Source organism: Saccharopolyspora sp. NPDC003752 (assembly GCF_053605825.1).
In genome coordinates this window covers 1-44,433 of the sequence record NZ_JBSGJZ010000060.1, presented here as the reverse complement: position 1 = coordinate 44,433, position 44,433 = coordinate 1, and the positions used below count along the sequence as shown (strand labels likewise).

The window sequence follows — 44,433 nt, the reverse complement described above, 5'->3', positions numbered from 1 at the left end:
GCGCGGCCCGCTCCCCCCCTCACCGCCCCCCCCGTTTGTTTTTTTCCGCTTTGGGGGGCCCCTTTTCCGTTCCTACCACGGTGACCTGGGGGGGGGGGGTGGCGATTTCGCGCGAAATCGCCACCGGGTGCCCTCGGCCGAGCGTTCCTGGAACGACTCCCTAGTCCGCGAAGACCTTCTCCGCTTCGCGGATCGTGCGCAACGCGGCTTCGCGGGACCCGGCGCCTTCGGGCATCAGGAGGACGCGCCCGACGCCGAGGGTCGCGACCCGGTCGGCCAGCTGCCTGCGGCATTCCGCCACGTCGCCCGCGATGTGGCAGTCGGCCAGCGCGGCGGCCTCGTCGAACGCCTGCGCGGCGGTCGGCGCCGGACGCTCTACCAGCGGCACGGCCTCGCGGGAGATCTGCAGGTTCAGCTCGGCGATCCCGTTCGCCAGCAGCCGCCTCGCGGTCGGGGTTTCGTCGGCGATGGCGAAGTACGCCGAGTCGATGTTGTCCAGCGGGTCCAGCCGGTGGCCGGATTCGGCCGCCGCCGCGGCGTGCGCGTCCAGCACCGCGCGCTTCGCCGCCACGTCGATGAACGGGCTGAGCAGCACCGGAAGCCCGTGGCGCGCGGCCGATCGCGCGGATTCCGGCGATGACGAGGCCAGCACGAACGGCGCGCGGGACGTTTCCGGCGCCGGCACGATCCGCACCTCGTCGAAGCGGTACCGCTCGCCGCCGCCCTTCGCGCGCCCCTGCCGCAACGCCTCGTCGAGCAGGGCCACGGATTCGTCGATGTCGCGGAAGCCCTCCAGTCCGGTGCCGAATATCTCCAGGTCCACCAGCGGTTGTCCGCGCCCGACGCCGAGCGTGAACCGGTCGCCGGAGAGGTGCTGGAGCGCGGAGGCCTGCTCGGCGAGGGCGAGCGGGTGGTGGTTGGGCAGCACGCAGACCGCGGTGCCGACGCCGAGGTTCGTGCGGCCCAGCAGGAAGGCCGCCATCGCCAGGGCCGACGGGTTCTGGGCCCGGGAGTTGAAGTGGTGCTCGGTCGTCCAGGCCTCGTGCCAGCCGTGCCGCTCGGCCTCGCGGACGTATTCCAGCGACCACTCGAAGACCTCGCGGCCGCTCGCCCCGCTCCCGAACGAGTCGGTGAACAGGACCAGCCCGTACTTGGTGCGCATCCGCCCCTCCTATTTTTCGTCGGATAGACGAAAAATCTAGCAGCTGGTGTCGGCCCGGTCGAGGAGGTGCGTTAGGTTGGGCTCGTGACCACGCCGGATGCCCCGAGGCGGCGCGGGCGGCCGCCGAAGCTGACCCGCGACGCGGTCGTGGCGGGCGCGCTGGAGGTGCTCGACGAGTCGGGTCACGACGGGCTGTCCATGCGAGCGGTCGCCGAGCGCCTCGGCGTCGGCAAGATGAGCCTGTACCACCACGTGGCGGACCGCTCGGAGCTGGAACGCCTGGTCATCGAGCGCCTGCTCGCCGCGGTCGAACTGCCGGACGCGGCGCTGCCCTGGCAGGAGCGGATCGCGGCGCTGGCGCACGGCATCCGCGCGCTGGTCTTCCGGCATCCCAACGCAACGCCGTTGCTGGCGCTGCGGGAGTACAGCGACCCGGTGGCGCTGCGCCTGCCGGACGCCGTCATGACCGCGTTGCACGACGCGGGCCTGCGCGGGGCGGCGATGGTCGGCGGCTCGCGCCTGGTCTTCAGCTATGCCATCGGATTCGCCCAGCTCGACCTGGTCGACAAGGCGGACTCGGCGGGAGGCTCGCCGATGGCGGCCCTGCCCGAGGCCGAGTTCCCGCACGTGGTGGCGGCGGCGCGGGAGACCCGGAACCACGGCCTGGACGAGCAGTTCGACCTAGGCCTGAAACCCCTGCTCGCCGGCCTCGCCGCGATCGCGTCCTGAGCCGCGACCCCCTCGCCGCCATTCCACCTCGCGGAACCCACCTTCCGTTTCCGCAATTTCAATGGAAATCGGACCCGCAATTTCCATTGAAATTGCGGTGGAAACCGCCCGATCGAGCACAGTGGACGGATCGGTCATCAGGTGATCGAGACGTCGACGACCTCCTTGCCGCGCAGCTTGTCCGCCGCGGACGGCACGACGCGGCACTCGTAGCTCCGGGTCGCCTCGTCGACGTCGACGAGGCCCTGCACGATCCAGCCGTCAGGTTTTCCGTCGGCCACCGAGCTACTGCTGAACCGGGCGTTCGGCGTCCCCTGCCGCTCCAGTTCGCTGCGCACCTGCACCTGGCACGCCGTTGTGGCCAGCGCCGCCTGCTCCTGGCGTTCCGAACTCCCACATGCCGACGACAGGAACAGCACCGCTGAGGCTGCGGCAAGAACTCTCCACCGGGTCATGACGTGATTGTGTTCGCCTCCGGCTCGTCGCATGCGCGGATCGATCGAAAATCCACAGTGGAACGTCAGCCGGACAGGAGGAGCAGCAGGCCGGTGCAGGTGAGCAGGACCATCGCGATCATCACCGGGAGCTGGCCGCGGCGGGCCTGCTTCGGCGGGAACAGGCGGAGGGCCTGGTCGTGGGCCGCGGCGGTGCCGGCGATGTGGCCGAGCACGATCGCGTTGATCTGCACCATCGCCACCAGTTCCGGCGACACCAACCGGTAGTCGATGGCGTGGTCGCGGGTGCCGAACAGGTCCAGCCCGGTGCCGAACGGGTCGCCGGCCAGGATCAGCGTCGTCTGCCCTTCCAGCAGGAAGAACGAGAAGTAGTGCGCGATGGCGTAGCCGAGCGCGATCGGCAGCAGCGTCGGCGCGAACAGCCCGGGGAGCCCGCGCGCGGGCGAGACCAGGGCGCTGAGCCGCATCGCGATCGCGTAGAGCGCCGAGACGGCGGCGATCGAGCCGAGCAGGCCGAGCGTGTCGCCGAGGACGCCGCCGGACTGCCAGAAGGTCGTCCTGGTCAGGCCGTCGAACCCGGTGGCGCCGATGAGCACGCACGCCACCGCCGCCAGGCCCGGCTCGTCGTCGGTGCGCACCAGCCCGGCCAGGGGATTGCGCAGGATCAGCGCGCCATCGCTGCGACGACCGATGGGGCACAGCCGCGCGATCAGCGTCGCGTACACCTCGAAGCCGTCGCCGCGCGCGAACCAGCTCGACCCGAAAACCCGCGCTGCGACGAGGTTCACCACCGCGTAGCCGACGATCCCACCGCCGACCACGCGCGGATCGGACCGCGCCGGCAGGACGAGTTCCAGCCACACGAAGGCGCCCAGCCACACCGCGGCGGGCCAGTACCCCAGTCGTGAGTGGCAATGGTCGCCATGACGACCATTGCCACTCACGACGGATAGGCACGAATGCAGCGTCCGCAGTGGATTGACGATCCGCCACACCGGGCCGAACAGCGCGCTGAGCGGCACCAGGCCGACCCAGAACGTCACGTACAGCGCCCAGGGCGCGAGGTTCCGCTCCGTCTCCGGCGGCCCGAAGAACGCAACCGCCACCACGACGACGGCCAGCGCGAGCGTGAGAATCCTTGCCACCCAACGAAGTCCGGGCGAGTCGACGAAGCGCAGGAAGGGCAGCGGCCGCCCGGCGTCGGGGTTCAGCCACGGCCGCGACCAGAGCTTCGCCAGCGCCGCGAACGAGATCGCCACCGCGATGCCGCCGCCGATGATCGCCGCGACGCCGTTGAGCGGCAGGTCGGTGCGGCCGCCGAGCCCGTGGGCCAGGAAGTTCACCGCACCACCAGGCTGGGCAACGCCGAGCCGGAATGGTGCAGCTCGATCTCGAACACGCCCGAGATGTCCGCGCGGAACTCGATGGTCGCCGGCTCGCCGGGGCGGAGCTGTGCGGACTCGTCGTATCCGTGCACGTGCAGTTCGTCCGCTTCGTCGCTTCGGACGGTGAGCCGGACCAGGCCGCCGAGCGGCGCCTGGAGCCGTTCCGACGGGCCGCGCGCCTGGCCGTCGACGACCTCGAACTCCGCCGAGACCACGCTCGACGCCGAGGACTCGGCCTGCGGCGCGGGCGGTTCGGCGGCGGGAGGCGCCGTGCAGGCCGACAGCAGTGCGGCGCCGGCCAGCAGGGCGAATCCGAAGCCTCGCGCGGTCGTCATGAATCCTCCATGGGCCGCTCAGGTGAAGTCCAGATCGTGACAACAGTCAATGTCACATTAGGGCGTGACATTGTCTAGGTCTGCGTGTTCCACTACTGCCATGACCTCGCTCATGCAGCAGCTGCCGGACACCCGCCCGGCCGGTGGGGCCGCCCTGGACCAGATCCTGATCGCCTCGGGAAGCGCGACGCTGCTCACCGCGCTCCTGCTCCTGCTCGGCTACGGTCACCGCACCGGTCGCACCAAGCTGCTCGCGCGGCTCGCCGAGCGCTCCGAGCACTCCTGGTTCCTCCGCGGGCTGCCCGGCTGGGCGGCGCTGCCGATGCAGCTCGCATTCGGCTCGCTGGTGCTCGCGCTGCTGGGCATGTACTGGGACATCTCGCTGCACATCACGCAGGGCCGCGACGAGGGGCCGCTGGCGAACATCGCGCACTACCCGATCCTGTTCGGGCTGTTCGGCCTGTTCGCCGCGGGCATGCTGGCGATGGTGCTGCCGCTGGGCGAGCGCCCCGGTCGCGCGGCGGTGCGGATCACCCGCGACTGGTACGCGCCGACCAGCGGAATCCTGTTGGCCGGCGCGGGTTTCTACGCGCTGCTGGGCTTCCCGCTCGACGACGTCTGGCATCGCATCTTCGGCCAGGACGTCACGCTCTGGGGTCCGACGCACCTGATGCTCATCGGCGGCGCGGGCCTGTCGCTGATCGCCCTCGCCCTGCTGGAGCGCGAGGGCCGGTTCGTCCGCACCGGACGGGCCGAGACGATGCTCGCCTGCTACGTGCGGCGCGGCATGATCGGCGGCGGGATGCTCGCGGGGCTGTCGGTCTTCCAAGCCGAGTTCGACTTCGGCGTCCCGCAGTTCCGGCTGGTGCACCAGCCGCTGCTGATCGCCGTCGCCGCCGGGTGCGCGCTGGTGGTCGCCCGCATGTGGGTCGGGCGGGGCGGCGCGCTGTTCGCGGTCGGCTTCTACGTCCTTATCCGCGGCGGCGTCTCGGTCCTGGTCGGCCCGGTGATCGGGGAGCTGTTCGCGGCCGTCCCGCTGTACGTCGTCGAGGCGCTGTGCGTGGAGGTCGCGGCGGTCGCCCTGCTGCGCAGGCCGCTGGCGCTGGGCACGGTGTCCGGCCTGCTCATCGGCACGATCGGGTTCGCCAGTGAATACGTGTGGACGCAGTTCGCCTTCGTGATGCCGTGGACGCCGGACATGCTGCTGGAGGGCGTGCTCATGGCCGTCGTCGGCGGCGTCAGCGGCGGCCTGCTCGGGGCGTTGCTCGTGTGCGCCCTGCGCGGCGAGCTGCCGAGCCTGCCGGTGCGGCGAGCGGTGTTCGGCGGCGCCCTGCTGGCGATCGCGCTGGGCGTCACCAACGGGCTGATCGGCACCGCGCCCGCGGGAGTGCGCGCGACGATGGCGCTGGACCAGCGGACCGGCCAGGCGGACGTGCGGCTGGACCCGCCCGCGATCGCCCAGGACCCGACGTGGCTGGCGGTGACCAGCTGGCAGGGCGGCACGCTGCAGGTCGACCACCTGCGGCGGATCGGCGACGGCCACTACCGGACCGCCGACCCGGTGCCGGTCGACGGGACGGGCAAGACCCTGCTGCGGTTGCACGACGGCCGCGCGATGCTCGCGTTCCCGATCCACATGCCGGCCGACGCGGCGCTGGGGCTGCCCGAACTGGTCGCGGAACCGCAGTTCACCCGCGACGGCCAACCGGAATGGCAGGTGCTGCAGCGCGAGACGAAGCTGGGCATCCCGCCGTGGCTGTGGGTCAGCGCGTCGCTGGTGGTGCTGGCGTGCTCGGTGGCGCTGGTGGTGTCGCTGGGCTGGGGAGCGCAGCGGGTCTCGCGCGCGATCTCGGGCCCGCCGACGGCCCGCCGGGCCAAGCACCGAGCGGTCCGGGTCGCCCGGCTCGCGGACGGCACGGCATGACGTCGGCGTCGGCGGACCTGGTCCTGGCGAGCCACCCGATCATCACGGCGGTCCCGTTCTTCGTCCCGACGTTCGCGGTGGTGGCGGTGGTAGCGGTGATCGTCTACCGGGACCGCCGCAAGAACCCCCGAGAAGACGAAGACCAGGACACCTGATCTCGGCGAGGGGGCTCGTGAGTGCTTTGGGGTGCCATTGCGCCCCAAAGCACTCACGAGTTTTGAGGTCGCCTGACCCCGGTGGGGGAATTCGAGCAAGATCTACAGTGTGGCACTTGTCACATTCCGTCATTGGGGGCAGAGTCGGTGCGGTACTGGCCCCGCTAGGCGGAAGAGGTGTTCGCCCATGGCCTCGACGACGACCGAACTGGCCGATCTCCAGCGCGTCCTGGCGCAGCTCCGCAGCAGCGTCGGTGCGCTGCGGTCGCGCTACGGCGACGCCCCGGCCGTGCGCCGGATCCACAACGATGTGGAGCGACTGGACATAGACATCGCCGAACTCTCCGGCACCATGCCCACGCAGCGGCGCAGCACCGAGTCCGCCGAGGACGTGGTGATCGTGCCCGACACCCCCTACGACCCGTCGCTGTGGCGCGACGCCGACGACGAGGGGCTGGGCGGGCGGGCCCCGCACTAGGCCGCCGCAGGCACTGCACGCCGCCAGTCGGCACCGCTCGCCTGTCCGCAGTGGACCGGCCCGGATGCGGGGGAGAAGCTCCCCCGCATCTCGCTTGATCGGGGGAAGGCCACCACCGGGTTGCGCCGGTTGGGGGACTACCTGGGTCGAGGCCGTTGATCCACAATGAGCGACCTCAGGTGAGCACCGCCGGACGAATCTAGACAACGAGGTCTGCGAATGTCCGCACCACCTTCCGCCTCAGGCCGGGCACGGATCTCCGTGCGAACCCTGCGCACCGACCGGTGGTGGCTGCCGCCACTGGTCACCTTCCTCGGGCTGCTGGCCTTCGTGGTCTACGGCCTGATCCGCACCTTCATGAACCAGTGGTACTGGGTTCCCGAGTACCACTACCTGGCGCCGTTCTACTCGCCCTGCCTGTCCACGGCCTGCGTGCCCGGCTCCAGCCACTGGGGGCAGCCGGCGCCGGACCTGGGGCCGTTCGTGCCGCCGCCGATCTTCGTGCTGCCGTTCGTCCTCGGCTTCCGGCTGACCTGCTACTACTACCGGAAGGCCTACTACCGGTCGTTCTGGGCGTCGCCGCCGGCCTGCGCGGTCTCCGAACCGCACCGCCGCTACTCCGGCGAGACCCGGTTCCCGTTGATCATGCAGAACGTGCACCGCTACTTCTTCTACGCGGCGCTGGTCGTCGCCGCGGTGCTCACCTACGACACGGTGATCGCCTTCCAGGGCGCCGACGGCGGTTTCGGCATCGGGCTGGGCACGCTGCTGATGGTGGCCAACGTGGTGCTGCTGTGGTCGTACACGCTGTCCTGCCACTCCTGCCGGCACCTGATCGGCGGCCGCCTCAACCACTTCTCCAAGCACCCGGTGCGCTACTGGTTCTGGACCAAGGTGACCTGGCTCAACGGCAAGCACATGCTGCTGGCCTGGTCGTCGCTGGTGTCGGTGGCCCTGGTCGACCTCTACGTGCTGCTGGTCGCCAGCGGCGCGTTCCCGGACCCCAGATTGTTCAACTAGCTCGCACCGCCCCGGAGAACCCGCGGCGGTGCAAGCCGAGTCCCACACCGCAAGCGGCTGCCGCCGCTTGTGAAGCAGAAGGAAGTCGATGGTGGAGATCGAACGGCACGAGTACGACGTCGTCGTGATCGGCGCCGGCGGCGCGGGTCTGCGCGCGGCGATCGAGGCGCGCTCCCAGGGCTTGCGCACGGCCGTGGTGTGCAAGTCGTTGTTCGGCAAGGCGCACACCGTGATGGCCGAGGGCGGCATCGCCGCCTCGATGGGCAACGTCAACTCCCGCGACGACTGGCAGGTGCACTTCCGCGACACCATGCGCGGCGGGAAGTTCCTGAACAACTGGCGGATGGCGGAGCTGCACGCCAAGGAGGCACCGCAGCGGGTCTGGGAGCTGGAGACCTACGGCGCGCTGTTCGACCGCACCCCGGACGGCCGGATCAGCCAGCGCAACTTCGGCGGCCACGAGTACCCGCGGCTGGCGCACGTCGGCGACCGCACCGGCCTGGAGCTGATCCGCACGCTGCAGCAGAAGATCGTGTCGCTGCAGCAGGAGGACCACGCCGAGCACGGCGACTACGAGGCCCGCATCAAGGTCTTCCAGGAGTGCACGGTCACCGAGCTGCTGAAGGATTCCGCGCGGATCTCCGGGGCCTTCGGGTACTGGCGGGAGTCCGGCCGGTTCGTGCTGTTCCAGGCGCCGGTGGTCATCCTCGCCACCGGCGGCATCGGCAAGTCGTTCAAGGTGACCTCGAACTCCTGGGAGTACACCGGCGACGGGAACGCGCTGGCGCTGCGGGCCGGGGCGTCGCTGATCAACATGGAGTTCGTGCAGTTCCACCCGACGGGCATGGTCTGGCCGCCGAGCGTGAAGGGCATCCTGGTCACCGAGTCGGTGCGCGGCGACGGCGGAGTGCTGCGCAACTCCGAGGGCCGCCGGTTCATGTTCGACTACATTCCCGAGGTCTTCAAGGACAACTACGCGGACAACGAGGCCGAGGCCGACCGCTGGTACGACGACCCGGACAACAACCGCCGCCCGCCGGAGCTGCTGCCGCGCGACGAGGTGGCGCGCGCGATCAACAACGAGGTGAAGGAGGGCCGCGGCTCGCAGCACGGCGGGGTGTTCCTCGACGTGGCGACCCGGCTGCCCGCGGAGCAGATCACCCGGCGGCTGCCGTCGATGTACCACCAGTTCAAGGAACTCGCCGACGTGGACATCACCGCGGAGTCCATGGAGGTGGGGCCGACCTGCCACTACGTGATGGGCGGCGTGGAGGTCGACCCGGACACGGCGGCGTCCCGGGTGCCGGGCCTGTTCGCGGCCGGCGAGGTGGCCGGCGGGATGCACGGCTCCAACCGGCTGGGCGGGAACTCGCTGTCCGATCTGCTGGTCTTCGGCCGCCGCGCGGGTGCGGGCGCCGCCGAGTACATCGCGGGTCTCGAAGGCCGCCCGGCGATCGCGGAGTCCGATGTGGACGCCGCGGCGCGGCGCGCGCAGGACCCGTTCGCCTCCGCGGCCTCGCCGAACGCGGAGAATCCCTATGCGCTGCACGCCGAACTGCAGCAGACGATGAACGACCTGGTCGGGATCATCCGCAAGGGAGCGGAGATGCGGCAGGCCCTGGAGCGGCTGCGGGACCTCCGGGCGCGCGCCGAGCACCTCGCGGTGGAGGGCAACCGGCAGTTCAACCCGGGCTGGCACCTGGCCCTCGACCTGCGGAACATGCTGCTGGTCAGCGAATGCGTGGCGCGCGCCGCGCTGCTGCGCACCGAGAGCCGCGGCGGCCACACCCGCGACGACCACCCGGGGATGGACCCGAACTGGCGGCGCAAGCTGCTGGTATGCAGCGTCGGCCACGAGCGGATCGAGGTCGTCGAGCAGCCGCAGGAGCCGATGCGCGACGACCTGCTGACGCTGTTCAAGGTCGAGGAGCTGCGCAAGTACTACACCGAGGAAGAACTGGCGGACGTCCAGGTGAAGGGGCTGTAGATGGGTTACCAGGCGCACTTCCGGGTGTGGCGCGGTCCGTCCGACGGGGCGCTTCGCGACTACACCGTCGAGGTCAACGAGGGTGAGGTCGTGCTCGACATCATCCACCGGCTGCAGGCCACGCAGTGCCCGGACATGGCGGTGCGGTGGAACTGCAAGGCGGGCAAGTGCGGCTCGTGCTCGGCGGAGATCAACGGCCGGCCCCGGTTGATGTGCATGACCCGGATGTCGACGTTCGAGCGGTCCGAGACGATCACGGTCACCCCGATGCGCACGTTCCCGCTGATCAAGGACCTGGTCTGCGACGTGTCCTACAACTACACCAAGGCCCGCGAGGTGCCGGCGTTCGCGCCGCCGGAGGGGCTGGAGCCGGGCGAGTACCGGATGCAGCAGGTGGACGTGCAGCGCTCCCAGGAGTTCCGCAAGTGCATCGAATGCTTCCTGTGCCAGAACACCTGCCACGTCATCCGCGACCACGACGACAACAAGCAGGCGTTCTCCGGGCCCCGCTTCCTGATGCGGGTGGCGGAGCTGGAGATGCACCCGCTGGACGCGGCCGAGAACCGCCCGGAAGAAGCGCGCGGCGAGCATGGCCTCGGCCTGTGCAACATCACGAAGTGCTGCACGGACGTCTGCCCGGAGAACATCCAGATCACGGACAACGCGCTGATCCCGCTGAAGGAGCGGGTGGCGGACCGCCGCTACGACCCGATCCTCAGCCTCTTCCGCCGCAAGAAGGACTGAGCGCCTCCATTCCAGGGCGAGAGCCTCGTTCGCCGGAACTTGCCGGTCGAACGAGGCTCTCGCCTCTCCATGCTGTCCGGAAAGCCGTCAACGCAAGTATGTCGTTTGTGCGTAGTCGTCGTCGAAATCATCGGAGTGCGTTGCGGATTCGCGATTCGACGGGAGCTTCGCCGGCTCTCGTTCCTGCGGTTCGGTTCCGGCCAGCTCGAACAACTGGCGGAAGCTGCGGGCCTCCCCGATAGCGGGGCGCAGCGCTTCCAACTGCATGTTCGCGGCTTCTGCCGTCGCTGACTGGATTGCTGCCAGCAGCTGCCCGGACAAGGCGGCGGCGTCGTACCGTCTGATTGCGAGCGGGGATATCGTCAGGTCGACGACGTGTCCGGTCGCCATGGCGCGCACCTCCACTTCGCCATCGCAGGCCTGGACCGTGGCGATCTTGTTGCGGATCTCCTCGGCGATCGCCGCGATCTGGTCGGTGTGCTCGCCGAAGCGCTGTTCGTCGTGGTTCATCTGCGTTTCCTCCGCGTGCTGGTGGCCGACCGGACTTACTTCGCCCGGCCCTGCTGGTTGGCCGAGTAGAAGTCGATCGAGCCGAGACTCACACCGACGAACTCGGGGGAGGCGGGCGGCAATACGTCCTGCAAGCTCTTCTTCTCGGAGAGCTCCCCGAACTCCTTGAGCTTGGCCTCCAGTTCCAGCAGCTTCTTCTTCCGCTTGGCGCCGATCGTGACGAGCGTGCCGATCAGCGTGGTGAGCGCACCGACGATCGCCGACACCACGAGCGGTACCCAAACCTCGGCGGTGATCGCCGCGAATGCGTTGGCAGCGGCCGCGCCGCCGATGGCGCCGAAGATCGCGCCGAGCACTCCCATGGTTGCGACGCCGATCGCCTCGCCGGTGTCGAACTTCGCGTCTTCGAGCGCTTTCTTGATGTCGACGAGCGCTTCCGCGATCTGCTCGGCCGCGCTGCGTTGGTTGTCGATCACTTCCAGGAGCTCGGTGAGGTAGTCGTGAAAGGCGGTCGCGCTCTGGCCACGCCACATGCTCATCGCGCGTTGGCTGTTGCGGTCCAGCTCATCGCGGTGCTCGTCGATGAGCTCGGCGACCTTCTTCCACTCTTCGGCCCGGGTTTCGAGTTCTCCGGGCTCTGGCGAGAGGAGCTTGATCGCTTCAGGTGCGGGATCCTTGACGCCGACCGTGTTGGCGGCCGCCGTGAGCAGGGGCAGTCCGGACTGATTGGTCAATGCGAGCAGCGCTGAAACGTCGGTCATCGTGGTTTCCTCGGGACGCCGGTGCCTGGCAGGGAGTTAGTTGATGATCTTTTCCTGGAGTTTCACCTGGTGGTCCGCGATGTCGACCACCGCATCCGCGACCTTCCGGACCTGATCGCTCGTCTTGCTGACAGCGGCCTGCAACGAGCTGCGAACGTGGTCGTAAGTGCGGGAAACGAGCTGGCTCACCTCTTCATCGCCGAAAGCGGCGTGGGAGATCCGCAGGTTTTTCGCCTTCTCCGCCGCATCCGCCAGGTCTTCGCCCACGAATCGGATGTTCTTGGTGCCCAGCGATCTCAGTTCTTCGATGTCCTGGATCCACAGGTTCGACGCGTTCATATCGGCATCCCGCTGCTCTTGGGGTACGCAAGCTCGTGGCCACGCCCAGTCGTACCAGGCGTGTTGGTCAACGAGGAGGAGTTGCGTCCGCTGATGGCTCTACCGCCAACCTCCGTGGCGGTTGGCGACCATATTGCCCGGGACGGGCGAACCTGATCAACTGCGGTCATCGACTGCGGAGTCGGGGCACGCCGGACACCGTCGCGCCAGGAAACTCGGGGAGCGGGCGGCGGACCGCCGCTACGACCCGATCCCAAGCCTCTTCCGCCGCAAGAAGGACTGAGCGCGACGAGAGCCCCGCCCCCCTCGCCAGGTGAGCAGGGCTCTCGTCGTTTCAGCTGTCTCCGGTCAGATGCCGAACGGGGTCGGGTAGTGGACCTTGCCCCTGGGGATCTCGGCTTCCGGGTCGAGCGGGAGGGCCATCATGGCCTCGTCCGGGACCTCGATCGTCAGGCCGATCCCGAACTCCGATGCCCGCCTGAACCCGAAGCGCGGGTAGTACTCGGGGTGCCCGAGCACCAGGACCAGCTTCTCGCCCATCGCGCGCGCTGCTTCCAGCCCGGCCCGGATCGTCGCCGAGCCGGCTCCGGTGCTCTGGTAGCGCTGCAGCACCGCGCACGGGCCGAGCGTCAGGGCCGGGAAGCCGTCGACGTGGCTGCGGGTGAGCAGCGAGTGGCCGACCACCTCACCGTTCGCGTCCTCGGCCACGATGGACAGCCCGTCGATCCACGCCGGGTCCGCGCGCAGCGCCTCGATCAGGTCCGCCTCCAAGGCGGTCGGGAAGGCGTCGAGGTTGACCGCGCGGATCGCGGGGATGTCGGCTTCGGTCTCCGGTCGGGTGGTCCACATCTCGGTGCTCTCCTCGTGATCCGGGCGCAGTACGTAGCCGGTGTAGCGGTAGTCGCGGCCGTGCGCCCGGCGGATTTCGATCTCGGACCGGGTGGCCGCGACCGCTTCCCGCATCCCGGGCGCGGTCAGGTCGGCCGCGGCGATGCGCTCGGCCAGCGGGGTGTAGTACTCGTCGAACCAGTCCGTCCCCGGCAGGTGGTAGATCGCGGACACCTCGTAGCCGGCCCGGATCGCGGCGGCGGTGTTGGCCTCGGTCGTGCGCAGCGCGTAGTGCGATTCCCAGAACGCCCGGGCTTCGGGAGCTGGATCGTCGGTAGCCCATTCGCACTCGGTGACGACCAGCACGCCACCCGGGGCGAGCAGTCGCCGCCAGGACGCCAGCGCGGTGTCGAAACCGATGTTGTAGGCCGAACCTTCGGCCCAGACCAGGTCGAAACTCCGGTCCGGGTAAGGCAATTCCGCCATCGTCCGCACGTCGGTGTCGATCGCATCACCCACCCCGCTCGCCTCCGCGGCGGCGCGCAACTCCGCCAGGAACGGCTGGTGCAGGTCGACGGCCGTTACCCGGGCGCCGGCCTCGGCGGCCAGGAGCAGGGACGCCCGTCCCGGCCCGCAGCCGATGTCGAGCGCCCGGGGCGCCTCGGGTGGTGCGGCGAGTTCGAGCAGGCGCCGGGTGGTCGCGTCGGATCCGGGTCCCTGCCGGGGCAGGCCGTGGTGCAACGCGAAGAACGCGTCGCGCACGGCATCGTGGTCCGCGGCGTGCGAACTGTTGTCGTTCACAGCGGCTCTCTCCGTGGTCGTGGAAGTTCGATCCGGTCGGTCAGCGGTCATTTCCTGCCCCGGAACCGGTAGGTGGCACGCAGATGCCGGGTGATGGCCTTCTTGCGGTCGTCGCGTTCGGCGCGCAGGCGGGCGTCCGCGCGGGACGCCGCCCAGGCGTTCTCCCGCTGGAGCTTGCGGTAGCTGTCGAGCCGGCGGGCGCTGAGCTCGCCTGCGGCGATCGCGGTCTGGACCGCGCAGCCGGGTTCGGTGTCGTGGCCGCAGTCCGCGAACCGGCAACCGCGGGCGAGTTCCTCGATCTCGGCGAAGACCCGTTCCAGGCCCTCGTCCGCGTCGAACAGCCCGACGCCGCGCAGGCCGGGGGTGTCGATGAGCACCCCGCCGCCCGGCAGCGGGATCAGCTCGCGGCGCACCGTGGTGTGCCGCCCCTTGCCGTCCTGCTCCCTGACGGCGCCGGTGGCCAGCCGGTCGGCGCCGAGCAGGGCGTTGGCCAACGTGGACTTGCCCGCCCCGGACCGGCCGAGCAGCACGACCGTCCCGGTCAGCAGGCCGCTGAGCCGGTCGATGCCTTCGCCAGTGACGACGCTGGTGGCGATGGTCTCGGCACCGGGCGCCAGCAGCGCGAGCTCGGCGATCAGCCGCTCGGGGTCTTCGGCCTGGTCCACCTTGGTCGCGACGACGACCGGAACCGCGCCGCTCTCCCAAGCAAGCGCGAGCAGGCGCTCGATCCGGCCGGGGCTCGGTCGCTCCACCGCCGGAACGACCACCACCGCGGTGTCGACGTTGGCCGCCAGCACCTGCCCGTGCGACGAACGCGACGCGCTCGATCGCACGATGGCGCTGCGCCGGGGGAGCAGGACCGCCAGCCGCGGATCTGCGCCCGGGCGTACTGCGGCCCAGTCGCCGGTGCACGGAGCCTGGAGCGGATCGGCCGGAGTCGAGGGCGTACCGACGCGCATCGGTCCGTCGGCGGTGATGACGTCGCAGCTACCGCGGTCGACGCCGATGACGCGCGCCGGGATCAGCCCGGCCGCTCGGTGCTCGGAGAAGGACTGGTCGAGCGTCTCGTCCCAGCCGAAGGAAGCGAGATCGCCTGGATGTGCGGAAGTGTTGTGTGACAACGGAGGGAACTCCTGGTGATGGGAGTCCCGGTGGAGGCGCGCGCAGACACGTCCGCAGCGCGGGCGGACCTGTCAGCGAAGACGGCGCATCAGACCGGGACTCGGGACGTGAGAACGGTCCGGGCGCTGCGTGCAGCAGCGATCACCAGGGCAACCATTGAATCTCACCTCCCGTTCCACCTGCGTCGTCGAGCACGAACGGACCCAAGGCTAGCAGGACCGGATTCCGGAGAGCACATGATTTTTCGCATCGCCGCGGCAGCCGGGCGCGGGAGGGTCGGCTCGACTTCGCACCGGTCGGGCGATTCTCCGATATTCCGCCGCCGTTCACCGCGCGTTACCCGGAATTCACGAGGATTCGCGGTGTTTCCCGTTTGGGAATTGTGGGAATTATCCTCCATCGCGTTGTGTAACGGCGGCCCTCTTGTCGAAACCCCTGTTCGGGGTGCCCTTCTGGTGGTCCGTCCATCCTCAGTGGACACCAGTGGCGGAGGTGGCGGGTTTTTGCCATGGTCCTGGTGGGTTCTGGGACGGCGGTTAGGTTCGAACGCAACCAAGTTGATTTCGGATCTTTACCAGAGCAGTGCGGGGGAGTGGCGGAGGTAGGTCATGCGGCAGACGCTCGTCGGACCCCGACAGCGGCGGCGTCACCGCACCGGCCGGATCGTCCCGCCACCGGAACACCCCCGGCCTGCCGCGACTTCGCGGCAGGGCTCATCGGCGGCCGGGCGTCGGCGGACCCCGAGGCGATGTCCGGCCGCCGCCAGCCCCTGATCCCTTGCAGGTACCGGTCAACGCAGACCGCTGGAAATGAGAGTTCCCAACGGTTCCAGGTCATCCGGTGATCCATTGTGGATTTCCGGTGGCCGCGTCGTCCTGGCGCTGGCGGCCAGAGGAAGTGCGGCGAACGTGCAGCAGATTCTCGTGGCATTCGACGGATTCGTACCAGTGGTCACCGTTCTGCTCCCGGTCGCCGTGGCGGCGGCGCTCGGATCGGCATTGGTGCGCAACTACCTGACGGAAAGATCCGTGCGGTGGGGCCCGCTGATCGACGGAGTGCTGGTCCTCTCGGTGCTCTGCGTGGCATACCTCGTCTTCACGCCCCAGCGGCCGGCGGCCGAACCGGTCCGGCCGGACCTGGGGAAGGACGTGTCGATGGCGCTGGCCGCCGACCCCGGCGACTCGCTGCCCTGGGTGCAGCTGGTCGGGAACCTCGTCCTGCTGCTGCCGCTCGGTGTGCTGGTGCCGCAGCGGGTCCGGTGGTTCGACAGCATCGTCAAGATCGCGTTCGGCGGGCTGGTGCTGGCCTGCTCGATCGAGCTCGTCCAGTTCCTGGCCGTCACCGGCCGGGTGGCGTCCACCGACGACGTCGTGTGCAACACGATCGGCGCGACGGTCGGCGGAATCCTGGTCCGCGCGCCGAGCTGGATCGCTGCGGCGACGCCCGGTCGTCCGCAGCACAGCGCGACGGGCCGCAACGACCAGACCGTCTGGCTGCTGATCGCCAAGGTCGAGCGGGAGCGGCAGCGCGAACTCGCGGCGCCGTTCCGGCGGCGGGTGGGCCCGCTGGTCGGCGAGCAGCGCTCGCGTTGAGACTCCGGTGGCCGGGGCCGCCTTCCGCGTCAGACAACCCGGCCACCGGTCCCAACCGTTCGGACCCGTGCGTGCTTTGTGCTGCCTTTGTCTTTGAAGCGGCGCAGCCGCTTGGCCCACCTTCGGCGCTTGCGCCGCCGCGGGTTCTCCGGTGCCTTCTCGCGAGGACAGCCCCGACGTGGTGAATCGGCTGCCACGCAAGGTGCGTCTGGAAACAAGCTTCTATGGCAACGCAAAAGCACGCACGGCATCAGCCCTGGAGCTTCTGGTGGCGCTTGCTCAGGGAGCGGCCGAGTCTGGTGACTTCCTGCTCCAGCTGCGGGATGAGGCGGCGCAGGATGGGGAGCATGAGCCGCTCCGCGAGTCGCGAGGACGGCACGTTGCGGAGCCAGTGCATCAGCATGATCGCCCGCGGGACGTAGACGCGGCGGGCGCGGCGCTCGACACCGTCGGCGAAGGCCTTGCCGCAGTCCTCGACGCTGGTGGTCGCCCGCATCGGCCACGGCAGCCGCTTGCGCATCGCTTCGAAGGTGCGCAGGTCCTTCGCGACGTCGCGCACCATGTCGGTGTCGATCCACGACGGGTGCGCGCTGCCCACCGCCACGCCGAGGTGCGCCACCTCCGAATGGATCGCGCTGGCCAGCGCCTCCGAACCCGCCTTGCTCGCGGTGTAGGCGGCCATGCCGCCGGTCGGGCTGAACGCCGACAGCGACGAGACCACCAGCAGGTAACCGCGGCGGTCGATCAGGTGCGGCAGGGTGGCGCGGGCGGTGTGGAAGACGCCGTTGAGGTTGACGTCGACGGCCTTGACGAACGCGCGCGGATCGGAGTGGCGGACCGTGCCGATCGGCGCGATCCCGGCGTTGGCGATGACCACGTCGAGGCGGCCGAGCCGCTCGATGGCGGCGGCCACGGCGGCCTCGATCGAGTCGGGGTCGGTCACGTCGGCCTCGGCCCAGAAGTGGCCGTCGCCCAGTTCAGCGGTCACGGCGGCGAGCTCGTCGGGCTCCAGGCCGACCAGGGCGAGCCGGGCACCGCGCCGGGCCAGCTCCCGCGCGGTCTGCGCGCCGATCCCGCGCGCGGCGCCGGTGATCAGGACGACTTTCCCGGACACGTTCGGCATGAGCACTCCCTAGGTTCGTGCGGCCAGCGAGCTATCTACTGGTCAGTAGGCTACTCATAGTAGGTTCTGGTCGCGGGGAGCGGAAGGGAAAGCGCGGAACTGGCCCGCGGCGGCCGGTCGCACACCCGCCGATCCCCTGATGTGCGGAATTCCTGCTGGTCCGGGCGGCGAAGCCCGCCGAGTCGGGTCAGCGCGAGGCGGCCGTCGCGGAATGACGTGATGACGTCTCGATGTGATCTTCACGTCGTTCTCGTGGGGAAACGACGTTCTGCACTGAGCGGCCTCGCCGCGGAGAAGACGGAAATCCGCCCGCGCCGCATCCCGAGCGGCCTTCTGGAGCGGGGACGCGTCGAAGATCACTGGCGGCGCTGCGGAGATCCATCTGATCGGGCTAAGCGCGAAGGGCGTCTTCGGCCGGTGCGGACCGGCTGGAGACGCTCTTCGGCTCCGCGGGAGGAGAAGGAGAAGGGCGCCTCCCGCCGGTTGCCCGGCGGAAGGCGCCCTTCGCGTCTTCGCGTCGCGTCAGCTCAATGCGTTGAGCTTCGTGACGGTCTGCTGCTCCTCGGCGACGAGGTCCTCGGCCAGCTTGCGCATCTGCTGCGCGGAGCCTTCCTCCTGCTCGGTGCGGGCCAGCTTCCCGGCGCCCTGCTGCAGCGACAGCATCGCCTGCTTCCACTGCTGGTCGAACTGCGCGCCGGACAGCTTCGAGATCTGCTGCAGCTGCTGGTCGGTCTGCAGACCCGCGTCGGCGGAGTCGCCGGCCTCGTCCTCCGGGGAGCTGCCGGACTGCTGACCGGCGGCGGAGTTCAGGAACGCGGTCAGCTGGTCGACCTGCGGCTGAGCCGCCTGCTTGAACTCCGCGGCGAGGGCCTTGACCTCGGCGCTCTGCGCGGTGGTGCCGGCCAGCTCGGCGAGGTTCACGACCTGCTGCCGGTTGGCGAGCAGCTGCTGCGCGAACTCGCGGTCCGTCGCGGTGTGCTCGCCGGCCGGGGCGTGCCCCTGCCCGACGTGCTGCTGCGCGGTCGCGGGCGGCGGCGTGCCCGGGGCCGGGGGCTGGTCGCTGGGTTCCTCGCTCGGCGTGCAGCCCGCGAGTGCGAGACCGCCGGCCAGCACGGCGCCGATGATCGTGCTCCTCCGCACGTGCTTCCCCTCCAGGATCTGGTGGACGTCGTCCCAGGGCGGCCCGTTGATCGGTAGCTGCTGATCGCAGCTGGGCTGCCGGACCTATTGCCCCGTAGGCTAACCGGCGCCCCGCGGGCGCGTGCGGCCGACGTCGCCGGGAACCACCCGCCGTGCGCGTGCTGTCGAGTTGATCTCACTACGCGTGACTGGGCACGTCGCAATGAATAGGGTGGCTACGGCCCGGCCGAACTGCGGCCGGGCGCCCGGACTAGTATCCGCAGTCGGCAGGCATCGCGACTGACGTGTGCTGCAGGGGTCCTGCAGGGTGTCGCATGCTGTCAACCGACCCAACCGGGTCGGGCGAGCCCTAGTCGGGTTCGAAGAGGCTTCAAAGGGAGTGCAGGAGGCACCGTGACGGCCGTCGCGCCACAGCCGATCGCCACGCGCCCCTATCCGGTGCGCAAAACGGTCAAGGGGTCATTCCTGGCGCGGATGTTCCGCACCACGGACCACAAGCAAATCGGCATCCTCTACCTGGTCACGTCGATGGCGTTCTTCCTGGTCGGCGGCCTGATGGCGATGCTGATCCGCGGTGAGCTCGCCGTCCCGGGGATGCAGTTCCTCTCGCAGGAGCAGTACAACCAGCTGTTCACCATGCACGGCACGATCATGCTGCTGCTGTACGCGACGCCGATCCTGTTCGGCTTCGCGAACTACGTGCTGCCGCTGCAGATCGGTTCGCCGGACGTCGCGTTCCCGCGGTTGAACGCCCTCGGCTACTGGCTGTACCTGTTCGGCGGCCTGATGGTCGTCAGCGGCTTCCTGCTGCCGGGTGGCGCCGCCGACTTCGGCTGGTTCGCCTACACCCCGCTGTCGGATGCCCTGCACTCGCCGGGTCACGGCGCGGACATGTGGATCGCCGGCCTGGCGGTCTCCGGTCTGGGCACCATCCTCGGTGCGGTCAACATGCTGACCACCGTGGTCTGCCTGCGCGCGCCCGGCATGACGATGTTCCGGATGCCGATCTTCACCTGGAACATCATGGTCACCAGCCTGCTGATCCTGATGGCGTTCCCGATCCTGACCGCCGCGCTGCTGGGCCTGATGGCCGACCGCCACCTCGGTGCGCACGTGTTCGACCCGGCCAACGGCGGCGTGATCCTCTGGCAGCACCTGTTCTGGTTCTTCGGCCACCCCGAGGTCTACATCGTCGCGCTGCCGTTCTTCGGCATCGTCTCGGAGATCTTCCCGGTGTTCAGCCGCAAGCCGCTGTTCGGCTACACCGGTCTGGTGCTGGCCACGCTGGGCATCGCGGCCCTGTCGGTCGTCGTGTGGGCGCACCACATGTACGCCACCGGCGCGGTGCTGCTGCCGTTCTTCGCGTTCACCACGTTCCTGATCGCGGTCCCGACCGGTGTGAAGTTCTTCAACTGGATCGGCACCATGTGGAAGGGGCAGCTGACCTTCGAGACGCCGATGATCTTCAGCGTCGGCTTCCTGGTCACCTTCCTCTTCGGCGGTCTCACCGGTGTCCTGCTGGCCATGCCGCCGGTCGACTTCCACGTCTCGGACACCTACTTCGTGGTGGCCCACTTCCACTACGTGCTCTACGGCACGATCGTGTTCGCCACCTTCGCCGGCATCTACTTCTGGTTCCCGAAGATCACCGGCCGGATGATGGACGAGCGGCTGGGCAAGCTGCACTTCTGGCTGACCTTCATCGGCTTCCACGGCACGTTCCTGGTGCAGCACTGGCTGGGCAACGAGGGCATGCCGCGTCGGTACGCCGACTACCTGGAGTCCGACGGCTTCACCATGCTGAACACGATCTCGACGATCGGCGCGTTCATCCTGGGCGCCTCGATGCTGCCGTTCCTCTACAACGTGTTCAAGAGCTACCGCTACGGCGAGGTCGTCACGGTCGACGACCCGTGGGGCTACGGCAACTCCCTGGAGTGGGCGACGTCCTGCCCGCCGCCGCGGCACAACTTCACCGAGCTGCCCCGGATCCGTTCCGAGCGGCCGGCGTTCGAGCTGCACTACCCGCACATCTCGGAGCGGATGCGGCTGGAGGCGCACCTGAGCCTCACCGGCAAGACCCTCGCCCACAAGCACGAGGAGAAGCCGGCGGTCGGCACGTCGGACGACGCGGAGAAGTGACCTGCGCGCTAGCCCCGCACGGCGAAGCTGTGCCAGGGTGGGGCTAGCTCGACGATGAGCCCCGGCGGGCATGCCCCGCCGGGGCTTAACGTTGTCATGGGGCCGAGAGAGGAAGAATCGCAGCCGTGAACGCGACCACCGTGCTGATCACCGTGACCGGGAAGGACAAGCCGGGGGTCACCTCCGTGCTGTTCGCCGCGCTGACGCGGCACGGCGTGGACATCGTCGACGTGGAGCAGGTGGTGATCCGCGGCCGGCTGGTGCTCGGCGTGCTCGTGTCCACCGAGCGCGACCCGGAGCAGCTGCAGGAGGCCGTCGAGCAGGCGATGGCCACCGTCGGCATGACCGTCGACGTGGCGATCGGCACCGAGGACGGCGGCGCCGCGAAGCTCGGCTCGACGCACGTCGTCGTGGTGCTCGGCCAGCCGGTGACCGCCCGGAACTTCAGCGACGTCGCGCGCGGCCTCGCCGAGCTCGACGTGAACATCGACTCCATCCGCCGCGTCGCCGACTACCCGGTGACCGGGCTGGAGCTGCAGGTCAGCGCCCCGGACAACGGCGAGGGCTCGGACGACGCGCTGACCTCGGCGGTGGCCGACCTGGCCGCGCGCACCGGGGTGGACCTGGCCGTCGAGCGCACCGGGCTGGCCCGCCGGGCCAAGCGGCTGGTGGTGTTCGACGTGGACTCCACGCTGATCCAGGGCGAGGTCATCGAGATGCTGGCCGCGCGGGCCGGCTGCGAGCAGGAGGTCCGCGAGGTCACCGAGCGGGCCATGCGCGGCGAGCTGGACTTCGCCGAGTCGCTGCGGCAGCGGGTCGCGGTGCTGGAGGGCCTGCCCGCGTCGGTGCTCGACGACGTCGCCGCGGAGCTCGAACTCACCCGCGGCGCCCGCACCACCATCCGCACGCTGCGCCGCCTGGGCTTCCACACCGGCGTCGTGTCCGGCGGGTTCACCCAGATCATCGACCAGCTGGTGGACGAGCTGGGGCTGGACTTCAGCGCCGCGAACGAGCTGGAGATCGTGGACGGCAAGCTCACCGGCCGCGTGATCGGCGAGATCGTGGACCGGGCCGGCAAGGCCAAGGCGCTGCGCCGGTTCGCCGAGTCGTTCGGGGTGCCCGCGGCGCAGTGCGTGGCGGTCGGCGACGGCGCCAACGACATCGACATGCTCTCCGCCGCCGGGCTCGGCGTGGCGTTCAACGCCAAGCCCGCGCTGCGGGAGGTCGCCGACACCGCGCTGTCGTACCCGTTCCTGGACACCGTGCTGTTCGTGCTCGGCGTCACCCGCGCCGAGATCGAGGCCGCGGACACCGAGGACGGCGTGCTGCGGCGGGTGCCGCTGGACGTGTGACGTCGTCGGCCGCGCGGAATACCGGTGGCGCGGGATCGGATAATCCAGGTGTGTCTGATTCCCACTCCGTGTTGGATCCGCTGATCGCCCGGTACGCCTCGTGGCTGGCACTGCCGGAGGCGGCCACCGCCGACACCTCGGACGAGGACCCGGAGAACGTGGTCCTGATGCCGATGGTGCTGCGGATCGAGCGCCGCGAGCCGCCGGAGCGCACGGCGCTGCTGGAGGCGGCCGCCGCGGCGGCGATCGAGGTGTGCCTCGACGAGCGCTGCAAGCCGGGCGGCGAGTGGCACGAGGCCATGCACAACTGGATCTCCGGGCGCATCCGCAAGGTGGCGCGGCGGGCGCGCGGCGTGCACTGGGAAGCGGTGCAGTCGTTGCCCGGGCGCACGGTGCGCGTCGGCGATGCCGAGGCGCGGGCGTTCCTGCCGATGCGGGTGGCGGACATGCCGAAGGAGCTCAGCCGCCTGCAGATCTCGGGCAGCGAGTTGGAGGCGGACGACCCGGGCGCGCCGCTGCCGGGGGTGCCGACGCTGTGGCTGAACCCGGACGTGCCGATGAGCGCCGGGAAGTCCGCGGCGCAGGTGGGGCACGCGACGATGATCCTGGCCTCGCTGCTGCACGGGGCGGGGCTGGACGCCGAGCTGGAGGGCTGGGCGGCGGAGGGGTTCCGCTGCTCGGTCCGGCGGGCCGACGCGGCGACCTGGGCGCGCCTGCACCCGCGCGACGATCCGGAGACGGCCTGGCGGCAGGCGCGGGTGGGCATGGTGCGCGACGCGGGCTTCACCGAGGTGGATCCGGGCACCGTCACGGTCCTCGCCCAGTGGAACTGATCCGCGAAATGTGCTGTTCCCGCTGGTAACGGCCCGTGAGTACTTTGTGTCGCCATAGCGGCACAAAACACGCACGGACCCCGTGACCAGCGGAAACGGGCTCAGACATAGGCCTGGCCCGAGAATGTTTTGCAATCTTTCGACTGCTAGGTCTTTGGCGGCCTGATGGTCGTCAAGGCCACTGCATCCTCGAGCCTGGTCGCCGGGTTTCCCCGGTAACGACCAATATGCCCAGGCCCGGGTCGTTGCCAACAGGGCCGAAAGTCCCATTTCGCCTGGTCAGGGCCGCGCCGGCCGGAGCCTTCCGCTGGCGAGCACCCAGAGCGCCGCTGCCGCGATGGGGCAGGCCACCAGCACGGTGACGGTGTTCACGCCGAGACCCGCCCCCTCGGTCAGCACCATGCCGGTCAGCAGCGCAAGGACCATGTTGTTGCCGGCGTGCGCCAGGCTGACCGGCCAGATGCTCCCGCTGCGGACCCAGAGCCAGCTGAGCACGATCTCCTGACACGCGAAGGATGCGGTCCACACCAGCAGCCCGAGCGCGACGTTGTCGAACTCGATGTAGCCGAGGAAGGCCAGCGGGTAGTGCCAGACGGCCCAGATCACCGCCGTGGCAAGCGTGGCGGCCAGCGGGCGGCCGGGGAACATCCGCAGCCGGAGGTAGCCGATCCAGCCGAACTCCTCGCCCCAGTAGATCGGGGTGAGCACCGGGACGAGGAACACCAGTGTCACGATCAGCGACCACTCGGGCAGCGCCGCCGCGCTCGGCTGCCACAGCCCTGCGAGCGCCGCGATGCCGAGGGCGGCCGCGACCATGGCGAACGGCCCCAGCCAGGCCACGAGGTAGAGGTGCCAGTTGGCGCGCAGCCGCAGCTTGAGCCCCGCGTCGCCGAATCCCTCCCGGGTCACCCAGCGCCGCACGATGATTGCGGCGATGGCCGGGGCGAAGCCGAACGGCAGCTGCGCCAGGGGATCGACCAGGGAGAAGCCCAGCAGCGCGGCGCCGAACATGCTAGCCCAGGCTATGCCGTAGGAGAGGAGGACGAACGCCACCACGCCCTTGAGCCGGGACGATGCCGGCTGCGTGGTGGGCCTGTCTAGTTGCGAGGTCGTCATGCGTCCAGCAGACCAACGCAGCGGTGTCCGCGTCACTATGAGCAGCCGCCCGGCTCGGGTATGGCTGGGCATACCTCGATCACTACGGCTGAACCCGCTGAACCGATCGCGGTCGTCTGGTTAGGTCGTGTTCGTGCCTACTGGGACCGTGTTGGATTCGTTGCGGCGGCGCCGCTTTTTGCTCAGCAGTTGGCCGTGGCGCTCGCTCGCCTACCTCCTCGGCACTCCTCCGGTGGTTGCCGCCACGGCTCTTCCGTGTCTGCTGTGGACAGTGGTGGTGGTTGCCGCGGTCCATCCGGAATCGGCGTCGTTCGGCAGGTGGCTGGTCGCGGTGTTCGTCTGCTGCGCGGTGCTCGCTGCGGGCGCACCCCTGGTCGCCCTGCCGTTGTCCAAGGTGGAGCGGTGGCGCCTGGGGCTCGTCGACATGCGGCCCATCGCGGGCGGCCACCAGGCGTCGTCGAAGACCGCCGGATCGTGGCAACGCCTGCGCGCGCTCTACCTGAACGCAGCGACCTGGCGTGCGATCGCCTACGCACTCCTACTGATCACGGTCGTTCCGGTTGCCTACGCGACAGTGTTCGGGATCGTATTCGGACTCTTGGCGTACCTGGTGAGTCCGTTGCTCGTGCTCGGCGAAAACGGGCCGGTCGCAGTGGGTTTCGGCACCGTCACCAGCGTAGGCGAAGCGCTCTGGTACGCGTTGGCCGCTTTGGTCCTGCTCCCTGCGGTGCCGTACTTCTCGGCCCTGCTCGCCGGTGCGCACGCCGCCGTCGCCCGGACTCTGCTGCAGGACGGCAGCGTGAGGCTGCGCACCGAGTTGGTCGAGGTGTCGCGGTCGAGGGCGCGGCTGGTGGACGCCTTCGAGGTCGAGCGGCGGCGGATCGAGCGTGACCTGCACGATGGCGCGCAGCAGCGGTTGGTCGGCCTCACCCTGAAGCTCGGCCTCGCCCGGCTGGACGTGCCGGCGGATTCCGCGGCGCACCAGAACGTTTCGGCCGCCCACGACGAGGCCAAGCAGCTCATGGCCGAGCTGCGCGAGCTGGTGCGCGGCATCCACCCGCGGGTGCTCACCGACCGGGGGCTGCCCGCCGCGCTCGGCGAGCTCGTCGACCGATGCCCGATTCCGGTGGCGCTGCACGCCGGGCCGCCGGACAGGTTCCCCGCGCACGTCGAGGCGACGGCGTACTTCGTGGTAGCCGAGGCGTTGACCAACATCGCCAAGCACAGCGCCGCCACGGCCGCGTCGGTGACGGCTCGGCACGATTCCGGTGTGCTGGCGGTCGAGGTCGCCGACGACGGCCGCGGCGGCGCCGATCCCGCGCGCGGGACGGGGCTGACCGGGCTCGCGGACCGCGTCGCGGTGATCGACGGCAAGATGTTGTTGTCCAGCCCGGTCGGCGGCCCGACCCTGTTGCGCGTGGAGCTGCCGTGCCCCATCCCATCCGAGTAGTGCTCGCCGAGGACGGCGTGCTGCTGCGGGAAGGCCTCGCCGGGCTGCTCGACAGGTTCGGCTTCGAGGTCGCCGCCGCGGTGGGCGACGCCGATGCGCTGGCCACGGCCGTCGCCGAGCACGATCCAGACCTGGTGATCACCGACATCCGCATGCCGCCGGGCTTCACCGACGAGGGCCTGCGGGCCGCCGTGGAGCTGCGCCGCGCGAACCCGGGGCTCGCGGTGGTCGCGCTCAGCCAGTACGTCGAGCGCAGCTACGCGGCCGAACTGCTCGACTCGCACGGCGGCGAACGGGTCGGCTACCTGCTCAAGGACCGGGTGGTCGACGTCGAGGAGTTCGCGGGCGTGCTGCGGCACGTGGTCGCGGGCGGCACGGTGGTCGACCCGCAGGTGGTGCGCCAGCTGCTGAACCGGCAGCGCGATCCGCTGGCGGCGTTGTCGGTGCGGGAGCGGGAAGTCCTCGGCCTGGTGGCCGAAGGGCATTCCAACGCGGAGATCGCCAGGCGGCTGGTCGTCAGCGAGGCAGCGGTCGGCAAGCACGTCGGCAACATCCTCGCGAAGCTGAACCTGCCCCCGGCCGACGACACCAACCGAAGGGTCCTCGCGGTGCTCGCCTACCTCCGAGCCTGAAGGGGAGACCAAAGTCCAATGAGGACGGTCTTGTTGTTGGACCGGAACTCGGGCCGTCCTACCCGTCGGCGCGGACCAGGTCGCTGGGCGGCACGTCGCGAACCCGCTTGAAGGCGTTGCTGAAGGCGAAGCCGTCGGCGTACCCGACCTTCCGGGCCACCGAGGCGACGGTGGCTCCGGGCGCGCGGAGCATGTCGGCGGCGAGCGCCATCCGCCACTCGGTGAGATAGCGAAGGGGCGGCTGGCCGACCAGCTCGGCGAAGCGCCGCGCGAACACAGCCCTCGACATCCCCGCTTCCGCGCCCAGCGCGGCGACGGTCCACGGATGGTCGGGCCGTTCGTGCATCAGGTGCAGGGCACGCCCGATCCGCGGGTCGGCGAGGGCGCGGTAGCCGGGCGGCGGCTCGGCCTCGGGTTGCGCGAACCACGACCGCAGCGCTCGGACCAGGAGCAGGTCCAGCAGCCGGTCGAGGATGACCTGCTGGCCAGGCTCCTCGCCGTCGATCTCGACGGCCAGCAGGTCGAGCAGCGGCGCGAACTCCGGCTCCCGCGGGATGACGGCCACCTCGGGCAGCGCTTCGAGCAGGCGCTCCGAAACGTCGCCGTGCAGCGGATATTCGGCGGTGACGAAGAGGTCGGACCCGTCGGCGCTGAACCCGTAGGTGCGCGGTCCCAGCACGAGGTTCGGCCCGGCCACGGCGGGGCCGTCCGAGGTCGTCCAGCAGCGATCCGGGCCCTCGATCACCACCTGTGGCTCGGTGGTCGGCCGGTCGGCCACGGTGAACGGCCGCAGGCCGCGGACCAGGACGACGTCGCGCTCCTGGACGCGGACGGGCGCTGTCCCGGCGCCGACGATCCAGGACTCGCCGCGCAGCATGGCGCCCAGCGCCAGCGGAGCGGGCTCGCTGAACCGCACCGCCCACGGCGGCTCGGCAACCGATTGGCAGAAGACCGCGCCGCTCGCCCGCACCCCGGCGAGGTAGTCCGCTAGCAGATCCACGCCAAGACGATCTCACATGTGAACGAGATGGCTGGCCATGGATCGTCTCGTGCGGCCCTGATGTGCTTGCCCCATGACGCTTTCCCCCGTTCTCGTGCTCGGCGCCCGGGGCAAGACCGGCCGCCGAGTCACCGCCAGGCTCGACCAACCCTTCCGCGCTGCCTCCCGTTCCGGTCAGCCCAGGTTCGACCTCGCCGACCGCGACACCTGGGCTCCGGCGCTGGCCGGTGTGGGAGCGATCTACCTCATCCCGATGAACGAAACCGTGCCGGGTGCCGTCGTGGGGGAGTTCCTGTCGGCCGCCGAAGAAGCGGGTGCCCGCCGGGTGGTGCTGCTGTCGGCGCGTGGGCCGGTGCCTGGCGAGGCGGATCCGTACCAGGAACCGGTCGAGAGGGCCTTGCGCGCGACCGATCTGGAGTGGACGATCCTGCGGCCGGCCTGGTTCGCGCAGAACTTCAGCGAGGACCTGTTCCTGGAGCCGTTGCGATCCGGCGAGGTGGCGTTGCCGGCCGGCGAGGGCCGGGAGGCGTTCGTCGATGCCGACGACATCGCCGACGTCGCGGTGGCCGCGCTCACGCAGGAAGGCCACGCGGGCGAGATCTACGAGCTGTCGGGGCCTGAGCCCCTGTCCTTCCGCACCGCGATCGAGATGATCGCCGAGGCGTCCGGGCAGCAGATCCGCTACACGCCGGTGGAGAAGTCCCGGTTCAACGCCATGCTCACGGCTCAGGGAGTGCCGGTCGAGGCGGCCGAGGTGGTGGCCGAGCTCTTGGGGCGGATCCGCGATGGTGCCGGTGAGCGCGTCAGCGACGGCGTGCAGCGAGCGCTGGGACGCGAGCCGCGCCCGTTCGCGGAGTACGTCAAGGCGGCCGCCGCCGCCGGAGCCTGGACCGGCTGAGCCGCGATCGGTGGCTCGCGGGACGAGGACAGGTGCCCCTCGCTGATGGGGATCGCGACCTGCCTCGCCCGCGGGTCAGTCGTCGCCGACGCCGCGGGCCGCGAGGGCTTCGCCGAGCTCGTCGGCGTGGCGGAGCGTGCGGACCAGGAACGGCACCGCGAACGCGGGGAAGGAGCGCTCCGCGTTCCGGGCTCGTTGCGCTTCGCGCACCTGCGTCGCGATCGTCGACAGGGCCGCGACCGCCTGGAGCGTCAGGCCCACCAGCAGGCCGATCCGCTCCGGCCGGATGCCGAAGCGCCGCAGCGGGCCGAGACCGCGCTCCACGGCGGTGACCAGGTCGTCGACCCTGGTGGTCAGGGTGAAGAGGTTGGCGGCGGTGAGCGCGCCGAGCAGCCGCAGGCACACCACGGCGGCGGTGTCGAGGCCGAGCATCCACCACTGCAGCAGGAAGACCACCAGCAGCAACGGGATCAGCAGCCGCACGGTCTGCCAACAGCGGCGCGGCGGGATCCGGCCGACCAGGTACGCGACCGCGACCGCGAGCACGCACCCGCCCAGCGCCGGCGGCGACCCGAGCACGAAGGTCAGCACCGCGAAGGCCAGCAGCGCCAGGAACTTCCACCCCGCGCCGAGCCGGTGCAGCGGGCTGTTCCCCGGCTCGTACAGGCCGAGCGGGCTCACTTGATCAGCTCCCGGTAGAACGGGATGGCCGCGGCCGGTTCGCCGTCGGCGACCACCTTGCCCGCGTCGAGCACCACCACCCGGTCGAAGCCGTCCAGCAGGTCCAGGTCGTGGGTGACCAGCACGACCTGCTGCGGCAGCCCGTCCAGGACGTCGATGAAGTGCCGCTTGTTGCGCAGGTCGAGCAGCGTCGTCGGTTCGTCGCAGACCAGCACGTCCGGCTCCAGGACGAGCATCGAGCACAGCGCCAGCAGCTGCTTCTGCCCGCCGGAGAGCTGGTGCGCCGGGTGCTCGGCGTAGCCCTCCAGCCCGTGCTGGGCGAGCACCTCCGCCGCCCGGCGTTGCCGCTCCGCCTTGGAAAGGCCCTGCTTGCGCAGCGAGAACGCGACGTCCTCGCCCGCGGTGGGCATCACGATCTGGCTGTCCGGGTGGGTGAAGATGAACCCCACCCGCCGCCGCACCGCGCGGCCGTCGCGCGCCGGATCCACCCCGTCGACCAGCACCCGGCCGCGGCTGGGGTGCACCAGGCCGTTGATCATCCGGGCCAGGGTGGACTTGCCGGAGCCGTTCGCCCCGACGAAGGCGACCCGCCGCTCGGTCAGCCGCAGGTCCACGCCGTCCAGCACGGTGCGCTCGTCGTAGCTGTGCCCGACGTCCTCGAACTCGATCAACCCACTCGCTCCCACATCGTGGCCACGCCCAAACCCCCGCCGGAGGACAGCGCCGCCAGGCCCACGCGCGGCCCGTCCGCCCGCACCATCCGGCCGAACAACCGCACCACGAGCACCGCGCCGGAGGCGCCCCAGGGGTGGCCGAGCGCGATCGCGCCGCCGTCCGGGCCGGCCAGCCGCTCGTCGATGCCCGCGGCGTCCAGGCAGGCCAGGGTCTGCCCGGCGAAGGCCTCGTTGAACTCCACGACCTCCGGCTCGTGCTGAGCGAGCAGTTCCCGCATGGCGGGCACCGCGCCCAGACCGAGCCGGTTCGGGTCGACCCCCGTCGTGCGCCAGCCCAGCAGCCGCAGGCCCGGCACGCCGAGCCGGCGGCGCTGCTCCTCGGTGGTGATCAGCACGGCGGCGGCCCCGTCGTTGATGCCGCAGGAGTTCGCCGCCGTCGCGGTCCCGTCCGGGGTGAACGCGGGCCGGAACCGGGCCAGCCGCTCGGCGCTGAAGCCCTCGCGCGGCCGCTCGTCCGCGGAGATGCCGCCGACCGGCACCAGCTCGGCGTCGAACCGGCCCGCTCGCCGCGCGGCCACGGCGCGTTCGTGGCTGCGGGCGGCGAAAGCGTCCTGGCGCTGCCGGGAAATCCCGGCCTCGGCGGCCACCAGGTCCGCCGCCGGGCCCATGTCCGGGTCGCCGATCTCGGCCGGGGCGAACGGTGCGCGGTCGTAGAAGCGGGGTGGTTCGGTCGCCGACCGCGGCCGCCACGCCCGCCAAGGAGCGGTCGACGGGCTCTCGGCACCGCCGGCGAGGAACCAATCACCCGCGCCACCGCGGATCATCGCGGCAGCCGTGGTGATCGCGGTGAGCCCGCTCGCGCACTGCCGGTCGATGGTCATGCCGGGCGTGGCCTCGCCCAACCCGGCGCGCAGCGTCGCCACCCGCGCCGGATTCCCGCCGGGGCCCAGCACGTTGCCGAGCAGCACATCGTCCACTGTGGTCACACCGGCGTCGTCCAGGGCGGCGCGCAGCACCGGCGCGGCGAGCCGGTCGACGGCCAGGTGGCGCAGCACGCCGCCCGCTTCGCCGATGGGAGTGCGACGCGCTGCGATCACGACGGGGGTCCGGTTCACAGCGCCTCCGCATCGAGGGTTCCGGTCCGCAGCCGCTCCGCGATCAGGGCGCGAGCGGGCTTGCCGGACGCGGTCCGGGGCAGCTCCCGCACCGCCAGCCAGCGCCGGGGGCGCTTCGCCGGACCCAGCGCGTTGCGGGCCCGCGCGCGGAGCTCGCGCAGCGACGGTGGTTTTGCCGGGTCGATCTCGACGACGGCGGTGACGAGCTCGCCGAACCTCGGGTGCGGGCTGGCGCAAACGAGCACGTCAAGCACGCCCTCGGCGCCGCGCAGCACCGATTCGACCTCTTCCGCACCGACGATGCGGGCGCCGGTGTTGATCGCCGATCCGAGGCGGCCGAGAACCTCCAGCGACCCATCGGCGTGCCGCACGGCGCGGTCGCCGACGGTCGACCAGCCGTCCTCGGTCGTCGCGGGCACGATCGCCCCGTCGCGGAGGTAGCCGTCGAAGACCAGGTCGGAGCGCACCCACAACTCGCCGACGCCGTCCACGGGATCGCGCACGTCCACGTCGACGACCGGCCGCAGCGAACCGCCGCGCCGAACGGCGATCAGCGAATGCTCGGCCGACCCGTAGTACTCGACGAGCTCGCACCCGGGAAGCGCCTTGGCGAGCCGTTCCGCCAATGCCTCGTCCACCCGGGCCCCGCCGCAAACCACCACGCGCAAACCGCATTCGGCCCGCAACACCGGATCACGTTCCAAAGTGGACACGAGGGTGGAGAGCATCGCGGGCACCAGGTGGACCGCGGTGGCCCGCCGCGAAGCGGCGGCCGCACCGGCGGCGGACCACTTGTCCAGCAGCTCGACATCGGCGCCCTCGCGGAGCGCGTGCAACGCGCCGAAGAGGAACAACGACGAGCTCAGCGGACCGGGGATCAGCACGCGATCCGACGAGCTCAAGGGCAGACTGAGCGCGGCGAAGCTGCGCAGCCACGACCGCCGAGACCGGATCAGCACCTTCGGGGACCCGCTGCTGCCGGAGGTCGTGGGCAGGTAGAAGTGCGTGAGCTCGGCGTCGTCGGTCGGCGATGGGCCGCCGAGGCGAACGGACCGTTCGTCTCGGTAGGCGGCGTGAGCGGTTCGTTGGCTCGGTTCGGTTGTGAGGTGAACGGTCTGTTCGTCTCGGTAGGCGGCGTGAACGGGCCGTTCGCTCTCGTCTGCGGTTGGCGGATCGCCCAGGTGCAGCACGAGATCCGGGCGCGCGTCGGCGAGGACCGCTGCGCGGTCGGCTTCCGTCCAGGTGGGTTCCGCGAGCAGGGTTGCGCAGCCCGCGAGATCTGCACCGAGGAAGTGGGTCAAGCGCGTCAGCGCGTCCCCTCCGTCGAGGGCGACCCTGGAGCCGTGCGGCAGGAGCCGCGCAGCGCGGCAGGCCCGCGCGAGCAGCTCCTGAGCGTCCAGCGTCGTTCCGGCGTGCGCGACCCGCGAAGCGGGGGAGCGGCCGAGGATCGGCAGCACGCTCAGCCCCCGGCGGTGGCGCGGCGCGCCGAGCCGGTCAGCGTCGCCGGGAGGGCGCGGTGCACCGCGACGGCGACGAGCGAGACGGCGACGAGCTTCAGGGCGTCGCCGGGGAGGAACACCAGCGACTGCACCGCCGCCGCGCGCAGGTCGCCGATGACCATGCCCCAGTACGGGATGCCGATCAGGTAGTCCACGGCCACACCCGCGACGTTGGCCGCGAGCAGCACGAACAGGCCCGGTTTCGGCAGGCCGCGCTGCACGATCAGGCCGACGACGACCGCCGCCACCACCCAGCCGATCACGAAACCGCCGCTGGGCCCGATGAACGGCGCGAGGCCGCCACGACCGCCGGAGAGCAGCGGCAGCCCGATCGCCACCAGGGCGAGGAACAGCAGCGTGGCCGCGCCGCCCCGGCGGGCGCCGAGGATGCTGCCGGCCAGCAGCGGACCCGCGTTCTGCAGGACGATCGGCACCGCCGCGCCGCCGAGGTAGAAGCCGGGGAAGATCCCGAGGACGGCGATGAATGCGGCGAAGACCACAGTCCTGGCCAGGTTCGCGGCGGGCGCGGCTTGGCGTGGTGCGGACACGACGTCTCCCTAGCGGTTGATCGACAACATGGCCGACCGGCTGCGCTGCCGGGCCGGGCTTCGCGCCGCGCCTCCTCCTCGACTGCCTCCCGCCTGGCGGGACCTTCCCCACCAGCGGTTCTCGTCGAATCGGGCGGCGTCGGCGGCCCGATGAGCGCGGCGAGCTCAACCTACCCGCCAACCCCGCCGGAACAGAAAGCCGAACACCGAGTTGTCGATCTCCTACAAAACCGCTGGCACCGCTGGCTTTTTGTCCGGTGGGAGCCCGCGAGCGTTTGTGCTGCTGTGGCGACACACCACACGCATGGTTCCTGACCAGCGAAAACGGGTCAGCTGGGCTTGTGGCGTTCGTGTTAGCGCGTCATTCGGGTCCGGTTGCGCCGAGCACCAGCGGCGCCGTGGCGGAAGGCGCTTACCCGGGATCGGGGTGGCGGCAGGGCTGCCGAAATTCGATTGCGCTGCGTGTCGGGTCGTGCGCACTATGTATCGGTGCGCTTTTCGATCAACATCCCGAACTTCGGCGATTTCGCCGATCCCGCAACGGTTGCGAAGGTGGCCGTGGCGGCGGAGCAGGCGGGCTGGGACGCGTTGTTCGTCTGGGATCACCTGGTGCACGACAAGGACGAGCGTCGAGGCCAGCCGTTCGGCGACCCGTGGATGCTGCTGACCGCCGCAGCGCTGGCGACCTCCCGGCTGAGGCTGGGGACCCTGGTCGCCGCGGTCGCGCGGCGGCGGCCGGAGCAGCTGGCCCGTCAGGTGGCCACCCTGGACTCGCTGAGCGGCGGCAGGGTGATCTTCAGCGCGGGCCTCGGCGGGCCGATCGACGGCGACTTCGCCAGCTTCGGCGAACCCACCGACCCGGTGGTGCTGGCCGAACGCCTCGACGAGGGACTGGGCCTGCTGCAGCGCTACTGGTCCGGTGAGCCGGTGAACCACCGCGGTCGGCACTACTACGTCGATGACGTGACCCTGCTTCCTGCGTCGGTGCAGCGTCCTCGTCCGCCGGTCTGGATCGGCGGGGTGTGGCCGAACCGCCCGCCGATGCGCCGCGCCGCGCGCTGGGACGGCGTGGTCCCCTTGTTCAAAACGGCCGGCCACGGGCACCCGCCGCGCGTCGATGAGGTGCGGGAACTGGTCGGCTACGTCCACCGGCATCGCACGGATCGCCGGTCCGAACCCTTCGAGGTCGTCGTGGGCGGTGTCAGCCCGGGCAACCCCGCGGCGGCGCGCGACCTGATCGGACCGCTGGCCGAGGCCGGTGCCACCTGGTGGGACGAGCGGCTGCTCCAGACCAGCGACGACCTCCACCGGCTCGAACCGGTGCTCGACCGCGTCGCACAGGGCCCACCGGCCTGGTAACCACCCGCGACCGCGGCGATCACGACACCTGACACCCGAACCCCGGCCCGCGCCGTCCCAGACCCGGGATCACCGCAATTTCAATGAGCGTTTTTCATCCTGGTCGGCCCGCAATCGCGGGTCGTAAAGCTGCACGTCGATGGGCTGTCGCATGCGCCGCAGGCGCATAGCCCACCTACGACGCCGGCACCGCCGCGGGTTCTCAGAGGCTTCCTGGCGAGGACGGCCCTGACGCCGTGTATTGGGCATACATAAGTCAGGGCACCCACAGTCCAGGGAGCCTCTGAGGTTCCGCTACCCGCACCGCCACGCAAATCGAGGTTGGAAAACCTCAATGAAATTGCGGCGCTCCTAGACCTCCGCTGCGGCTGCGGACAGCCTTCGCAGGGCTCCGCGCACGACCTCCGGGTCGTGGGTGGTCCAGAACGGCGGCAGCGAGGCGCGCAGGAAACCGCCGTAGCGGGCGGTGGCCAGGCGCGGGTCCAGCACCGCGATCACGCCGCGGTCCTTCGGCGAGCGCAGCAGCCGCCCGGCGCCTTGCGCGAGCAGCAGCGCCGCGTGCGTGCCCGCCACCGTGATGAACCCATTGCCGCCGCGCTCGGAAACCGCCTTCTGGCGGGCCGAGGCCAGCGGATCGTCCGGCCGCGGGAACGGGATCCGGTCCATGATGACCAGCTGCAGCGAATCGCCCGGCACGTCCACGCCCTGCCACAGCGACAGGGTGCCGAACAGCGAGGTCTCCGGGTCTTCGGCGAACTTGCGGACCAGGAGCGCGGTCGAGTCGTCGCCCTGGCACAGCACCGGCGTGCTCAGCCGTTCGCGCAGTTCTTCCGAAGCCTGCTTGGCGGCGCGCATCGACGAGAACAGCCCGAGCGTGCGCCCGCCCGCGGCCTGCACCAGCTCGGTCAGCTCGTCCAGGTACTGCGGCGGCAGCCCGTCGCGGCCCGGGGGCGGCAGGTGGCGGGCGATGTAGAGGATGCCGCTGCGCTGGTGCTCGAACGGCGAACCCACGTCCAGTCCGGTCCACTTCGGACCGCCGGCGTCGGAGGGAACCTCCTTCGCGGTGGCCATTCCGGCGGCGGCCTGGGCCTTCTGCTGCGGCGGCAGGCCCCACTGCCGGGCGAGCGTGTCGAACGAGCCGCCGAGCGCCAGCGTCGCCGAGGTCAGGACCGTGGTGCGCTGCCCGAAGAGCCGGTCCCGCAGCAGCGCGCCGACTCCCAGCGGCGCGACCCGCACGGTCGGCGGGCGATTGGGTTCCGCGGACACCCACACGACGTCGTACTGCTTTTCGTCGTCGAACGCTTCCAGGAGCCGCACCGCGGTGTCATGGATCTCTTCGGTGAGGGCGTGCGCGAGCTTGCGTGCGGTGCTGCCTTCGGCGTCTTCCTTGCGTTCCGGGCCTAGCGCGTTGATGCACGCCCAGGCCGCGTCGCGGGTCACCGTCAGCGCGCCGCCGAGGTCCTGCGGGAGTTCTTCCAGCCGACCGGGGTTCGCCGCCTGCAGCACCAGGTCCAGGCCTTCCGCGGCCTCGGCGAGGCGGTCGGCGATCTCCTCGTCGATGGCCCGCCCGCAGCGGCGCGCCGCGAGCCGCACCGCCCCCGCGGTCAGCTCGCTGGTGGCCGCCGAGGTCACCCGGTCCACCAGGTCGTGCGCCTCGTCGACGAGGACGACGTCGTGATCGGGCAGCACCGGCCGGTCGTCCAGCGCGTCGATGGCCAGCAGCGCGTGGTTCGTCACGACGATGTCCGCGCGCCCGGCCTCGGCCCTGGCGCGCTCGGCGAAGCAGTCGACGCCGACCGGGCAGCGGTGCACGCCGAGGCATTCCTTGGCGGTGACCGACATCTGCCGCCAGGCCTGGTCGGTGACGCCGGGCACGAGCTCGTCGCGATCGCCGGTCTCGGTCTCGGTGGCCCACTCCTGGATCCGCTTGACCTGTCGTTCCAGCGCGGACGCGGCGAAGGCGTCGAACAGCGCGCCGTCGTCGGGCTCCTCGGGCGCGTTGCCGTGCACGCGGTTGAGGCACAGGTAGTTGCGGCGGCCCTTGAGGATCGCGAAGGTCGGGCGGCGGCCGATCGCCTCGGCGAGCGCGGTCGCCAGCCGGGGGAGGTCCCGGTCGACGAGTTGGCGCTGCAGAGCGATGGTCGCGGTCGAGACGACCACCGTGGTGCCCTCGGCGACGGCGTGCCGGATCGCGGGGACCAGGTACGCCAGCGACTTCCCGGTGCCGGTGCCGGCCTGCACGGCCAGGTGTTCGCCGGAGCCGATGGAGTGCTCGACGGCGGCGGCCATGTTGGCCTGGCCCTCGCGCGGCACGCCGCCGACCGCGCTGATCGCGATCTCCAGCAGCGTCGCCAGGTCCGGGATGTCCTGCTTGGGCTTGGCCGTCAGCGGCAGTTCCGGCGCCTCCCGCTTGCCCGCCTTGGCGAGGTCGGCGGCGATCTCCGGTGGCAGCTCGTCGTCTTCGTCGGGCTCGAACGCAACCGGGTCGGACCATCGCGGGACAGAGGTGGGCACGAGAAGAAACTACCGCGCACCCCTGTCCAAGAGCCCCGATGCCCCCGCGCTACCGCAGCGGCTCGTAGTCGTGGTCCGGGAAGGTCTGGCGTACCCGATGTCGAAGCGCTGGAAATCGCAGACAGCCGGCCGGACATCACGGCAAGGTGGCGTCTCTGCAGGTCAGGGCTCGTGCGTGTGTTGGATCGCCATAGCGCTCCAAAGTGCTCACGAGCCCTGAGCAGCGGAAACGCAGCTACCGGACGACGGGTTCGCCGACGAGGTTCACGCCCGCGGCGTCGAGCTCCGAGAGGGCCGCGTCGACCGTCTCGCGGGAGACGCCCGCCGTGAGTTCCAGGAGCACCGTCGTGTCCAGGCCGGCCCGGACCGCGTCGAGCGCCGTCGCCCGGACGCAGTGGTCCATCGCGATGCCCACGACGTCGACCCGGCGGACGCCGTGGTCGGCCAGCCAGTCGCGCAGCGGCCGGTCCCGCAGGTCGATGCCCTCGAAGCCCGAGTAGCCGGCGCTGTACTGGCCCTTCGAGAACACCGCTTCCACCGGGCCCACGTCCAGCTCCGGGTGGAACGCCGCGCCGGGAGTGCCTGCCACGCAATGCCGCGGCCAGGAGCTGACGAAGTCCGGCTCGTCGCTGAAGTGCGCGCCCGGGTCGATGTGGTAGTCCCGGGTGGCCACCACGTGGTCGTGGTCGAATCCCGCGAGGTACCGCGAGATCTCCTTCGCCACGTCGACGCCGCCGGCCACCGCCAGCGAGCCGCCCTCGCAGAAGTCGTTCTGCACGTCCACGATGATCAACGCTTTGGTCATCACGTCCCCCCTTGCCGTTACCGCAATTCTGGAATGCCGCCGGGCCTGGCAGGAAGCTCAGGCCTCGTGGAAGACCGTTGGGATCGCCGGTTCGCCGTGCGAGAGCTTGAGGCCTTCCCACGGCAGTGTCACCAGCGCGTGCCGCAGCCGCTGCCGGTCCTCCTCCAGCGTCGGCACGCCGTCGGCCCGCTTCCCGTCCCGGATCAGCGGGATCTGCAGGAACCGGTCGTGCGGCCCGAGCACCGGCTCGGAGGCGCCCGGCGCTACCTGGTACACGACCTCCTCCACGGCGGTGCCGGTCTCCTTGTACCGCCGCACCGCGGCCTTGCGGCCGCCGCGGGACGTCTTGTGCGAGCTGCGCTTCGCGACCGGACGGCCCTCGACCTCCACCAGTTTGTAGACCATCTCGGCGGTCGGCGCGCCGGAACCGGTGACCAGCGCCGTGCCCACCCCGTAGCCGTCGACGGGCTCGGCGCGCAGCGCGGCGATGGCGTACTCGTCGAGGTCGCCGGAGACGACGATCCGGGTGCCCGTCGCGCCGAGCCCGTCGAGCTGGTCGCGGGCCTGCTGGGCGAGCACGCCGACGTCGCCGGAGTCGATCCGGACCGCGCCCAGCCCGGTCCCGGCGACCTCCACCGCGAGCTCGATGCCGCGGGTGATGTCGTAGGTGTCGACCAGCAGCGTGGTGCCGGTGCCCAGCGAGGCGATCTGCGATTCGAAGGCGGCGCGCTCGGAGTCGTTCAGCAGCGTGAACGCGTGCGCCGCCGTGCCCGCGGTCGGGATGCCGTAGCGGCGGCCCGCCTCCAGGTTCGAGGTGGCGGTGAAACCGGCCAGGTAGGCGATCCGCGCCGCGGCCACGGCCGCTTCCTCGTGCGTGCGCCGCGAGCCCATCTCGATCATCCGCCGGCCGTTGGCCGCCGACACCATCCGGGCCGCCGCGGCGGCGATCGCGCTGTCGTGGTTGAGGATCGACAGCACCAGCGTCTCCAGCACCACTGCCTCGGCGAACGTGCCGCGCACGGTCAGCAGCGGGGAGCCGGGGAAGAACAGCTCGCCTTCGGGATAGCCGTCGACCTGCCCCTGGAACCGGTAGTCGCGCAGCCATTCCAGGGTCGCGTCGTCCACCACGCGGGTGGCCGAGAGCTGTTCGAGTTCGGCCTCGCCGAACCGGAAGTTCTCGATCGCGTCGAGCACCCGGCCGGTGCCGCCGGTGACCCCGTAGCGGCGGCCGTCCGGCAGCCGCCGGGTGAACACCTCGAAGGTGCACGGGCGGTGCGCGGTGCCGTCCTGCAGCGCGCTCGCGAGCATCGTCAGCTCGTACTGGTCCGTCAGCAGCGCGGTGCTACCCGTCGGAGAGCTCATGCCGCAGAGATTACGTGGTGGTCGGCGCGCATTCGCAGCGCGAACCCCGTGCGTGCCGGGTTTGCCCGTGCGGTCGACACTGCTGTGACGGCCGCGTGCGACGATGGGGCCATGACCTCGCCCGCTGAAATCGAGCGCGCGCAACTCGAACCGGATGCACTCGGTACCGAGGACAAGCCGTGGGTGACCGTGGTGTGGAACGACCCGGTCAACCTGATGTCCTACGTGACCTACGTGCTCCAGAAGATCTTCGGTTACACCCGGGATCATGCGACGAAGTTGATGCTGGACGTGCACCACAAGGGCAAGGCGGTGGTTTCCTCGGGCTCCAAGGAGAAGGTCGAGGGAGACGTGGCGAAGCTGCATGCCGCCGGCCTGTGGGCGACGATGCAGAAGGATTCCTGAGTGGAAGGCTGGACCCGCAAGAACGGTCACGTGCTGGCCGAGCTGTCGCAGCAGGAGGCCGCGGTCATCCGGGGTCTGGTGGGGCAGCTCAAGGACATGCTCGCCGCCCGCGCCGACGAGGCGCCGAAGGACGAGCTGGCCGAGCTGACCGGCATCCGCACCGGGCCGACGACACCGCCGGAAGACCGCGTGCTGGCGCGGCTGCTGCCGGACTTCTACCGGCGCGACCCGATCACCGGCGAGACCGACGAGGAGGAGTCGGACGCCGCCGGAGCGATGCGGTCGCTGCACGAGCCGGGGCTGCTGGAGGCCAAGACCGGGGCGGCCGCGCTGGTGCTGGAGACGTGCCCGCCGATGGGCGGCCGGGTCAAGCTGACCGGCGAGCAGGCCGACGGGTGGCTGGCGGCGCTCAACGACGTCCGGCTTGCGCTGGGCACGGCGCTGGACGTGGACGAGGACATGCCGGACGACGTGCCCGACGACGACATGCGCCGCGAGCACCTAGGCGTCTACCAGTGGCTCACCTGGGTCCAGGACAGCCTGGTCGGCGCCCTGATGGCCTGACCGAGCCCTTGGCAGGGTGAACGGGATCACGTAGCCTCCCCTCGATCAAGAACGTGAATTTGGTTCGCATTCATCGAGGAGTGCAGGCCCATGCCCGTTGCCAGGAGACGTGTGCTGGCCGCCGCCGCGGCGGCACCGCTGGTCGCTTCGGCGCTCGGCGGCACCAGCGCCGCCGCTGAACCCGCCCGCCCGACCGGCTACCTGGTCGGCCGGGGCATCGCCGACGTGACCGGCCCGGCCGCCGAGAACGGCATGATGGGCTACTCGATGCCCCAGCAGCAGACCGCGGGCATCCACCTGCGCACCCTCGCGCGCGCGTTCATCGTGGCCGACGGCGACAAGCGCATCGCGTTCGTCACCGCCGAGCTCGGCGCGCTGTTCCAGTCGGTGCACCAAGGGGTTCTGCGCAAGCTCGCCGAAACCCGCGGCGAGCTCTACACCGAGCAGAACGTGCTGCTCAACGCCACGCACACGCACGCCGCATGCGGTGGCGACTCGCACTACGCCGCCTACGACCTGTCGATCCTCGGTTTCCAGGAGCAGACCTACAACGCCGTCGTGGACGGGATCGTCGAAGCGATCTCCCGAGCGCACGACGACCTCAAGCCCGGCACCCTGCACCTGGGCCGGGCCGTGCTGACCGACGCCAGCGTGAACCGGTCGCGCAGCGCGTTCGACCTCAACCCCCGAGCGGACAAGGACCACTTCCCGCTGGCCATCGACCCGGCGGTCACCGTGCTGCGCTTCGCGCAGGGCGGGCGGGACGTCGGCGCGATCACCTGGTTCGCCACCCACGGCACCTCGATGACCAACGAGAACCGGCTGATCAGCTCGGACAACAAGGGCTACGCGGCGTTCGCCTGGGAACAGCGCGGCGACGACTTCGTCGCCTGCTTCGCGCAGACCAACTCCGGCGACATGTCGCCGAACCTGGACCTGGCGCCCGGTTCCGGTCCGACCGACGACGAGTTCGAGAACACCCGGATCATCGGCGATCGCCAGTTCCGCGCCGCCAAGCGCGCTTTCGACGCGGCGCGGGAGCAGATCGGCGGCGCCGTGGACCACCGGATGTGCTTCGTGGACATGTCGAAGGTCACTGTGGACGGTCGGTTCACGCCGGACGGCGAGCAGCACTCCACCTGCACCGCCGCGATCGGCGTGTCCATGCTCGCCGGAAGCCGCGAGGACGGGCCCGGACTCCCGATCCCCGAGGGCATCCGCAACCCGTTCCTGGACTGGCTCGGCGGCGCGGACGCGCCCATCCCGGCGGGGCTGGCGGACGAGCAGGCGCCCAAGCCGATCGCGGTGCCCTTCGGCGCGATGAAGCCCTACCCGTGGTGCCCGGAAGTGCTGCCGCTGCAACTGATCCGGATCGGTCAGCTGCACCTGGTGGCCGGGCCCGCCGAATTCACCATCGTGGCCGGGCTGCGGATCCGCCGCGCCGTCGCCGACGAGCTGGGCGTGCCGCTGGAGAACGTGCTGGTGCAGGGCTACGCCAACGCGTACAGCCAGTACGTGACCACGCCGGAGGAGTACGACGCGCAGCAGTACGAGGGCGCCTCCACCCTGTTCGGCAGGTACACGCTGCCCGCCTACCAGCAGGAGTTCACCCGGCTGGCCGCCGCGATGCGGTCCGGGAAGCCGGTCCCGCCCGGGCCGACCCCGCGCGACCTGCGCGGCAAGCTGATCAACTTCCAGCCCGGCGTGGTCTTCGACGACAAGCCGCCGGGCCGCGAATTCGGCGACGTGCTCACCGAACCCGCCAACCGCTACCGGCGCGGCGAACAGGTCTCGGCGGCGTTCGTGACCGGCCACCCGAAGAACGACCTGCGCCGCGGCGGCACCTTCGCCGAGGTCCAACGCCAGGTCGACGGCGAGTGGCGGCGCGTGGCCGACGACCGGCACTGGTCGACGAAGTACCACTGGGCGCGCAGCGGTGTCGCGACCTCGACGGCGACGATCACCTGGGACGTCCCGGACAACGCCCCGGCCGGCCGCTACCGGATCGTCCACCGCGGCAACTGGAAGAACGGCTGGAACGGCTCGATCAACGCCTTCACCGGCGCCACGCAAACCTTCGTGATCACCTGAGATCCGCCGACCGTCGACAACGCCGCCCCGACGCGGAGGTCACCGAGCCTCCCGATGCCAGACGAAACCGGGCGTGCCGGGTCAGCTGCGGAGACCGCCGAGAATCCCGGTCTTTGGGGGCGTTTCGGAATGGGGTGCGGGCACGCATGAGGTGTGGTCGCCTGGAACGCAGGACGCCGGTTTCGCGCGAAACCGGCGTCCGCGTGAGGGCGGGACGCCGTTTTCGCGCGAAAACGCCACCCGTCAGGCACCGGGCGCCTTCGGATGAGCCCTTCTGAAACGACCCATCGGGAGGTTCCTCCGTGCGGCCGGGTCAGCCGTGGAGGTCGCGGTAGGCGCGTTCGGCGCCGGGGTGCAGCGGCACCGCGCCCGTGCCGATCAGGTTCCGGACGTCCAGGAACTGGGTGCCCACCGTCTGCTGCGGGACCAGGAACGGCGCTCGCAGCACCAGGACGCGGACCACCGCTTCGGCCAGGTCGGTGGGGAGTTCCGGGGTGCAGGCCAGGATGTTGGGCACGCCGACCGTCGGGATCCGGCTGGTCCGCCGGTAGGCGCCGGGCGGCACCAGCACCGGGTCGCACAGCGGGCCGCAGCCAGCCTCCGCCGCATCGAGCGGCAGCAGGCGGATGCCGACCCGGTCGTCGAGCGTCTTGAGCACCGGCGTCGGCAGGCCGCCGGACCACAGCAACGCGTCGATCCGGCCGCGTTCCAGCGCGTCGATCGCTTCTTCCAGCGGCAGCGATTCGCGGCGCACCCCGGGATGTGCCGCCAGCAGGTTCGCCCCCAGCAACGCAGTCCCGGACTTCGGCGCGCCGATCGACACCGTGCGTCCGGCCAGCTCGGCGAGGCTGTGCACGGGACTGCCGGCCAGCACGACGAGCTGCGTGTAGTTCTCGTACACCTGACCGAGGGCGCGCAGCTCAACCCGGGGGCCGAGATCGCCGTTCTGCGCCGCCGCCGCGGTGTGCGCGAGCACCATGCCCAGATCGGCCGACCCGTCGCGCAGCAGCTCGACATTGGCGACGCTGCCTTGGCTGCTCAGCACCGGCATCCGCAGGCCGGGCACCGCCGCGGAAACCTCGGCGGCCAGCTGACCGGCGAAGGCCGTGTAGAAGCCGCCCGGCTCGCCGGCGGCGATGCGCAGCGTGCGCTCGGGCGTCCGCCCGGTGCAGGCGCTGACCAGCCCGGCACCGGCCAGGGCGAGCAGGGCTCGGCGGCGAATCACGTCTCCTCCCGGACCGGCAGGTCGAGCCGCACCGACAAGCCGTGCGGCCGGGCGGGCTCGATTCGCAGCGAGCCGCCGCGCGCGGTCACCAGCCGGTCGGCGATGGCCAGCCCGAGGCCGGAACCGCGGCTGCCGCGATGCCGCCCGGCGCGCCAGAAGCGTTGCGCGGCAAGGGATATCTCCGCATCGGACAGGCCGGGGCCGGTGTCACTGACGGTGAGCGCGCAGCTGCCCGGCCCGGCCTCGCAGCGCAGCGACACGGTCGCCGCAGATCCGGCGTACTTGATGGCGTTGTCCAGCAGGATGTCGAGGATCTGGGCGAGGTCGTCGGCCGGGAGGTCCGCCTCGGCGTCGTCGAGCCGGGCCTCGGCGAACCGGACCCCGGCCGCCTCGGCCGCCGGCCGCCACGCCTCGATCCGGTCGGCCGCCACCGCCGCCACGTCGCTGGGCTCCACCGCTGACCCGCCGGGTTCGCGATCCGCCGTGGCCAGGGCCAGCAGCCGGTCCAGCAGCGACTCCAGCCGGTCCACCTCGTCCAAAGTGGACCGGTAGGTCTGCGCTCCTTCGGGCGTGATCCGCCGTTCCAGCGCGTCGACCCGCAGGCGCAGCGCGGCCATCGGGTTGCGCAGCTGGTGCGACGCGTCCGCGACGAGGCGCCGCTGCTGCTCCTCGGCGTCCGCGACGGCCTCCGACATGCGGTTGAAGGACACCGCCAGCTCCCGCAGCTCCGGCGGCCCGGCGTCCTCCGGAACCCGCGAGCGGCGCGATCCGGCGCCGACCGCCCGAACCCCGGCCCGCAACTCAGCCAACGGCCGCAGGATCCACCGGGCCAGCACCAACGCGAGCAGCCCGCACACCACCAAGGCGCTCAGCGCGCCCGCCACGATCAGCGCCCACCGCGAGGCGATGTCCTGCGTCGCGTGCTGCACCGAGGCGCGCAGCACGACCGCGCCGGTCACCCGGGTGCCGTCACCGACCGGCCGGTACCGGATCAGCTCGCCCTCGGACCACGGTCGCAGCCACGGCACCGGCCCGGCCAGCTCGTTGCGCAGCGCCTTGTCGATCGACTCGGCGACGTCGGTGGCGCGCATGCCGCCGGTTTCCACGACCGGCACGCGAGTGGTGTCGACCACGACCAGCGGCTCGCCGTAGAGCTCCGCGTAGCGGCTCGCCTCGGCGCGCAGCTGGGCGGTGTCGCCGGTGCTGAACGCGTGGTCGGCGAGGGCGGCGAACCGGTCGAGATCGGCGGTGCGGGCGAGCACCAGCTGCTGCGTCCGCTCCGCGGCGGTGGCGCGCAGCAGCGGAGCGGCGAACCCGGCCACCGCGAGGACCGAGAAGGTGAGCAGCACCAGCAACAAGCGTCGGCGCATCAGCGGTCACCGAGCCTGGTCACGGGCCGTGAGCACGGCGGCGAATCCGCTGGGCGGCCGTGCGGGGAGGAACGTCGATTTCGCGCGAAATCGCCGACGCGAGTGCCTGGGAGGTGGCGGTTTCGCGCGAAACCGCCGTCCCGCGTGCCTGGCGGTGGCGGGAGATGGGAAGAGGGTGGGGGTGGGTAATAGGTTTTGGAGTTGTGGG

41 protein-coding genes are annotated in these 44,433 nt (G+C 70.9%); 18 read left to right on the top strand and 23 right to left on the bottom strand.

The window, feature by feature from the left end:
* Positions 1-160: 160 nt before the first annotated feature.
* Positions 161-1,162 carry an LLM class flavin-dependent oxidoreductase gene (locus ACWEV3_RS40570; RefSeq protein ID WP_452619000.1) on the bottom strand — a complete coding sequence of 334 codons (1,002 nt, stop codon included), beginning with the start codon at positions 1,160-1,162 and terminating at the stop codon, positions 161-163.
* An 84-nt stretch (positions 1,163-1,246) separates the two neighbouring features.
* Here ACWEV3_RS40570 and ACWEV3_RS40565 point away from each other — a divergent pair, with 84 nt between their 5' ends.
* Entirely contained in the window at positions 1,247-1,891 is a 645-nt protein-coding gene (locus ACWEV3_RS40565; protein ID WP_452618999.1) for a TetR/AcrR family transcriptional regulator, read from the top strand.
* Between the two features lie 137 nt (positions 1,892-2,028).
* Here the strand turns inward: ACWEV3_RS40565 and ACWEV3_RS40560 are convergent, their stop codons facing one another.
* The 3 genes from ACWEV3_RS40560 to ACWEV3_RS40550 all read right to left on the bottom strand — a co-directional run bounded on the left by ACWEV3_RS40560 (position 2,029) and on the right by ACWEV3_RS40550 (position 4,066).
* Positions 2,029-2,346, bottom strand: a complete 318-nt coding sequence (locus tag ACWEV3_RS40560) for a hypothetical protein (protein ID WP_452618998.1) — start codon at positions 2,344-2,346, stop codon at positions 2,029-2,031.
* 65 nt (positions 2,347-2,411) lie between these two features.
* The gene (locus ACWEV3_RS40555) at positions 2,412-3,689 is read right to left on the bottom strand and encodes a hypothetical protein (protein WP_452618997.1); all 1,278 of its coding nucleotides are present in this window, start codon (positions 3,687-3,689) and stop codon (positions 2,412-2,414) included.
* Positions 3,686-4,066 (bottom strand): hypothetical protein, encoded by a 381-nt coding sequence (locus ACWEV3_RS40550; RefSeq protein ID WP_452618996.1) that lies wholly within the window; start codon positions 4,064-4,066, stop codon positions 3,686-3,688. The genes ACWEV3_RS40555 and ACWEV3_RS40550 overlap by 4 nt, the downstream gene beginning before the upstream one ends.
* Before the next feature lie 100 nt (positions 4,067-4,166).
* On the opposite strand from ACWEV3_RS40550, the gene ACWEV3_RS40545 reads away from it, so the two are divergent.
* The 6 genes from ACWEV3_RS40545 (at position 4,167) to ACWEV3_RS40520 (ending at position 10,374) form a co-directional block, all read left to right on the top strand.
* Positions 4,167-5,990 carry a hypothetical protein gene (locus ACWEV3_RS40545; RefSeq protein ID WP_452618995.1) on the top strand — a complete coding sequence of 608 codons (1,824 nt, stop codon included), beginning with the start codon at positions 4,167-4,169 and terminating at the stop codon, positions 5,988-5,990.
* On the top strand, positions 5,987-6,145 hold the full coding sequence (locus ACWEV3_RS40540; protein ID WP_452618994.1) for a hypothetical protein: 159 nt from the start codon (positions 5,987-5,989) through the stop codon (positions 6,143-6,145). Before ACWEV3_RS40545 ends, ACWEV3_RS40540 begins: the two co-directional genes overlap by 4 nt.
* A gap of 187 nt (positions 6,146-6,332) precedes the next feature.
* Positions 6,333-6,623 carry a hypothetical protein gene (locus ACWEV3_RS40535; protein WP_358576321.1) on the top strand — a complete coding sequence of 97 codons (291 nt, stop codon included), beginning with the start codon at positions 6,333-6,335 and terminating at the stop codon, positions 6,621-6,623.
* A gap of 219 nt (positions 6,624-6,842) precedes the next feature.
* Positions 6,843-7,643: a hypothetical protein gene (locus ACWEV3_RS40530; RefSeq protein ID WP_452618993.1), complete on the top strand. Its 801-nt coding sequence runs from the start codon at positions 6,843-6,845 to the stop codon at positions 7,641-7,643.
* 88 nt (positions 7,644-7,731) lie between these two features.
* Positions 7,732-9,630 (top strand): fumarate reductase/succinate dehydrogenase flavoprotein subunit, encoded by a 1,899-nt coding sequence (locus tag ACWEV3_RS40525; RefSeq protein ID WP_452618992.1) that lies wholly within the window; start codon positions 7,732-7,734, stop codon positions 9,628-9,630.
* Positions 9,631-10,374 carry a succinate dehydrogenase/fumarate reductase iron-sulfur subunit gene (locus ACWEV3_RS40520; RefSeq protein WP_452618991.1) on the top strand — a complete coding sequence of 248 codons (744 nt, stop codon included), beginning with the start codon at positions 9,631-9,633 and terminating at the stop codon, positions 10,372-10,374.
* A gap of 87 nt (positions 10,375-10,461) precedes the next feature.
* On the opposite strand, the gene ACWEV3_RS40515 is transcribed toward ACWEV3_RS40520, so the two are convergent.
* From ACWEV3_RS40515 to rsgA, 5 genes are all read right to left on the bottom strand, one after another.
* Positions 10,462-10,884 carry a YbaB/EbfC family nucleoid-associated protein gene (locus tag ACWEV3_RS40515; RefSeq protein ID WP_452618990.1) on the bottom strand — a complete coding sequence of 141 codons (423 nt, stop codon included), beginning with the start codon at positions 10,882-10,884 and terminating at the stop codon, positions 10,462-10,464.
* 35 nt (positions 10,885-10,919) lie between these two features.
* Positions 10,920-11,645 (bottom strand): WXG100 family type VII secretion target, encoded by a 726-nt coding sequence (locus ACWEV3_RS40510; RefSeq protein WP_452618989.1) that lies wholly within the window; start codon positions 11,643-11,645, stop codon positions 10,920-10,922.
* A gap of 36 nt (positions 11,646-11,681) precedes the next feature.
* Positions 11,682-11,912 (bottom strand): hypothetical protein, encoded by a 231-nt coding sequence (locus ACWEV3_RS40505; protein ID WP_452618988.1) that lies wholly within the window; start codon positions 11,910-11,912, stop codon positions 11,682-11,684.
* Between the two features lie 420 nt (positions 11,913-12,332).
* Positions 12,333-13,613: a GNAT family N-acetyltransferase gene (locus tag ACWEV3_RS40500; protein ID WP_452618987.1), complete on the bottom strand. Its 1,281-nt coding sequence runs from the start codon at positions 13,611-13,613 to the stop codon at positions 12,333-12,335.
* Positions 13,614-13,660: 47 nt separating this feature from the next.
* On the bottom strand, positions 13,661-14,734 hold the full coding sequence (gene rsgA / locus ACWEV3_RS40495) for a ribosome small subunit-dependent GTPase A (RefSeq protein ID WP_452618986.1): 1,074 nt from the start codon (positions 14,732-14,734) through the stop codon (positions 13,661-13,663).
* Positions 14,735-15,643: 909 nt separating this feature from the next.
* Here rsgA and ACWEV3_RS40490 point away from each other — a divergent pair.
* On the top strand, positions 15,644-16,327 hold the full coding sequence (locus ACWEV3_RS40490; RefSeq protein ID WP_452618985.1) for a VanZ family protein: 684 nt from the start codon (positions 15,644-15,646) through the stop codon (positions 16,325-16,327).
* A 250-nt stretch (positions 16,328-16,577) separates the two neighbouring features.
* Here the strand turns inward: ACWEV3_RS40490 and ACWEV3_RS40485 are convergent, their stop codons facing one another.
* Both ACWEV3_RS40485 and ACWEV3_RS40480 read right to left on the bottom strand, forming a co-directional pair.
* Positions 16,578-17,450, bottom strand: a complete 873-nt coding sequence (locus ACWEV3_RS40485) for an SDR family oxidoreductase (RefSeq protein WP_452618984.1) — start codon at positions 17,448-17,450, stop codon at positions 16,578-16,580.
* A gap of 522 nt (positions 17,451-17,972) precedes the next feature.
* Positions 17,973-18,590: a DUF305 domain-containing protein gene (locus ACWEV3_RS40480; protein WP_452618983.1), complete on the bottom strand. Its 618-nt coding sequence runs from the start codon at positions 18,588-18,590 to the stop codon at positions 17,973-17,975.
* Positions 18,591-18,983: 393 nt separating this feature from the next.
* Here ACWEV3_RS40480 and ctaD point away from each other — a divergent pair, with 393 nt between their 5' ends.
* The 3 genes from ctaD to ACWEV3_RS40465 all read left to right on the top strand — a co-directional run bounded on the left by ctaD (position 18,984) and on the right by ACWEV3_RS40465 (position 22,917).
* Positions 18,984-20,732, top strand: a complete 1,749-nt coding sequence (gene ctaD / locus ACWEV3_RS40475) for an aa3-type cytochrome oxidase subunit I (RefSeq protein ID WP_358576338.1) — start codon at positions 18,984-18,986, stop codon at positions 20,730-20,732.
* Positions 20,733-20,857: 125 nt separating this feature from the next.
* A complete protein-coding gene (gene serB, locus ACWEV3_RS40470; RefSeq protein ID WP_132482465.1) occupies positions 20,858-22,084 on the top strand; it encodes a phosphoserine phosphatase SerB in 1,227 nt (408 codons plus the stop codon).
* 50 nt (positions 22,085-22,134) lie between these two features.
* Positions 22,135-22,917: a peptidyl-tRNA hydrolase gene (locus ACWEV3_RS40465; protein WP_452618982.1), complete on the top strand. Its 783-nt coding sequence runs from the start codon at positions 22,135-22,137 to the stop codon at positions 22,915-22,917.
* A 279-nt stretch (positions 22,918-23,196) separates the two neighbouring features.
* On the opposite strand, the gene ACWEV3_RS40460 is transcribed toward ACWEV3_RS40465, so the two are convergent.
* The gene (locus tag ACWEV3_RS40460; RefSeq protein WP_452618981.1) at positions 23,197-24,033 is read right to left on the bottom strand and encodes a CPBP family glutamic-type intramembrane protease; all 837 of its coding nucleotides are present in this window, start codon (positions 24,031-24,033) and stop codon (positions 23,197-23,199) included.
* A 271-nt stretch (positions 24,034-24,304) separates the two neighbouring features.
* Between ACWEV3_RS40460 and ACWEV3_RS40455 the strand changes: the two genes are divergently transcribed.
* A complete protein-coding gene (locus ACWEV3_RS40455) occupies positions 24,305-25,483 on the top strand; it encodes a sensor domain-containing protein (protein ID WP_452618980.1) in 1,179 nt (392 codons plus the stop codon).
* Positions 25,474-26,115, top strand: coding sequence for a response regulator transcription factor (locus ACWEV3_RS40450; RefSeq protein WP_452619001.1), 642 nt, complete (start codon positions 25,474-25,476; stop codon positions 26,113-26,115). The genes ACWEV3_RS40455 and ACWEV3_RS40450 overlap by 10 nt, the downstream gene beginning before the upstream one ends.
* A 58-nt stretch (positions 26,116-26,173) precedes the next feature.
* Here the strand turns inward: ACWEV3_RS40450 and ACWEV3_RS40445 are convergent, their stop codons facing one another.
* Positions 26,174-27,115, bottom strand: coding sequence for an AraC family transcriptional regulator (locus tag ACWEV3_RS40445; protein WP_452618979.1), 942 nt, complete (start codon positions 27,113-27,115; stop codon positions 26,174-26,176).
* A gap of 73 nt (positions 27,116-27,188) precedes the next feature.
* Here ACWEV3_RS40445 and ACWEV3_RS40440 point away from each other — a divergent pair, with 73 nt between their 5' ends.
* Positions 27,189-28,013: an NAD(P)H-binding protein gene (locus ACWEV3_RS40440; RefSeq protein WP_452618978.1), complete on the top strand. Its 825-nt coding sequence runs from the start codon at positions 27,189-27,191 to the stop codon at positions 28,011-28,013.
* Positions 28,014-28,088: 75 nt separating this feature from the next.
* Here the strand turns inward: ACWEV3_RS40440 and ACWEV3_RS40435 are convergent, their stop codons facing one another.
* Genes ACWEV3_RS40435 through ACWEV3_RS40415 form a run of 5 tightly spaced genes read right to left on the bottom strand, consistent with a single transcriptional unit; the run spans position 28,089 to position 32,530 of the window.
* Positions 28,089-28,694 carry an energy-coupling factor transporter transmembrane component T family protein gene (locus ACWEV3_RS40435; RefSeq protein WP_452618977.1) on the bottom strand — a complete coding sequence of 202 codons (606 nt, stop codon included), beginning with the start codon at positions 28,692-28,694 and terminating at the stop codon, positions 28,089-28,091.
* Positions 28,691-29,365 carry an energy-coupling factor ABC transporter ATP-binding protein gene (locus tag ACWEV3_RS40430; protein WP_452618976.1) on the bottom strand — a complete coding sequence of 225 codons (675 nt, stop codon included), beginning with the start codon at positions 29,363-29,365 and terminating at the stop codon, positions 28,691-28,693. The genes ACWEV3_RS40435 and ACWEV3_RS40430 overlap by 4 nt, the downstream gene beginning before the upstream one ends.
* The gene (locus ACWEV3_RS40425) at positions 29,362-30,483 is read right to left on the bottom strand and encodes a thiolase family protein (protein ID WP_452618975.1); all 1,122 of its coding nucleotides are present in this window, start codon (positions 30,481-30,483) and stop codon (positions 29,362-29,364) included. The genes ACWEV3_RS40430 and ACWEV3_RS40425 overlap by 4 nt, the downstream gene beginning before the upstream one ends.
* A complete protein-coding gene (locus ACWEV3_RS40420) occupies positions 30,480-31,940 on the bottom strand; it encodes a class I adenylate-forming enzyme family protein (protein ID WP_452618974.1) in 1,461 nt (486 codons plus the stop codon). Before ACWEV3_RS40420 ends, ACWEV3_RS40425 begins: the two co-directional genes overlap by 4 nt.
* A 2-nt stretch (positions 31,941-31,942) precedes the next feature.
* Positions 31,943-32,530, bottom strand: coding sequence for a biotin transporter BioY (locus tag ACWEV3_RS40415; protein WP_452618973.1), 588 nt, complete (start codon positions 32,528-32,530; stop codon positions 31,943-31,945).
* A 489-nt stretch (positions 32,531-33,019) separates the two neighbouring features.
* Between ACWEV3_RS40415 and ACWEV3_RS40410 the strand changes: the two genes are divergently transcribed.
* Positions 33,020-33,889, top strand: coding sequence for an LLM class flavin-dependent oxidoreductase (locus ACWEV3_RS40410; RefSeq protein ID WP_452618972.1), 870 nt, complete (start codon positions 33,020-33,022; stop codon positions 33,887-33,889).
* Between the two features lie 351 nt (positions 33,890-34,240).
* Here ACWEV3_RS40410 and ACWEV3_RS40405 read toward each other — a convergent pair whose 3' ends face one another.
* The 3 genes from ACWEV3_RS40405 to ACWEV3_RS40395 all read right to left on the bottom strand — a co-directional run bounded on the left by ACWEV3_RS40405 (position 34,241) and on the right by ACWEV3_RS40395 (position 38,570).
* Positions 34,241-36,403 carry an ATP-dependent DNA helicase gene (locus ACWEV3_RS40405; RefSeq protein ID WP_452618971.1) on the bottom strand — a complete coding sequence of 721 codons (2,163 nt, stop codon included), beginning with the start codon at positions 36,401-36,403 and terminating at the stop codon, positions 34,241-34,243.
* Positions 36,404-36,638: 235 nt separating this feature from the next.
* Positions 36,639-37,208: a nicotinamidase gene (locus ACWEV3_RS40400; RefSeq protein WP_452618970.1), complete on the bottom strand. Its 570-nt coding sequence runs from the start codon at positions 37,206-37,208 to the stop codon at positions 36,639-36,641.
* Positions 37,209-37,265: 57 nt separating this feature from the next.
* Positions 37,266-38,570, bottom strand: coding sequence for a nicotinate phosphoribosyltransferase (locus ACWEV3_RS40395; RefSeq protein WP_452618969.1), 1,305 nt, complete (start codon positions 38,568-38,570; stop codon positions 37,266-37,268).
* 111 nt (positions 38,571-38,681) lie between these two features.
* Here ACWEV3_RS40395 and clpS point away from each other — a divergent pair, with 111 nt between their 5' ends.
* The 3 genes from clpS to ACWEV3_RS40380 all read left to right on the top strand — a co-directional run bounded on the left by clpS (position 38,682) and on the right by ACWEV3_RS40380 (position 41,630).
* Positions 38,682-38,975 (top strand): ATP-dependent Clp protease adapter ClpS, encoded by a 294-nt coding sequence (gene clpS, locus ACWEV3_RS40390; RefSeq protein WP_010693751.1) that lies wholly within the window; start codon positions 38,682-38,684, stop codon positions 38,973-38,975.
* Positions 38,976-39,539, top strand: coding sequence for a DUF2017 domain-containing protein (locus ACWEV3_RS40385; protein ID WP_358576359.1), 564 nt, complete (start codon positions 38,976-38,978; stop codon positions 39,537-39,539).
* Between the two features lie 90 nt (positions 39,540-39,629).
* Positions 39,630-41,630, top strand: a complete 2,001-nt coding sequence (locus ACWEV3_RS40380; RefSeq protein ID WP_452618968.1) for a neutral/alkaline ceramidase — start codon at positions 39,630-39,632, stop codon at positions 41,628-41,630.
* Between the two features lie 313 nt (positions 41,631-41,943).
* On the opposite strand, the gene ACWEV3_RS40375 is transcribed toward ACWEV3_RS40380, so the two are convergent.
* Both ACWEV3_RS40375 and ACWEV3_RS40370 read right to left on the bottom strand, forming a co-directional pair.
* Positions 41,944-42,855, bottom strand: a complete 912-nt coding sequence (locus ACWEV3_RS40375) for a TAXI family TRAP transporter solute-binding subunit (RefSeq protein ID WP_452618967.1) — start codon at positions 42,853-42,855, stop codon at positions 41,944-41,946.
* Complete coding sequence (locus ACWEV3_RS40370) at positions 42,852-44,225, bottom strand: ATP-binding protein (protein WP_452618966.1); 1,374 nt, start codon at positions 44,223-44,225, stop codon at positions 42,852-42,854. Before ACWEV3_RS40370 ends, ACWEV3_RS40375 begins: the two co-directional genes overlap by 4 nt.
* Positions 44,226-44,433 lie beyond the last annotated feature (208 nt).

Bases quoted from the DNA above. Each gene is read 5' to 3' on its own strand.
- ACWEV3_RS40570 (WP_452619000.1), bottom strand. From the start codon at position 1,162: ATGCGCACCAAGTACGGGCTGGTCCTGTTCACCGACTCGTTCGGGAGC.
- ACWEV3_RS40545 (WP_452618995.1), top strand. From the start codon at position 4,167: ATGACCTCGCTCATGCAGCAGCTGCCGGACACCCGCCCGGCCGGTGGG.
- ACWEV3_RS40440 (WP_452618978.1), top strand. From the start codon at position 27,189: ATGACGCTTTCCCCCGTTCTCGTGCTCGGCGCCCGGGGCAAGACCGGC.
- ACWEV3_RS40395 (WP_452618969.1), bottom strand. From the start codon at position 38,570: ATGAGCTCTCCGACGGGTAGCACCGCGCTGCTGACGGACCAGTACGAG.
- ACWEV3_RS40530 (WP_452618993.1), top strand. From the start codon at position 6,843: ATGTCCGCACCACCTTCCGCCTCAGGCCGGGCACGGATCTCCGTGCGA.
- ACWEV3_RS40535 (WP_358576321.1), top strand. From the start codon at position 6,333: ATGGCCTCGACGACGACCGAACTGGCCGATCTCCAGCGCGTCCTGGCG.
- ACWEV3_RS40520 (WP_452618991.1), top strand. From the start codon at position 9,631: ATGGGTTACCAGGCGCACTTCCGGGTGTGGCGCGGTCCGTCCGACGGG.
- ACWEV3_RS40370 (WP_452618966.1), bottom strand. From the start codon at position 44,225: ATGCGCCGACGCTTGTTGCTGGTGCTGCTCACCTTCTCGGTCCTCGCG.
- ACWEV3_RS40400 (WP_452618970.1), bottom strand. From the start codon at position 37,208: ATGACCAAAGCGTTGATCATCGTGGACGTGCAGAACGACTTCTGCGAG.
- ACWEV3_RS40510 (WP_452618989.1), bottom strand. From the start codon at position 11,645: ATGACCGACGTTTCAGCGCTGCTCGCATTGACCAATCAGTCCGGACTG.
- clpS (WP_010693751.1), top strand. From the start codon at position 38,682: ATGACCTCGCCCGCTGAAATCGAGCGCGCGCAACTCGAACCGGATGCA.
- ACWEV3_RS40525 (WP_452618992.1), top strand. From the start codon at position 7,732: ATGGTGGAGATCGAACGGCACGAGTACGACGTCGTCGTGATCGGCGCC.
- ACWEV3_RS40540 (WP_452618994.1), top strand. From the start codon at position 5,987: ATGACGTCGGCGTCGGCGGACCTGGTCCTGGCGAGCCACCCGATCATC.
- ACWEV3_RS40515 (WP_452618990.1), bottom strand. From the start codon at position 10,884: ATGAACCACGACGAACAGCGCTTCGGCGAGCACACCGACCAGATCGCG.
- ACWEV3_RS40550 (WP_452618996.1), bottom strand. From the start codon at position 4,066: ATGACGACCGCGCGAGGCTTCGGATTCGCCCTGCTGGCCGGCGCCGCA.
- ACWEV3_RS40380 (WP_452618968.1), top strand. From the start codon at position 39,630: ATGCCCGTTGCCAGGAGACGTGTGCTGGCCGCCGCCGCGGCGGCACCG.
- ACWEV3_RS40560 (WP_452618998.1), bottom strand. From the start codon at position 2,346: ATGACCCGGTGGAGAGTTCTTGCCGCAGCCTCAGCGGTGCTGTTCCTG.
- ACWEV3_RS40485 (WP_452618984.1), bottom strand. From the start codon at position 17,450: ATGCCGAACGTGTCCGGGAAAGTCGTCCTGATCACCGGCGCCGCGCGC.
- ACWEV3_RS40460 (WP_452618981.1), bottom strand. From the start codon at position 24,033: ATGACGACCTCGCAACTAGACAGGCCCACCACGCAGCCGGCATCGTCC.